This window comes from Demequina soli (assembly GCF_000971195.1).
GTDB classification, from domain to species: domain Bacteria; phylum Actinomycetota; class Actinomycetes; order Actinomycetales; family Demequinaceae; genus Demequina; species Demequina soli.
This window is the reverse complement of the sequence record NZ_BBLZ01000008.1, coordinates 37,747-93,077: the sequence shown is the minus strand read 5'-3', so window position 1 is coordinate 93,077 and position 55,331 is coordinate 37,747. Positions and strand designations below refer to the sequence as shown.

Annotated in this window: 57 protein-coding genes and 1 tRNA gene (1 of these 58 running past the window's edge); 32 read left to right on the top strand and 26 right to left on the bottom strand. The window is 72.1% G+C overall.

Going from position 1 to position 55,331, the window contains the following annotated elements:
• A protein-coding gene (locus AOM04_RS13100) for a metallopeptidase family protein (protein WP_062465239.1) crosses the window boundary here: on the top strand, positions 1-266 show its 3' portion. Its footprint begins 85 nt before the window's first position; only the last 266 of its 351 coding nucleotides appear in the window; its start codon lies off the left edge, out of view; its stop codon occupies positions 264-266.
• Between the two features lie 11 nt (positions 267-277).
• On the opposite strand, the gene AOM04_RS13095 is transcribed toward AOM04_RS13100, so the two are convergent.
• The 4 genes from AOM04_RS13095 to galK form a co-directional block, all read right to left on the bottom strand.
• A complete protein-coding gene (locus AOM04_RS13095) occupies positions 278-493 on the bottom strand; it encodes a hypothetical protein (protein ID WP_062465238.1) in 216 nt (71 codons plus the stop codon).
• 85 nt (positions 494-578) lie between these two features.
• On the bottom strand, positions 579-1,934 hold the full coding sequence (locus tag AOM04_RS13090; RefSeq protein WP_062465237.1) for a uracil-xanthine permease family protein: 1,356 nt from the start codon (positions 1,932-1,934) through the stop codon (positions 579-581).
• A 130-nt stretch (positions 1,935-2,064) separates the two neighbouring features.
• Positions 2,065-3,039: a UDP-glucose 4-epimerase GalE gene (galE, locus tag AOM04_RS13085; protein WP_062465236.1), complete on the bottom strand. Its 975-nt coding sequence runs from the start codon at positions 3,037-3,039 to the stop codon at positions 2,065-2,067.
• 31 nt (positions 3,040-3,070) lie between these two features.
• Positions 3,071-4,228 (bottom strand): galactokinase, encoded by a 1,158-nt coding sequence (galK, locus tag AOM04_RS13080; RefSeq protein WP_062465375.1) that lies wholly within the window; start codon positions 4,226-4,228, stop codon positions 3,071-3,073.
• A gap of 349 nt (positions 4,229-4,577) precedes the next feature.
• On the opposite strand from galK, the gene AOM04_RS13075 reads away from it, so the two are divergent.
• From AOM04_RS13075 to AOM04_RS13045, 7 genes are all read left to right on the top strand, one after another.
• Complete coding sequence (locus tag AOM04_RS13075; protein WP_169816449.1) at positions 4,578-5,600, top strand: LacI family DNA-binding transcriptional regulator; 1,023 nt, start codon at positions 4,578-4,580, stop codon at positions 5,598-5,600.
• 266 nt (positions 5,601-5,866) lie between these two features.
• A complete protein-coding gene (locus tag AOM04_RS13070; protein WP_062465234.1) occupies positions 5,867-6,574 on the top strand; it encodes an L-ribulose-5-phosphate 4-epimerase in 708 nt (235 codons plus the stop codon).
• The gene (gene araA, locus AOM04_RS13065) at positions 6,575-8,089 is read left to right on the top strand and encodes an L-arabinose isomerase (protein WP_062465233.1); all 1,515 of its coding nucleotides are present in this window, start codon (positions 6,575-6,577) and stop codon (positions 8,087-8,089) included.
• 319 nt (positions 8,090-8,408) lie between these two features.
• Positions 8,409-9,578 carry a multiple monosaccharide ABC transporter substrate-binding protein gene (gene chvE, locus AOM04_RS13060; RefSeq protein WP_062465232.1) on the top strand — a complete coding sequence of 390 codons (1,170 nt, stop codon included), beginning with the start codon at positions 8,409-8,411 and terminating at the stop codon, positions 9,576-9,578.
• An 87-nt stretch (positions 9,579-9,665) separates the two neighbouring features.
• Positions 9,666-11,222: a multiple monosaccharide ABC transporter ATP-binding protein gene (mmsA, locus tag AOM04_RS13055; RefSeq protein ID WP_062465231.1), complete on the top strand. Its 1,557-nt coding sequence runs from the start codon at positions 9,666-9,668 to the stop codon at positions 11,220-11,222.
• Positions 11,219-12,397 (top strand): multiple monosaccharide ABC transporter permease, encoded by a 1,179-nt coding sequence (gene mmsB / locus AOM04_RS13050; protein WP_062465230.1) that lies wholly within the window; start codon positions 11,219-11,221, stop codon positions 12,395-12,397. Before mmsA ends, mmsB begins: the two co-directional genes overlap by 4 nt.
• Positions 12,398-12,589: 192 nt before the next feature.
• A complete protein-coding gene (locus tag AOM04_RS13045) occupies positions 12,590-13,603 on the top strand; it encodes a LacI family DNA-binding transcriptional regulator (RefSeq protein WP_062465229.1) in 1,014 nt (337 codons plus the stop codon).
• A 5-nt stretch (positions 13,604-13,608) separates the two neighbouring features.
• Here the strand turns inward: AOM04_RS13045 and AOM04_RS13040 are convergent, their stop codons facing one another.
• Positions 13,609-14,628: a LacI family DNA-binding transcriptional regulator gene (locus AOM04_RS13040; protein ID WP_062465228.1), complete on the bottom strand. Its 1,020-nt coding sequence runs from the start codon at positions 14,626-14,628 to the stop codon at positions 13,609-13,611.
• A gap of 18 nt (positions 14,629-14,646) precedes the next feature.
• A complete protein-coding gene (locus AOM04_RS13035; RefSeq protein WP_062465227.1) occupies positions 14,647-15,411 on the bottom strand; it encodes an SDR family NAD(P)-dependent oxidoreductase in 765 nt (254 codons plus the stop codon).
• 78 nt (positions 15,412-15,489) lie between these two features.
• Here AOM04_RS13035 and AOM04_RS13030 point away from each other — a divergent pair, with 78 nt between their 5' ends.
• Genes AOM04_RS13030 through AOM04_RS13015 form a run of 4 tightly spaced genes read left to right on the top strand, consistent with a single transcriptional unit; the run spans position 15,490 to position 17,560 of the window.
• A complete protein-coding gene (locus AOM04_RS13030) occupies positions 15,490-15,978 on the top strand; it encodes a beta-class carbonic anhydrase (protein ID WP_062465226.1) in 489 nt (162 codons plus the stop codon).
• A 33-nt stretch (positions 15,979-16,011) separates the two neighbouring features.
• Positions 16,012-16,293: a DUF1232 domain-containing protein gene (locus AOM04_RS13025; RefSeq protein WP_062465225.1), complete on the top strand. Its 282-nt coding sequence runs from the start codon at positions 16,012-16,014 to the stop codon at positions 16,291-16,293.
• A 59-nt stretch (positions 16,294-16,352) separates the two neighbouring features.
• On the top strand, positions 16,353-17,078 hold the full coding sequence (locus AOM04_RS13020; RefSeq protein ID WP_062465224.1) for a flavodoxin family protein: 726 nt from the start codon (positions 16,353-16,355) through the stop codon (positions 17,076-17,078).
• Positions 17,075-17,560 (top strand): GyrI-like domain-containing protein, encoded by a 486-nt coding sequence (locus AOM04_RS13015; RefSeq protein ID WP_062465223.1) that lies wholly within the window; start codon positions 17,075-17,077, stop codon positions 17,558-17,560. Before AOM04_RS13020 ends, AOM04_RS13015 begins: the two co-directional genes overlap by 4 nt.
• A gap of 1 nt (position 17,561) precedes the next feature.
• Here the strand turns inward: AOM04_RS13015 and AOM04_RS13010 are convergent, their stop codons facing one another.
• The 5 genes from AOM04_RS13010 to AOM04_RS12990 form a co-directional block, all read right to left on the bottom strand.
• Complete coding sequence (locus tag AOM04_RS13010; protein ID WP_062465222.1) at positions 17,562-17,858, bottom strand: hypothetical protein; 297 nt, start codon at positions 17,856-17,858, stop codon at positions 17,562-17,564.
• On the bottom strand, positions 17,855-18,328 hold the full coding sequence (locus AOM04_RS13005; protein WP_062465221.1) for a hypothetical protein: 474 nt from the start codon (positions 18,326-18,328) through the stop codon (positions 17,855-17,857). Before AOM04_RS13005 ends, AOM04_RS13010 begins: the two co-directional genes overlap by 4 nt.
• Before the next feature lie 10 nt (positions 18,329-18,338).
• Positions 18,339-20,111, bottom strand: a complete 1,773-nt coding sequence (locus AOM04_RS13000) for a BCCT family transporter (RefSeq protein ID WP_082104660.1) — start codon at positions 20,109-20,111, stop codon at positions 18,339-18,341.
• 91 nt (positions 20,112-20,202) lie between these two features.
• On the bottom strand, positions 20,203-22,578 hold the full coding sequence (locus AOM04_RS12995; protein ID WP_062465220.1) for a glycoside hydrolase family 3 C-terminal domain-containing protein: 2,376 nt from the start codon (positions 22,576-22,578) through the stop codon (positions 20,203-20,205).
• A 282-nt stretch (positions 22,579-22,860) separates the two neighbouring features.
• Positions 22,861-24,423 carry an HNH endonuclease gene (locus AOM04_RS12990; RefSeq protein WP_062465219.1) on the bottom strand — a complete coding sequence of 521 codons (1,563 nt, stop codon included), beginning with the start codon at positions 24,421-24,423 and terminating at the stop codon, positions 22,861-22,863.
• Positions 24,424-24,538: 115 nt separating this feature from the next.
• Between AOM04_RS12990 and AOM04_RS12985 the strand changes: the two genes are divergently transcribed.
• A complete protein-coding gene (locus AOM04_RS12985; protein WP_062465218.1) occupies positions 24,539-25,315 on the top strand; it encodes a siderophore-interacting protein in 777 nt (258 codons plus the stop codon).
• 27 nt (positions 25,316-25,342) lie between these two features.
• On the opposite strand, the gene AOM04_RS12980 is transcribed toward AOM04_RS12985, so the two are convergent.
• Positions 25,343-26,191, bottom strand: a complete 849-nt coding sequence (locus AOM04_RS12980; RefSeq protein ID WP_062465217.1) for an aldo/keto reductase — start codon at positions 26,189-26,191, stop codon at positions 25,343-25,345.
• A 71-nt stretch (positions 26,192-26,262) separates the two neighbouring features.
• On the opposite strand from AOM04_RS12980, the gene AOM04_RS12975 reads away from it, so the two are divergent.
• The 4 genes from AOM04_RS12975 to AOM04_RS12960 all read left to right on the top strand — a co-directional run bounded on the left by AOM04_RS12975 (position 26,263) and on the right by AOM04_RS12960 (position 29,064).
• Positions 26,263-26,835, top strand: coding sequence for a dihydrofolate reductase family protein (locus AOM04_RS12975; RefSeq protein ID WP_062465216.1), 573 nt, complete (start codon positions 26,263-26,265; stop codon positions 26,833-26,835).
• 147 nt (positions 26,836-26,982) lie between these two features.
• Complete coding sequence (locus AOM04_RS12970; RefSeq protein WP_062465215.1) at positions 26,983-27,543, top strand: RNA polymerase sigma factor; 561 nt, start codon at positions 26,983-26,985, stop codon at positions 27,541-27,543.
• Positions 27,540-28,658, top strand: a complete 1,119-nt coding sequence (locus AOM04_RS12965; RefSeq protein WP_062465214.1) for a hypothetical protein — start codon at positions 27,540-27,542, stop codon at positions 28,656-28,658. The genes AOM04_RS12970 and AOM04_RS12965 overlap by 4 nt, the downstream gene beginning before the upstream one ends.
• A 49-nt stretch (positions 28,659-28,707) precedes the next feature.
• Positions 28,708-29,064, top strand: a complete 357-nt coding sequence (locus tag AOM04_RS12960) for a nuclear transport factor 2 family protein (RefSeq protein WP_062465213.1) — start codon at positions 28,708-28,710, stop codon at positions 29,062-29,064.
• A 30-nt stretch (positions 29,065-29,094) separates the two neighbouring features.
• Here AOM04_RS12960 and AOM04_RS12955 read toward each other — a convergent pair whose 3' ends face one another.
• Entirely contained in the window at positions 29,095-29,433 is a 339-nt protein-coding gene (locus AOM04_RS12955) for a DUF6054 family protein (protein ID WP_062465212.1), read from the bottom strand.
• Between the two features lie 166 nt (positions 29,434-29,599).
• Here AOM04_RS12955 and AOM04_RS12950 point away from each other — a divergent pair, with 166 nt between their 5' ends.
• Positions 29,600-30,019, top strand: coding sequence for a DoxX family protein (locus AOM04_RS12950; RefSeq protein ID WP_062465211.1), 420 nt, complete (start codon positions 29,600-29,602; stop codon positions 30,017-30,019).
• Between the two features lie 73 nt (positions 30,020-30,092).
• On the opposite strand, the gene AOM04_RS12945 is transcribed toward AOM04_RS12950, so the two are convergent.
• From AOM04_RS12945 to AOM04_RS12930, 4 genes are all read right to left on the bottom strand, one after another.
• Positions 30,093-30,168, bottom strand: a tRNA-Lys gene (locus AOM04_RS12945).
• A 123-nt stretch (positions 30,169-30,291) separates the two neighbouring features.
• Positions 30,292-30,840, bottom strand: coding sequence for a VanZ family protein (locus AOM04_RS12940; protein WP_062465210.1), 549 nt, complete (start codon positions 30,838-30,840; stop codon positions 30,292-30,294).
• A gap of 79 nt (positions 30,841-30,919) precedes the next feature.
• Positions 30,920-31,828 (bottom strand): phosphotransferase, encoded by a 909-nt coding sequence (locus tag AOM04_RS12935; protein ID WP_062465209.1) that lies wholly within the window; start codon positions 31,826-31,828, stop codon positions 30,920-30,922.
• A 25-nt stretch (positions 31,829-31,853) separates the two neighbouring features.
• Positions 31,854-32,231 (bottom strand): YciI family protein, encoded by a 378-nt coding sequence (locus AOM04_RS12930; RefSeq protein ID WP_062465208.1) that lies wholly within the window; start codon positions 32,229-32,231, stop codon positions 31,854-31,856.
• A gap of 82 nt (positions 32,232-32,313) precedes the next feature.
• Here AOM04_RS12930 and AOM04_RS12925 point away from each other — a divergent pair, with 82 nt between their 5' ends.
• A complete protein-coding gene (locus AOM04_RS12925) occupies positions 32,314-32,532 on the top strand; it encodes a hypothetical protein (protein ID WP_156160750.1) in 219 nt (72 codons plus the stop codon).
• A 20-nt stretch (positions 32,533-32,552) separates the two neighbouring features.
• On the opposite strand, the gene AOM04_RS12920 is transcribed toward AOM04_RS12925, so the two are convergent.
• The 5 genes from AOM04_RS12920 to AOM04_RS12900 all read right to left on the bottom strand — a co-directional run bounded on the left by AOM04_RS12920 (position 32,553) and on the right by AOM04_RS12900 (position 35,878).
• On the bottom strand, positions 32,553-33,923 hold the full coding sequence (locus AOM04_RS12920; protein WP_062465206.1) for a permease prefix domain 1-containing protein: 1,371 nt from the start codon (positions 33,921-33,923) through the stop codon (positions 32,553-32,555).
• Positions 33,920-34,294 carry a PadR family transcriptional regulator gene (locus AOM04_RS12915; RefSeq protein WP_062465205.1) on the bottom strand — a complete coding sequence of 125 codons (375 nt, stop codon included), beginning with the start codon at positions 34,292-34,294 and terminating at the stop codon, positions 33,920-33,922. The genes AOM04_RS12920 and AOM04_RS12915 overlap by 4 nt, the downstream gene beginning before the upstream one ends.
• Before the next feature lie 132 nt (positions 34,295-34,426).
• Positions 34,427-34,741, bottom strand: coding sequence for an AzlD domain-containing protein (locus AOM04_RS14850; RefSeq protein ID WP_062465204.1), 315 nt, complete (start codon positions 34,739-34,741; stop codon positions 34,427-34,429).
• Positions 34,738-35,505 carry an AzlC family ABC transporter permease gene (locus AOM04_RS12905; RefSeq protein WP_062465203.1) on the bottom strand — a complete coding sequence of 256 codons (768 nt, stop codon included), beginning with the start codon at positions 35,503-35,505 and terminating at the stop codon, positions 34,738-34,740. Before AOM04_RS12905 ends, AOM04_RS14850 begins: the two co-directional genes overlap by 4 nt.
• Positions 35,506-35,587: 82 nt before the next feature.
• A complete protein-coding gene (locus tag AOM04_RS12900; protein ID WP_062465202.1) occupies positions 35,588-35,878 on the bottom strand; it encodes a DUF1540 domain-containing protein in 291 nt (96 codons plus the stop codon).
• Positions 35,879-36,338: 460 nt separating this feature from the next.
• Here AOM04_RS12900 and msrB point away from each other — a divergent pair, with 460 nt between their 5' ends.
• Both msrB and AOM04_RS12890 read left to right on the top strand, forming a co-directional pair.
• On the top strand, positions 36,339-36,764 hold the full coding sequence (gene msrB / locus AOM04_RS12895) for a peptide-methionine (R)-S-oxide reductase MsrB (RefSeq protein WP_062465201.1): 426 nt from the start codon (positions 36,339-36,341) through the stop codon (positions 36,762-36,764).
• Positions 36,764-37,393: a hypothetical protein gene (locus AOM04_RS12890; protein WP_228373724.1), complete on the top strand. Its 630-nt coding sequence runs from the start codon at positions 36,764-36,766 to the stop codon at positions 37,391-37,393. The genes msrB and AOM04_RS12890 overlap by 1 nt, the downstream gene beginning before the upstream one ends.
• A 132-nt stretch (positions 37,394-37,525) precedes the next feature.
• On the opposite strand, the gene AOM04_RS12885 is transcribed toward AOM04_RS12890, so the two are convergent.
• From AOM04_RS12885 to AOM04_RS12875, 3 genes are all read right to left on the bottom strand, one after another.
• Positions 37,526-38,254, bottom strand: a complete 729-nt coding sequence (locus AOM04_RS12885; protein WP_062465200.1) for a dienelactone hydrolase family protein — start codon at positions 38,252-38,254, stop codon at positions 37,526-37,528.
• A 348-nt stretch (positions 38,255-38,602) separates the two neighbouring features.
• Complete coding sequence (locus AOM04_RS12880) at positions 38,603-39,574, bottom strand: NUDIX hydrolase (protein ID WP_062465199.1); 972 nt, start codon at positions 39,572-39,574, stop codon at positions 38,603-38,605.
• Positions 39,571-41,799 (bottom strand): RNA degradosome polyphosphate kinase, encoded by a 2,229-nt coding sequence (locus AOM04_RS12875; RefSeq protein ID WP_062465198.1) that lies wholly within the window; start codon positions 41,797-41,799, stop codon positions 39,571-39,573. The genes AOM04_RS12880 and AOM04_RS12875 overlap by 4 nt, the downstream gene beginning before the upstream one ends.
• Positions 41,800-41,891: 92 nt before the next feature.
• Between AOM04_RS12875 and AOM04_RS12870 the strand changes: the two genes are divergently transcribed.
• From AOM04_RS12870 to AOM04_RS12860, 3 genes are read left to right on the top strand one after another with little or no spacing between them, the layout of a single operon-like run.
• Positions 41,892-42,356, top strand: coding sequence for a GbsR/MarR family transcriptional regulator (locus tag AOM04_RS12870; protein WP_062465197.1), 465 nt, complete (start codon positions 41,892-41,894; stop codon positions 42,354-42,356).
• The gene (locus AOM04_RS12865) at positions 42,353-43,312 is read left to right on the top strand and encodes an ABC transporter ATP-binding protein (RefSeq protein ID WP_062465196.1); all 960 of its coding nucleotides are present in this window, start codon (positions 42,353-42,355) and stop codon (positions 43,310-43,312) included. The genes AOM04_RS12870 and AOM04_RS12865 overlap by 4 nt, the downstream gene beginning before the upstream one ends.
• A complete protein-coding gene (locus AOM04_RS12860) occupies positions 43,309-44,970 on the top strand; it encodes a DUF2705 family protein (protein ID WP_082104655.1) in 1,662 nt (553 codons plus the stop codon). The genes AOM04_RS12865 and AOM04_RS12860 overlap by 4 nt, the downstream gene beginning before the upstream one ends.
• Positions 44,971-45,008: 38 nt before the next feature.
• Here AOM04_RS12860 and AOM04_RS12855 read toward each other — a convergent pair whose 3' ends face one another.
• Positions 45,009-45,488, bottom strand: coding sequence for a GNAT family N-acetyltransferase (locus AOM04_RS12855; RefSeq protein WP_062465194.1), 480 nt, complete (start codon positions 45,486-45,488; stop codon positions 45,009-45,011).
• Between the two features lie 107 nt (positions 45,489-45,595).
• Here AOM04_RS12855 and AOM04_RS12850 point away from each other — a divergent pair, with 107 nt between their 5' ends.
• From AOM04_RS12850 to AOM04_RS12815, 8 genes are all read left to right on the top strand, one after another.
• A complete protein-coding gene (locus tag AOM04_RS12850; protein ID WP_062465193.1) occupies positions 45,596-46,645 on the top strand; it encodes an ABC transporter permease in 1,050 nt (349 codons plus the stop codon).
• Complete coding sequence (locus AOM04_RS12845; protein WP_062465192.1) at positions 46,642-47,448, top strand: ABC transporter ATP-binding protein; 807 nt, start codon at positions 46,642-46,644, stop codon at positions 47,446-47,448. The genes AOM04_RS12850 and AOM04_RS12845 overlap by 4 nt, the downstream gene beginning before the upstream one ends.
• Position 47,449: 1 nt before the next feature.
• A complete protein-coding gene (locus AOM04_RS12840) occupies positions 47,450-48,307 on the top strand; it encodes an ABC transporter ATP-binding protein (protein WP_062465191.1) in 858 nt (285 codons plus the stop codon).
• 51 nt (positions 48,308-48,358) lie between these two features.
• Entirely contained in the window at positions 48,359-49,165 is an 807-nt protein-coding gene (locus AOM04_RS12835) for a phosphatase PAP2 family protein (RefSeq protein ID WP_062465190.1), read from the top strand.
• A 602-nt stretch (positions 49,166-49,767) separates the two neighbouring features.
• Positions 49,768-51,438 carry an ABC transporter substrate-binding protein gene (locus tag AOM04_RS12830; RefSeq protein ID WP_062465189.1) on the top strand — a complete coding sequence of 557 codons (1,671 nt, stop codon included), beginning with the start codon at positions 49,768-49,770 and terminating at the stop codon, positions 51,436-51,438.
• 88 nt (positions 51,439-51,526) lie between these two features.
• Positions 51,527-52,615, top strand: coding sequence for an ABC transporter permease (locus tag AOM04_RS12825; protein ID WP_062465188.1), 1,089 nt, complete (start codon positions 51,527-51,529; stop codon positions 52,613-52,615).
• A 1-nt stretch (position 52,616) separates the two neighbouring features.
• Positions 52,617-53,612, top strand: a complete 996-nt coding sequence (locus AOM04_RS12820; protein WP_062465187.1) for an ABC transporter permease — start codon at positions 52,617-52,619, stop codon at positions 53,610-53,612.
• Positions 53,609-55,288 carry a dipeptide ABC transporter ATP-binding protein gene (locus AOM04_RS12815; protein ID WP_062465186.1) on the top strand — a complete coding sequence of 560 codons (1,680 nt, stop codon included), beginning with the start codon at positions 53,609-53,611 and terminating at the stop codon, positions 55,286-55,288. Before AOM04_RS12820 ends, AOM04_RS12815 begins: the two co-directional genes overlap by 4 nt.
• Positions 55,289-55,331 lie beyond the last annotated feature (43 nt).

Genomic DNA, 55,331 nt, shown 5'->3' with positions numbered 1-55,331 from the left:
ACAACTGCGTGATCCTGGTCGAGGACGAGCCCGAGGGTGAGGACAAGGACCTGCTCGGCCTCTACGACGGCGTGGCGCTCACCGAGCGCGGCGACCTGTGGGGCGGCGCGCTGCCGGACCGGATCCTCATCTACATGAACCCGACGCTGCGCATGTGCCGGTCGAAGGACGAGGTCCGCGACGAGGTCGCGATCACCGTGGTCCACGAGATCGCGCACCACTTCGGGATCTCGGACGAGCGCCTGCACGATCTCGGCTGGGACTGAGCGGCGCGGGCTCAGCCGACGGGGAGCCACCCCTGGCGCTCGAGGTCGTGGACGAGCTTGTTGAGCACGGCCTGGGCCTCGGCGTCGGACTCGCACACCTCGTAGCCGACGTGCGGCGGACGCTCGGGCTGGGAGGTGTCGGTGGTGGTGAGGACGATCGTGCAGCCGTCGTCCTCGACGGCGAACGTGCGCACCTGGGTGCCGTGGGAGAGGGCGAAGGGTTCCATCCGTCCAGGCTAGGCCCCGCCGTGCGCGGATGCGACGATGCCCGGGCGGCCTCGTGCGGGAGGCGGCCCGGGCATCGTCCGGAGGTCAGTCCTCGTCGCCCTCGATGAAGGCGGGGGAGGCGACCGCGTGGGTGCCGGCGCGACGGCCGATCCAGCCGAGGCCGTGGTAGATCACGAGCGCCGCGATGGCGCCCAGCGCGATGCCGTTGAACACCATCGAGCCCGCGGTCGCCGTGTAGTCGGCGGTGCCGACGATGAGCGCGACGGCGGCGGTCACGAGGTTGACGGGCTTGGTGAAGTCGACCTTGTTCTCGACCCAGATGCGCGCGCCGAGGATCGCGATGAGGCCGAAGAGCAGGGTGGACAGGCCGCCGAGGATGCCCTGCGGGATGACCGACACCATCGCGCCGAACTTGGGCACGAGGCTCAGCAGCAGCGCGACCGCGGCCGCCGCCCAGTAGGCGAGGGTCGAGTACACGCGGGTCGCGGCCATGACGCCGATGTTCTCGGCGTAGGTGGTGGTGCCGGAGCCGCCGCCGAGGCCCGCGATGATGGTCGCGGTGCCGTCCGCGAGGAGCGCGCGGCCCGTCTCGGGGTCGAGGTTGCGGTCGGTCATCGCGGACACGGACTTGAGGTGGCCGATGTTCTCCGCGATGAGGATGATCACGACGGGCACGAAGGCGACGAGCACGCTGCCGTCGAAGGTGGGCGTGTGGAAGGTCGGCAGGCCGAACCAGGACGCGTTCGCGATGTGGTCGACGGCGGTCTCGCCGCCGAACGAGTCGAGCGGGGTGGTCCACTCGCCGCGGATCGCGGAGAAGACGCCGCCGACGACGGCGCCGAACAGGATCGCGACGCGGCTGATGAAGCCCTTGAAGGCCACCATCGCGATGAGCGTCGCGGCGAGCGTGACGAGCGCGGTCCACGGGCTCGCGTTCCACTGGTTCTTCGCGGCGCCCGCGAGGTTGAGACCGATGAGCGCGACGATCGCGCCGGTGACGACGGGAGGCATCGAGCGGTCGATCCAGCCGGCGCCGAAGCGGGTGACGATGAGGCCGACGATCGCGAGCAGGATGCCCGCGAGGAGGATGCCGCCGAGCCCGCGCCCGATGGTCGCGGCGTCGAGCTCGCCGTTGCCGGCGTTGACGCCCGCCGCGGCGAGCGGCGCGATGAACGCGAAGCTCGAGCCGAGGTAGCTGGGCACGCGGTTGCGCGTGATGGTGAGGAACAGCGCGGTGCCGATCGCGCTGAAGAACATCGTGGTCGACGCGGGCATGCCGGTGATGGCGGGCACGAGCAGCGTCGAGCCCATCATGGCGAGCACGTGCTGCGCGCCGATGCCGATGGTGCGGGGGTAGGTGAGGCGCTCGTCCGGGGCGACCGAGCGGCCGGGCTCCGGGTGCTTGCCGTCCCCGTGGAGGGACCAGGTGAACATGCTCATGCTTCTCCTTGTGGGGGTGATGCCTGCCAGGCGAGGGAACTGAGGGGAATGTAGCCCGCGAGGGTCCCGGGTGCGCGGACGCGACGACGCTCCGCACGGTGTGGCGTGCGGAGCGTCGGGGGAGGTGCGGTCAGGCCTTGGGGTGCGAGGCCCAGGCGCTGTCGACCATCTGCTGGACGGTGTGGCGCATGGCCCAGCCGAGGTCACGGGCGGCGAGGGTGCCGTCGGCGACGATCTTGGCCGGGTCGCCGGGGCGCCGGGGCGCCTCGACCGGGGCCTTGTCGGTGCCGGTGGCGGCGACCATCGCGTCGACGATCTCGCGCACCGAGGTGCCCGAGCCCGAGCCCAGGTTGTAGACGCGCTCGAGGGTGTCGCCGGCGTCGAGCCGCTGGGCGGCGACCACGTGGGCTGCCGCGAGGTCGCTCACGTGCACGTAGTCGCGCACACAGGTGCCGTCCGGCGTCGGGTAGTCGGTGCCGTTGATCTGCGGCGCCTTGCCGGCCTCGATCGCGAAGAACACCTTCGGGAAGAGGTTGTGCGGCGAGGCGTCGTAGATGTCCGCGTAGCCCGACCCGACCACGTTGAAGTAGCGCAGGCTCGTGGCCGCGAGCGGGGCGCCCGCCATGGTGGTCGCGGTGACCTGGTCGCGGATGAGCCACTCGCCGATGAGCTTCGACTCGCCGTAGGGCGACTCGGGCGTGGTGGAGGTGGACTCGGTCACGACGGGGGAGTCGGTGTTGCCGTAGACGCCGGCCGAGGACGAGAACACGAGGCTGCGCACGCCGGCGTTCTCCATCGCCTCGAGCAGCGAGCGCGTGCCGTCGACGTTGGCCTTGTAGTTGACGAGCGGGAACTTCACGGACTCGCCGGCGTACTTGTAGCCGGCGCAGTGGATGACGCCCACGACGCCGTGCTCGGTGAGGGTGTGCTCGACCACGTCGGTCTCGAGGATCGACGCCTTGACGAACGGCACGCCCGCGGGCACGAAGGACTCGATGCCGCTCGAGAGGTCGTCGATCACGACCGGGTCGATGCCCGCGGCCTGGAGGGCGCGGACCACGTGCGAGCCGATGTAGCCGGCGCCGCCGGTGACAAGCCAGGACATGTGTCTCCTAGGGAAGGGGCTGGGAACGGGTTCAGGCGTCGCGGCGGGCACCCGCGGACGGGTTGACCACGAAGATGATGGGCGCGGTGAGGCCGGCCTCCGCGAAGGCCGCCTCGATGGCGGCGGTCATCGCCTCCACGGCGGTGGCCTCGATGAGCGCGATGGCCGCGCCGCCGAAGCCGCCGCCGGTCATGCGGGCGCCGACCGCGCCGTTCGCGAGCGCCGTCTCGACCGCGAGGTCGAGCTCGGCCACGGAGATCTCGAAGTCGTCGCGCATCGACGCGTGCGAGGCGACGAGCAGGTCGCCGATCGCGCGCGGGCCCTCGGCCGCGACCACCTCGGCGGTGCGGGCGACGCGGGCGTTCTCCGTCACGACGTGCTTGACGCGACGGAAGGTCTCGTCGTCGAGGGTCTCCTGCGCGCGGGGCAGGTCGTCCTCGGTGAGGTCGCGCAGCGAGGGCACGCCCATCGCGGCGGCGCCGTCCTCGCACGACCTGCGGCGCGCGCCGTAGCCGCCGGTGGCGTGCTCGTGGTGGACGCGGGTGTCGATGACGAGCAGCTCGAGGCCCTCGTCGGCGAAGTGCAGGGCGACCGGGTCGGCGGTCTCCGCGCGCACGTCGATGAGGACGCCGTGGCCCTCCTCGCCCATGAGCGACGCGGTCTGGTCCATGTTGCCCGTGGGGGCGCCCACGGCGCCGTTCTCCGCGAGCTGGCAGATGTAGATGAGCTCGCGGCGGGTCAGGCCCAGGTCCCACTCGTCGTTGAGCGCGAGCGCGACGGCGCACTCGATCGCGGCGGAGGACGACAGGCCGGCGCCGAGCGGCACGTCCGAGGTGAGCATGATGTCGAAGCCGGTGCGGCCCTCGAGCGAGACGCCGCGCTGCTCCATCGCCCACACGACGCCGAACACGTAGGCGCTCCAGCCCTCGAAGCGCTCGGGGCCGAGCTCGTCGAGCGAGGCCTGGGCCGGCTCGGGCATCGCGCCGGAGTGGACGGTCAGCATGCGGTCGTCGCGGCGGCCCACGGCGGCCCACGTGCGCCGCTCGATCGCGAAGGGGAACACGAGGCCGTCGTTGTAGTCGGTGTGCTCGCCGATGAGGTTGACGCGGCCCGGCGCGGACCACACGCCGTCGGGGCGGCGGCCGTAGCGCTCCTCGAAGGCGCGCGTGGTGGACTCGGGCGAGGGGATGTCGATCACGATGCCTCCAGGGCTGGGTGTCGGCGCGGGCGCCGGGCAGCGGGTGCGAGGGGCGAGGTCCCAGGCGGGATCGCTGGCCCCATGCTCCCACGTCGGCCGTCGGGACTGCGCGGCCGTGCGCGGTGCTCGAGCCGTCGCCGGACGGGCCGGCGTCGGGAAGTTACCTCCGCCATGTTACCGTCAACATGACGGGTGGCCAAGCGGGACGTCGGTCCCTCCTCCCGGGGGACGATGCGGCGGCCGCGCGGGCCCCGCGCCTCGCCCGCCGGGGATGGCGCGAGCGCCGCGCGGGTCCCGGGTCCCGCATCGTCCCTGCACCCGTTGGGATAGCCTGACCGCCATGACAACGGACCGTCCCGCCTCGCTCAGCAAGAGCGGACGAGGCCCGAGCATGCACGACGTCGCGGCGCGTGCCGGCGTCTCGCACCAGACGGTCTCGCGCGTGCTCAACGACTTCGCCGGGATCCGCCCGGAGACCCGGGAGCGCGTGCTCGCCGCGATCCGCGAGCTGGGCTACCGGCGCAACATGGCCGCCCGCGCGCTCGCGACCGGGCGCTCCGAGGTCATCGGCGTGATCATGCCCGAGGTGCCGCACTTCGGCCCCACGAGCACGCTCTACGCGATCGAGCACGCCGCGAAGAAGGCGGGCTTCAAGCCGCTCATCACCACCGCCTCGTGGGACCCCGAGTCGATGGGCCAGGCGCTCGACTTCCTGCTCGGCCGGTCGGTGGATGCCCTCGTCGTGATGGCGCAGCACCCCGACGTGCTCGCCGCGGTCGAGGCGACCACGGACGTGCCCGTGCTGTCGGTGCTCACGGGCAGCCCGCGCGGCACCCGCGCCGTCGCGGTCGACCAGATCGCGGGCACGCGCCTCGCGCTCGACCACCTCTACTCTCTGGGCCACCGCCGCTTCCAGCACATCACGGGGATCGCGGGGCTCACCGAGGCGCAGCTGCGCCGCGACACGTTCCTCGCGTTCCTCGACGAGCACGGCCTCGAGCACCTGCCCATCCTCGAGGGCGACTGGAGCGCCGACGCGGGCTACCGCGCGGGGCTCGCCGTCGACGAGGGGGTGACGGCGCTCTTCTGTGCGAACGACCCCATGGCGATGGGCGCGATCCACGCGCTCGAGGAGCGGGGGCTGCGCGTCCCCGCCGACGTCTCCGTGGTCGGCTTCGACGACGTCCCCGAGGCCGCGTACGCGCACCCCGGGCTCACCACCGTGCACCAGGACTTCACCGAGGTGGGGCTGCGCGCGGTCGCGATGCTCATGGATGCGATCAGCGGGCGCGAGCCGGCCGAGGTCTCGCCCGTCGAGCCGTGGCTGGTCGAGCGGCAGTCGACCGGCCCCGTGCGCGCCTGAGCGCAGGGGGACGATGCGGGCCGCGGCTGCGGCGCGACGCCACACCCGCGGCGGGCTAGCGTGGAACCCGTGCCCACGAGGCGCGCCGCCCGGGACCAACGGACCCCGGACGGCGGCTCATCGCGGGTATGTTAACGTTAAAACCAGCCATCCTCTCCGCACGGCAAAGGGGCCATCCAGGTGGATCGTCGGGACGCACGGTGTCCCTCCCGACCACGGCCTGCCGCCACGAGAAGGCACGCACCCCTGAGGAAGGAGTCCCACCCGTGACGAGCTTCACCCCCGAGCAGGTCTCGGCGATCCGTCGCAGCCGCGAGCGCGTCGCGCGCCTCCACGGCGAGCTGACCCGCTACAACCTGGTGGTCTGGACGGCGGGCAACGTGTCCGAGCGCGTCCCCGGCACCCAGCACTTCGTGATCAAGCCGTCGGGCGTCGACTACGACGACCTGACGCCCGACAACATGATCCTGTGCGACCTCGACGGCAACGTCGTCCCGGGCTCGCCGGGCTCCGACCGCAGCCCCTCCTCCGACACCGCCGCCCACGCGTACGTCTACCGTGCGATGCCGCACGTCGGCGGCGTGGTGCACACGCACTCGACCTACGCGACCGCATGGGCCGCGCGCAACGAGGCGATCCCGTGCCACATCACCGGCATGGCGGACGAGTTCGGCGGCGAGATCCCCGTGGGCCCGTTCGCGATCATCGGCGACGACTCGATCGGCCGCGGCATCGTCGCGACCCTCGAGGGCCACCGCTCCCGCGCCGTCCTCATGGCGAACCACGGCGTCTTCACCATCGGCAAGGATGCCCGCGACGCGGTCAAGGCCGCCGTCATGTGCGAGGACGTCGCCAAGACCACCCACATCGCCCGTCAGGGCGGTGAGCTCGTCGCGATCCCGCAGGAGAAGATCGACGCGCTCTTCGACCGTTACCAGAACGTCTACGGACAGCAGCCGCAGGGAGGCATGTAAGTGACCAGCATCGTTCCGAACCTCGCCGAGTACGAGGTCTGGTTCCTCACCGGATCCCAGACCCTCTACGGGGACGAGGTCCTCAAGCAGGTCGCCGACCAGTCGACCGAGGTCGTCGAGACGCTGAAGGCGTCGGGCGACATCCCCGTCACCGTGGTGTGGAAGCCCGTCGTGAAGTCGCGCGACGAGATCCTCGAGACGATCATGGCCGCCAACGCGGACCCCAAGGTCATCGGCGTCATCACCTGGATGCACACCTTCTCCCCGGCGAAGATGTGGATCACGGGCCTCAACGCGCTCCAGAAGCCGCTGCTCCACCTCGCCACGCAGGCGAACCGCGAGCTGCCCTGGGCGACCATCGACTTCGACTTCATGAACCTCAACCAGGCCGCGCACGGCGACCGCGAGTACGCGTACATCGAGTCGCGCATGAACGTCGCCCGCACCACCGTGGTCGGCCACCCGTCGACCCCGGCCGTGTCCCAGCGCATCGGCACGTGGTCGCGCGCCGCCGCCGGCGCCCACGCCGCGAAGAACCTCAAGGTCGCGCGCTTCGGCGACAACATGCGCTTCGTGGCCGTCACCGAGGGCGACAAGACCGAGGCGGAGATCAAGCTCGGCGCCCAGATCAACACGTGGGGCGTCAACGAGCTCGCCGACCGCGTCGCGGCCGTCGCGGACGCCGACGTCGACGCGATGGTCGGCGCCTACCTCTCCGAGTACGAGGTGGTCCCGGAGCTGCTCGAGGGCGGCGAGCGCCACCAGTCGCTGCGCGACGCGGCGGCCATCGAGGTCGCGCTGCGCGCGTTCCTGGTCGAGGGCGGCTTCGGTGCGTTCACCGACTCGTTCGAGGACCTCGGCGAGCTCAAGCAGCTCCCCGGCCTCGCGGTGCAGCGCCTCATGGCCGACGGCTACGGCTTCGGCGCCGAGGGCGACTGGAAGACCGCGATCCTCGTGCACCTGTGCGCGGTCATGGGTGCCGGCCTCGAAGGCGGCTCCTCTCTCATGGAGGACTACACGTACCACCTGGTGCCCGGCGAGGAGCTGTCGCTCGGCGCCCACATGCTCGAGGTGAACCCCGCGCTGTCGTCCAAGAAGGCGCGCCTCGAGATCCACCCGCTCGGCATCGGCGGCAAGGAGGACCCGGTCCGCCTGGTCTTCACCGCCGACGCGGGCGAGGCCGTCGTGGTGGCGCTGTCCGACATGCGCGACCGCTTCCGCCTCGTGGCGAACGTGGTCGACAACGTCGACCTGCCGGAGCCCATGCCGCACCTCCCGGTCGGCCACGCGGTGTGGAAGCCCCGCCCGGACTTCACCACGGCGGTCTCGTCGTGGCTCCAGGCCGGCGGCGCGCACCACACCGCGATGACCAGCCAGATCGGCATCGACGTCATCAAGGACTTCTCGAAGATGGTGGGCATCGAGCTGCTCGTCATCGACGAGGGCACCACGGCCGAGGGCTTCGAGCAGCAGATCCGCTGGAACAACGCGTACTACGGGATGGGCGGTCGCTGACCCCCGCTCGCGCGCGACAAGGAAGGGCCTCGGCATCGCCGGGGCCCTTCCTCATGCCCCCGGACGGCCCGCGGGCCGTCGGGGCGGCAGGGGGACAAAGGTCCCGAATCGCCGACCCGTCCTTCTCCGTCATCGCGTGCCGAAATCCTGGAACCGCTCCCAGGTTTCGCGCATCGCACCTGGTAGACCTAATTAATTCAAGGTGTGAGGCACTCGTGACCGCATCGTGACGGAGCGGGTTTGACTCTCGGTGTGAACGCAAACACACTATGAACCGCACGGCCTGCGATGGCGCGGGTCGGTATCTCGAGGAGGAGATATGAAGTTCAAGAAGTTCCTGGCGGCGGGTGCCGGTGCGGCCCTCGCGATCAGCCTGGCGGCGTGCTCCGGCGGCGGCGCGGGCTCGACCGACACGAGCTCGACCGGCGCGACCGCCGGCGGCGGCGCGGCTGCTGAGGGCGGCACCATCGGTGTGGCCATGCCGACGCAGACCTCCGAGCGCTGGATCGCCGACGGCGATGCGGTGAAGAAGGGTCTCGAGGACCTCGGCTACTCCGTCGACCTCCAGTACGGCAACGACGACATCCCGACCCAGTCGCAGCAGATCGACAACATGATCACCTCGGGCGTCAAGGCCCTGATCATCGCGGCGATCGACGGCACGGCGCTCTCGCAGCAGCTCCAGGCCGCCGCGGACGCGGGCATCCCGGTCATCTCGTACGACCGCCTCATCCGCGACTCGGCGAACGTCGACTTCTACGTCACCTTCGACAACTACAAGGTCGGCGTCCAGCAGGCGACCTCGCTGCTCGTGGGTCTCGGCATCCTCAACGAGGACGGCACCGAGGCCGGCGCCAAGGGTCCGTTCAACATCGAGCTCTTCGCGGGCTCGCTCGACGACAACAACGCGCACTTCTTCTGGCAGGGCGCGATCGACACGCTCCAGCCCTACATCGACAACGGCACGCTCGTCGTCCCGTCGGGCCAGACGACCATCGAGAAGGCCGCGACGCTGCGCTGGCAGCAGGAGACCGCCCAGAAGCGCATGGAGGACATCCTGACCTCCACGTACGTGGGCACCGACAAGAAGGTCAACGGCGTGCTCTCGCCGTACGACGGCCTGTCGCGCGGCATCATCACGGCGCTCCAGAACAACGGCTACTCGGGCACCGTCGCCGACGGCTTCCCGGTCGTCACCGGTCAGGACGCCGAGATCGCCTCCGTCAAGCTCATCGACGACGGCGTGCAGTTCTCGACGATCTTCAAGGACACCCGCAAGCTCGCCGACGAGGCCGTCACGGTCGCCCAGGACTACCTGACCGGCGCCACCCCCGAGGCGAACGACACCACGTCGTACGACAACGGCGTGAAGGTCGTCCCGTCGTTCCTGCTCGAGTCGGACATCGTCTACAAGGACAACATCCAGTCCCTGCTGATCGACTCCGGCTACTGGACCGCCGACGAGGTCGCCTCCGGCCAGGCCTCCTAAGCAGCTCCCGGCGGTGCCGGCCCTCCGGGGCCGGCACCGCCACCCCCTCTTTTTGCACCACCCCTCTCACACCTATGGAGGTGAGACATGCCGAAGCACATCCTTGAGATGAGGAAGATCACCAAGACCTTCCCCGGCGTCAAGGCGCTCTCGGACGTCGAGCTCAGCGTGATCGACGGCGAGATCCACGGCATCTGCGGCGAGAACGGCGCAGGCAAGTCGACGCTGATGAAGGTGCTGTCGGGCGTCTACCCGCACGGCACCTACGAGGGCGACATCGTCTACGACGGCGAGGTCCAGGCCTTCGGATCGATCCCGGACTCCGAGTCCAAGGGCATCGTGATCATCCACCAGGAGCTCGCGCTCATCCCCTACCTCTCGGTCGCGGAGAACATCTTCCTCGGCAACGAGCGTCGCGGGTCGAACGGCCTGATCGACTGGAACCTCACGAACCACGAGGCCGGCAAGCTGCTCGAGCAGGTCGGCCTCGACGAGAACCCCACGACCCCGGTCAACCAGCTGGGCGTCGGCAAGCAGCAGCTCATCGAGATCGCGAAGGCGCTGTCCAAGGACGTACGGCTGCTGATCCTCGACGAGCCCACCGCGGCCCTCAACGACGACGACTCGGAGCACCTCCTGGGTCTCCTGCGCTCCCTCAAGGAGCGCGGGATCACGTCGATCATGATCTCCCACAAGCTCAACGAGATCGCCGAGATCTGCGACCGCACCACGATCATCCGTGACGGTCACACCATCGAGACCATCGACGTCACGAACGACGCCGGCATGCAGGACCGCATCATCCGCGGCATGGTCGGCCGCGACCTCACCAACCGCTACCCCAAGCGCGAGCACGTGGTCGGCGAGGAGATCTTCCGCGTCGAGGACTGGACGGTCTACCACCCGACCCAGGCCGGCCGCATCGTGGTCGACAACGCGTCCTTCAACGTCCGCAAGGGCGAGGTCGTCGGCATCGCCGGCGTCATGGGTGCAGGCCGCACCGAGCTCGCGATGAGCCTCTTCGGCCGCTCGTACGGACGCGACATCACCGGCCGCACGTACCTCCACGGCGAGGAGGTCCAGATCCGCGACGTGTCGGAGGCCATCAAGCACGGCCTCGCGTACGCCACGGAGGACCGCAAGCGCTACGGCCTCAACCTCATCGAGGACGTCCGCCGCAACATCTCCGCGGCGGCCCTGTTCAAGCTCTCGAAGCGCGGCTGGGTCGACGGCAACAAGGAGATCAAGGTCGCGGAGGAGTACCGCGGCTCCATGAACATCAAGACGCCGACCGTCATGCAGACGGTGGGCAACCTCTCGGGCGGCAACCAGCAGAAGGTCGTGCTGTCCAAGTGGATCTACTCGGACGCCGAGGTGATGATCCTCGACGAGCCGACGCGCGGCATCGACGTCGGCGCGAAGTACGAGATCTACACCATCGTCAACCGCCTCGTGGCGGCCGGCAAGGCGGTCATCATCATCTCGTCGGAGCTCCCCGAGCTCCTCGGCACGTGCGACCGCATCTACACCCTGGCGTTCGGCGTCGTGACCGGCGAGGTGCCGGTCGCGGAGGCCACGCAGGAGAAGCTCATGACCCTGATGACTCAGGAGAAGACCAACAAGGACAAGGAGGTCCGGGCATGACCGGCACCGCCAGCATCCGGGAGCTCCTTACCCGGAACATGCGGACCAGCGGCATCTACATCGCGTTCGTCGCCATCATCGCGCTCTTCACCATCCTCACGGACGGCAAGCTGCTGAGCGCGGGCAACGTCACGAACCTGGTGCTGCAGTACTCGTACATCCTGATCCTCGCGATCGGCATGGTGATGGTGATCATCGCCGGCCACATCGACCTGTCGGTCGGCTCGGTCGTCGCCTTCACGGGTGCCGTGTCCGCGGTGCTCGTGATCAAGCACGACATGCCGTGGTGGGTCGGCGTGATCGCCGCCCTCGTGGTCGGCGCGCTCATCGGCGCGTGGCAGGGCTTCTGGGTCGCGTTCGTGGGCATCCCCGCGTTCATCACGACCCTGGCCGGCATGCTCCTGTTCCGCGGCCTCACCTGGCTCGTGCTCGACAACATCTCGCTGTCGCCGTTCCCGGACACCTACCAGAAGATCGCGGGCGGCTTCCAGAACGGCCTGTTCGGCGGCAACGGCTACGACGTCTTCACGCTCGTCGTGTTCGCGCTCGCCCTCGTCGGCTACTTCTTCTCGGCGTGGCGCACCCGTGCCGCCCGAGTGGCGTACGAGCAGCCCGTCGAGGCGTTCCCGCTCTTCGTCGTCAAGCTGGTCGTCATCGGCGCCGTCGTGATGTGGTTCGCCTGGCAGCTCGCCCACGCGCGCGGCCTCCCGAACGTCCTCATCATCCTGGCCGTCCTCATCGTCGTGTACTCGATGGTCACCAGCCGCACCGTGTTCGGCCGCCACGTCTACGCGATCGGCGGCAACCTCGCCGCAGCGATGCTCTCGGGCGTCAAGGTCAAGTGGGTCACGTTCGGCGTCATGCTCAACATGGGCGTCCTCGCCTCGGTCGCCGGCATCGTCTACTCGTCGCGTTCCAACGGCGCCCAGCCCGCCGCCGGAAACATGTTCGAGCTCGACGCCATCGCGGCGTGCTTCATCGGTGGCGCCGCCGTCACCGGTGGCGTGGGCCGCGTCACCGGCGCCATGGTCGGTGGTCTCGTCATGGCGACCATGTCCAACGGCATGTCGCTCATGGGTGTCGACCAGTCGATCCAGCAGATCGTCAAGGGCCTCGTGCTGCTGCTGGCCGTCGCATTCGACGTCTACAACAAGCGCCGCGCGGGCGCTCGCTGACCCGCACCGCATCGCACGAGGGGTCCCGGCTCGCCGGGGCCCCTCGTCGTTCGTCCGGCCGCGGCGCCCCGGCCGCGGGACGATGCGCCCCGCGCCACCGCATCGTCCCTCGCCGGGACGCGCCGCGCGGGGATGGTCCCCGCTGAGAGCGGTTCTAGTCCATACTCGTAGTCGAACCGAGGAGAGGTATCAGTGACGAAGCTGAGGGGACGCCGGCCCACCATCGACGATGTGGCCCGTGAGGCGGGAGTCTCGCGCGGGACAGTGTCCCGGGTGCTCAACGGCGGTCATTGGGTCTCGGACGGATCGCGGGTCCAGGTGGAGAGGGCGATCAAGTCCACCGGCTACCGCATCAACCCCCACGCGCGGTCGCTCGCGACCAGCCGCACCGGGTCGGTCGGCTTCCTGCTCACCGAGTCGTACGAGCGGTTCTTCGCGGACCCCAACTTCCTGCAGATCCTGCGCGCGTGCGCGGACGCGCTCGCGGAGCACGGCATGACGCTCGTGCTCATCATGGCCGACACGCTCGAGGAGAGGCGCCGCGCCACCGACTACCTGACGGGCGGCCACGTCGACGGGGCGCTCGTGGTCTCGTCGCACCGCGACAGCCAGGAGTTCATGCGCACGCTGCTCGACGCGCGCCTGCCGGTCATCTCCGCGGGCGTCCCGCTCGGCTTCGAGGACCAGGTGGGCCACGCCACCGCGGACGACGAGGGCGGCGCGCGCGCCATGGTCGAGCACCTGCGCGCGAAGGGCCGCACGCGGCTCGTGCACATCGCCGGACCGCAGGACACCTCGGGCGGCACGTCGCGCCTGCGCGCGTTCCGCGAGGTGATGGGCGAGGACGGCGGGGACGAGCGGGTCGCGTACGGCGACTACAGCCGCGAGTCCGGCCGCCGCGCGATGCGCGAGCTGCTCGCGCGCGAGGTCGCGTTCGACGGCGTGTTCTGCGCGAACGACCTCATGGCGGCGGGAGCGATGGACGTGCTCTCCGCGGCCGGCATCGCGGTGCCCGAGGACGTCGCGGTCGCGGGCTTCGACGACGCCCCCATCTCGCTCGAGACGGACCCGCCGCTCACCACGGTGCGCCAGCCCTTCGACCGCGTGAGCGAGGAGATGGTGCGCCTGCTGGTCGACGAGATCAGCGGGCGCGCGGCCGCGCGCGTGACGCTGCCCACGGAGATCGTGGAGCGCGGCACCGTCTGAGCGGGTCAGCGACGGGGAGGGGCCGTCGAGCCCCGCACCACGAGCTCGCACGCGATGAGCTCGGCCGGCTCGATCCCGTCGGACGCCGGCCGCACGTCGCCCGCGATGCGCGCGAGCACCTCCTCGACGAGGCGCCGGCCCAGCTCCGCGAACGGCTGCCGCACGGTGGTGAGCGGGGGCCGCAGGAACCCGGCCAGCGGGATGTCGTCGAAGCCGACGACGGACAGGTCCTCGGGGACGCCGGCACCCCGTTCGCTGTACGCGAGCACGAGGCCGGTCGCCATCTCGTCGTTCCCGCAGAAGACCGCGGTCGCGTCGCCGCGCGCCGCGAGCGCGACGCCGGCCGCGTAGCCCGACGCTGCGCTCCAGTCGCCCGCGAGCGGCTCGGGGACCTCGGCGCCGCGGGCCTCGAGCGCCTCGCGCCACGCGGCGAGGCGGGCCCGCGCGGGGATCGAGTCGGCGGGGCCGGCGACGTGGTGGACGGTGCGGTGGCCCAGGTCGAGCAGGTGGTCGACGGCCGCGCGCGCGCCGCCGGCGTGGTCGGCGCCGATCATGGGCAGGCGGCCGCCGAAGGTCGCGTCCGACACCACGACGGGCAACCCCGCGGGCAGCGTGAGCCGGCCCGCGTGCTCGATCTCGGCGCGGATGATGATGAGCCCGTCGATGGCCTGGTGGGACAGGCGCGAGGCGGCCTCGGCGACGTCCTCGTGGCCCGTGGAGTCGATGTCCAGCAGGGTGACGGTGTGGCCGGAGTCGCGGGCCGCCTGCACCACGGCCTCGACGATGCTCGCCTGGCCCGTGCGCGCGATCCGGTGGGCGATGACGCCGATCGTCTCGAAGGTGCCGCTGCGCAGGGCGCGCGCGGCGGTGTTGGGCGTGTAGCCCACGGTCTCCATCGCGTCGAGCACCCGCTGGCGCGTCTCCGCGCTGACGTTGAGCGAGCCGTTGGCGACGCGGGACACCGTCTGGCCCGACACTCCGGCCATGCGCGCGACGTCCCGCATCGAGGCGCGCGGCAGTGTCATGCCTGCATCCTAGGGGCGTCAGTGCAGATGCTCGCCCGTCACGGCCGCGAGCCGCTCGACGAGCGCCGCCCTCAGCGCCGCATCGTGCGCCGCCGGCGGGGCGGGCTCCGCGCGACGGCGATGGACGTACTGCCCGCCGCGCCGCGCGATCGCCTCGTCCGAGGTGACCATCCACACGGGGGTGTCGGCGCCGTCCTGGACCGGCAGGGCCGCGAGCGGGCCGCCCATACGGGTGCGCACCCAGCCCGGGTGGACCACGTTGATCTGACGGTCGGTGTGCCGCGCGGCGAGCTCGAAGGCGAGCATCGTGACGAGCAGCTTGGAGTCGGCGTAGACGCGGTTGCCGTCCCACGGGCGCGGCGGCTCGAGGTCGACCGTGGGACGCCCGCCCGCCGCGGCGTCGGAGCCGATCACCACGATGCGCCGGGGCACGGGGAGCAGCGCGCTGAGCAGGTAGGGCGCGACCACGTTGACCTGGAGCATGCGCTCGAGGCCGTCCTCGGTCGCGATCGGGCGGTCCTGCTCGGGGCCGAGGGCGGCGTTGTGGACGACGACGTCGTACGGCCCTCGCCCCTTCGCGTCCTCCGCGAGCAGCCGGGTCGACGCGAGCGAGTCGAGGCGCCCGGTGACGGCGGCGAGGGCGCCGGGCGCGGCCGCGAGCGCCACCTCGGCGCGGGCGGCGTCGCGGCCATGGACCACGACCTCGTATCCGAGCGCGACGAGCTCGCGGGAGATCTCGGCGCCCAGACCCTGGGCGGCTCCGGTGACCAGGACGCGCGGCATGGGTTCATGGTGGCAACCCCGCCCGCGGTGCCGCAATAGGCTGGAGCGCGACAACCGGCCAATCCTCGGGAGGGAACCATGGGCATCGCCGACGAGCTCGTCGCCAACAACCGCGAGTATGCGAGCACGTACACGCCGGACCGCCCGCTGCCACCCCGCCGCCACCTGGCCGTGGTCGCGTGCATGGACTCGCGCCTCGACGTGTTCGCGCTGCTCGGCCTCGAGGTCGGCGACGCGCACATCATGCGGAACGCCGGCGGCGTCATCACCGACGACATGATCCGCTCGCTCGTCATCTCTCAGCGCAAGCTCGGCACCCGCGAGATCATCCTCATCCACCACACCGACTGCGGCGCGCTCACCTTCACCGACGACGAGCTGCGCAACCAGCTCCTCGACGAGACCGGCCTCAAGCCGGCCTGGAGCCCCGAGTCCTTCAAGGACCTCGACGCGGACCTGCGCCAGTCGATGGAGCGCCTGCGCCGCAGCCCGTTCCTCGTCGACGCGACACAGGTGCGCGGCTTCGTGTTCGACGTCCACACGGGGCAGCTGCGCGAGGTGCTCTGACCCGTCCGCGCGGGGGAGGCGCATACTGGGCCCATGTGGTGGCGCTTCCTCAAGGCGGTCCGGTCGGGCGAGCATCGGCTCGCGCCCATGACGTGGGTGGCCGCGGCCGGCGCCGTGCTCTACACGCTGTGGCCGCTCGACCTCATCCCCGAGATGGTGCTCGGCCCGCTGGGCCTCGTGGACGATGCGGGGCTGTGGGGCATCCTGCTCGTCCTGGTGACGCGGGAGAAGCAGCGCTTCGAGGCGGCCTACCGCGCGGGCCACGGGCGCGGCCAGGCGCCGATCGACGTCGAGGGCACCGTCCGCCGATCCTGACGGGCGCGGCCGGTCCGCACGCGCTGACAGACGGCGCGCCCTGACGTAGCGTCGGGGACATGAGCTCCCCCGACTTCTCGGACCTCACCGCCGCCGTGGTGAACTGCACGCTCAAGCCCTCGCCGACGCCGTCGCACACGCAGGGGCTGCTCGACAACGCGATCGCGATCCTGCGCGCCCAGGGCGTCGAGGTCGACGTGATCCGCGCCGTCGACCACGCGATCGCGCCCGGCGTCTATCCGGACATGCGCGAGGACGTGCCGGGCGGGAACCAGGATCGCGACGACTGGCCCGCGCTGGCTCCGCGGATCCTCGACGCGGACATCCTCATCCTGGGCACGCCGCTGTGGCTGGGCGACAAGTCCTCGGTCGCGACCCGCGTGATCGAGCGCCTCTACGGACTCTCCGGGGGCCTCAACGAGCGCGGCCAGTACCTCTACTACGGCCGCACCGCGGGCGTCGTGGTCACCGGCAACGAGGACGGCGTCAAGCACGTCGCCATGAACGTCCTGTACTCGCTGCAGCATCTGGGCTACACGATCCCCCCGAACGCGGACGCGGGCTGGATCGGGGAGGTGGGGCCCGGCCCGTCCTACCTGGATCCCGGGAGCGGCGGCCCCGAGAACGACTTCACGCGCCGCAACACCACCTTCATGGTGTGGAACCTGCTGCACGTGGCCCGGTGGCTCAAGGACGGCGGCGGCTTCCCCGCGGGCGGCAACTCCCGCAAGGACTGGGACGCCGGCGCCCGCTTCGACCACCCGAACCCGGAGTACCGCGCGTGAGCGTCGAGCGCCTGCCGGAGCGGGCGTACGTGGGCGTCGAGATGGAGGTGTCGCTGGAGCGGCTGCCCCACGTGGTCGGGGAGGGCTTCGACCGGGTGGCGGAGCTGCTCGCGGCGCATGGCGTCGCGCCGCGGGGAGCGGTGATCCGCTACATCGCGGCCCGCCCGGACGCGACCTTCGACATCGAGGTGGGCCACCTCGTGGACCCCGCGGACCTCGGGGGATCGCCGATCGAGCCCGACGTGCTGCCGGAGGGCGAGTATTCGATCGCGCGGCACACGGGCCCCTACTCGCGCCTGGCGGAGGTGACGAGGCGCCTCATGGCGTCCTGGGACGAGGCGGGGGTGGCGCCCGTGAGCGCGCGCACCACCACGGGCGACGACTACGCGTCCTGGTACGAGCTCTACGTCGACATGCCGACGCAGGGTCCCGAGGGTCCCGAGGGGTCCGTCGAGGTGTGCGTGCTGGTCGAGCCGGCCTAGCTCAGGCCGCGAGGGCGAAGGCGGCGCGGGCGGCGCCCGCGGAGCGCATCAGGCGTCGCATGTCGCCCTCCTCGTCGGCCTCCCTGTAGGCGACCGCGCCGCCGGGTGCCGTGCATCGTCCGTGACCGTGGTCGGCGACCTGCGCGCCGACCTCGAGCAGGGCGGCCGCGTCGGCGCCCACGCGCCACGCGATCATCGAGTCGCCGTCGGACATCAGCGCCCAGCCGCCGCGGACCGCCATGACCGTGCGGAGCAGCGGTCGGGTGCCATGGACGAGCGTGGGTGCGTGCGTGTTCACCCTCGCGACTCTACGCCCGCCGCGACGAGGGCCGTGACCAGCGCGGAGGGGTCGTCGGGCGCGAACGCGACCGCCGCGCGACCCAGCGCCGCGGCGCCGGTCGGGGTGAGCGTGACGAGCACCGTCGCCTCGCCCGCGTACAGCGTGCGCAGGGCGCCGTCCGGCAGCCGGTCGCTCGAGGGGACGATGCGCACGCCCGCGATCGCGTCGAGCGGCACCTCGGTGGGGCGGCGCAGCCCGCGGCGGACCACCAGGCGATCGGGCTCGAGGCGGATCGGGCGGCGCACGGCCGCGACCCAGTCGGTGAGGATGTATGCGATGAACGCGGCCGACGCCACGGTGACGGCGACCGCGACGGTGCCGTTCCAGCGCGCGAGCAGCAGGTGGGCGACCGGGATCTCGACGAGCGACACCGCGGTCACGGCGAGCACCAATTGGCGCGGCAGCCCGAGCGCGTAGGAGAAGGTCACGGGCCCCAGGCTAGGGGGCGGGATCCCCCGGCGGGGCCTCGCCGCTCGGCTCGGGCGGCGTCGCGGTCGCGACGGGGGCCGGCGGCGACGTGCTCGCGGCGGCGCCCCCCGCATCGTCCGCCTTCCTGCGCCGCCACGGGGGCCGCAGCCGGACCTGGCGCAGCTCGGCGGTCGACGGCTCGAGGCCGTACGTGTCGCCGATGTGCTCGACGAGCCGCTGGCGGGTGGCGCGCACGTAGGCCCGATGCTCGCGCTCGAAGGCCCGGAACAGCGAGACCACCATGCCGATCATCACGACCGAGAACGGCAGCGCCGTGATGATCGCGGCGGTCTGGAGGGCGAGCAGCCCGCCCGAGATCAGCAGCGCGATCGCGACCGCGGCCGTGGTGCATGCCCAGAACACGCGCAGCCACTTGGCGGGCGTCTCCTGGCCGCCCGAGGTGAGCATCGACAGGACGAAGCTGCCGGAGTCGGACGAGGTGACGAAGAAGATGCCCACCAGCAGGATCGCGCCGATGGTCGCGATCGAGCCGCCCGGCAGCTTGTCGAGCATGTCGAACAGGACGCCCTCGGTGTTCACGCTGCCGTCGGCGCCGACCAGCCCGCCGCCGTTGAAGAGCTCCTGGTACAGGGCGGTGCCGCCCATGACGCCGAACCACAGGAAGGTGATCATCGCGGGGACCAGCAGGACGCCCCACACGAACTCGCGCACGGTGCGGCCCTTGGACACGCGCGCGATGAAGACGCCGACGAAGGGCGCCCACGCGATCCACCAGCCCCAGTAGAAGGTGGTCCATGCGGCCTGCCAGGCGGCGCCCTCGGCGCCGGCGTACGCGGACACGTTGAAGCTCAGGCCCACGAAGTTCTGGATGTAGTTGCCGATGGACTGCACGAACTCCCGCAGCAGGAAGAGCGTGGGACCGGAGAAGAGGACGTACGCCAGCAGGACGCCCGCGAGGGCGAGGTTGATGTTCGACAGCCACTTCATGCCACGCGCGAGCCCCGTGAGCAGGGAGAACAGCGTGACGATCGTGATGACGATGATGAGCACCACCTGGGTGGTGGTGGTCGGCTCGGCGATCCCGGCGGAGGACAGGCCTGCGGAGATCTGCAGGACCCCGAGGCCCAGCGAGGTCGCGATGCCGAACAGGGTGCCGAGCACCGCCGTCACGTCGATGACGTTGCCCCACGCGCCCTCGACGTTCTTGCCCAGCAGCGGTTCGAGGGCCCACCGGATCGAGACGGGGCGGCCGCGACGATGCACGGCGTACGCGATCGCGAGGCCCACGATGATGTAGATGGACCAGGCGTGCAGGCCCCAGTGGAGGAAGGTCTGCGACATCGCGGACTGGGCGAGCTGCTCGGGGGTGCCGGTCACGCCGGGGCGCGGGTCCGCGAAGTGGGACAGCGGCTCGGCCACGCCGTAGAACACGAGGCCGATGCCCATACCGGCGGCGAACAGCAGGGCGTACCAGGAGAACTTGGAGAAGGCGGGCTCGTCGCCGTCCTTGCCCAGCACGATGTCGCCGTAGCGGCTGAAGCCGAGGTACAGGGTCACCGCGACGAAGAACGCGGCGATGAGGACGTAGTACCAGCCGAACGCGGCGATGATCTCGGCCTGGATCGTGTCGAACAGCGACTGCGCGAGGTCGGGGGCGATGATCGCGAACAGCGCGAAGCCCAGGATGAGCACCGCCGAGGGCCAGAACACCCACTTCGCGAGGTCGCCGCGGGTCATCGGGGTGCTGCGCTTCGACTCGTGCGTCGGGGTGCTCGTCGCCATGGGTGACCTCCCTCGTCGGGTCCCGCCGGCGGCGCCGGCGGGGGCCTCGGGTCCATCTTGCACCCCGGCCCCCGCCGGAGCAGGGTGAACGCTATCCGCGCGCCCGCCACGCCTTCGCGGAGCCCACGTTGAGGAGCTTGATGAGGCGGTCGAGGCTCGCGAAGGTCAGCTTGCCGGCGCTGGCCATCGCCACCATCCGCAGGGGCGCCTCGCCGAGCATCGCCTCGAACATGGCGATGGTGGTCTCGTCGGCGTCGCTGGTGTCGAACTGCTTGGACGCCTGCTGCGTGAGCATGCTCGCGACGGCGCGGCCGGCGGTGGTCTCGCGCAGGTCGGCGGTGGTGGAGTCGCGGTGGAACGGCAGCACCCCGGCGGGCGTCGGGATGTCGCGGCCGAGCATGAGGCGGAACTCGTTGTCGTTGGCGACGTACGCGGCGGGGCCGTGGGCGGGGGACACCGCCTCCCCCTCGGCGACCTTGACGGTGCGGCGGGCGCGGATGTCGGTGGACGAGGCGCCGACCAGGATCTCGAAGGCGCCCGGCTCGACGCGCCACTCCTGGGAGCGCACGTCCCACACGGCGAAGGCGCGCCGGTCGAGCTTGACCACCACCTTCTCGGAGGTGCCGGGCGCGAGGGTCACCTTCGCGAAGCCCTTGAGCTCCTTCTCGGGGCGGTAGACGGCGGACTCGGGGTCGCGCACGTACACCTGCACCACCTCGGAGCCCTCGCGCGGGCCCACGTTGGTGACGGTCACGGTGACGGTGTAGCCGTCGCCCGCCTTGCGCACGGTGAGGCCCGAGTGGTCGAAGGCCGTGTAGGTGAGGCCGTGGCCGAACGGGAAACGGGCGGGGACGCCGGCGCTGTCGTGGAAGCGGTAGCCCACGTAGAGGCCCTCGCGGTACTCGACCTGCTTGGGGTCGCCGGCGAAGTCGCGGTCGGAGGGCAGGTCCCCGGCGGAGACGGGGAAGGACTCGGCGAGGCGTCCGCCGGGGGCGACGTCGCCCAGGACCACGTCGGCGAGCGCGGAGCCGCCGGCCTGGCCGCCGAGGTACGCCTCGACGATCGCGGCGGGGCGGTCGGCCCACGGCATCTCGATGGGGGAGCCGTTGAGCAGGGCGACCACGGTGCGGTCGTTGGCCTCGATGGCGGCGGTCACGGTGGCGGTGTGCCCGTCGGGCAGGCGCAGGTGGCGGCGGTCGAAGCCCTCGGACTCGAAGGAGTTCGGCAGGCCCGCGAGCACAATCACGACGTCCGACTTGCGGGCCGTCTCGCGGACCTCCGCGAGGAGGTCCTCGTCGGTGTCGCCCGTGCGGGGGTCGTAGCCGGGCGCGTAGTGGACGGAGGCGGCGTCGCCGACGGCGGCGCGAAGCGCCTCGAGGAACGTGTCGAGCTGGGTGGGGTTGACGAGCGAGGAGCCGGCGCCCTGGTAGCGGGGCTTCTTCGCGAAGGCGCCGATCACGGCGATGCTGCCGGTGCGCTCGAGCGGGAGGATGCCGTCGTTGGTGAGGAGCACGGTGCCGGCGGCGGCCGCCCGGCGGGCGAGGTCGTGGTGCGCGGCGGGGTCCACCTGGGAGGAGCCGGCGTCGTTCTGGGTGCGCAGCGCGAGGTCGATGACGCGGGTCGCGGCGAGGTCGAGCTCCGCGGTGGTGAGGAGCCCCTTCGCGTGGGCCTCCTTGATCTCGGCGTCCCACGCCCCCGAGGTGCCGGGCATCTCGAGGTCGAGGCCGGCGCAGATGCCGAGCGGGCGGTCCGACACCGCGAACCAGTCCGACATCACGAGGCCGTCGAAGCCCCACTGGTCGCGCAGGGTCTCCGTGAGGAGGTCCCGGCTGACGTCCGCGTGGGCGCCGTTGACCTTGTTGTACGAGCACATGACGGTCCAGGGGTCGGACTCCTTGACCGCGATCTCGAAGCCCGCGAGGTAGATCTCGCGCAGGGTGCGGTCGTCGACGATCGTGTCCACCGACATCCGGTAGAACTCCTGGTTGTTCGCCGCATAGTGCTTGAGGCACGCGCCGACGCCCTGCGACTGGATGCCCCGCACCATCGCGGCGGCCATCTTGCCCGCGACGAACGGGTCCTCGGAGAAGTACTCGAAGTTGCGGCCGCCGGCGGGGTGGCGCTTGATGTTGAGGCCCGGGCCCAGCAGCACGGCGACGTCGTTGGCGCGCGACTCGCGTCCGAGCGCGGCGCCCACCTCCTCGACCAGCGCCGGGTCCCACGTCGAGCCGAGCGTGACGGCGGGCGGGAAGCACGTCGCGGGCACGGACGCGTTGATGCCGAGGTGGTCGGTGCTGCCCGTCTGCTTGCGCACGCCGTGAGGTCCGTCCGTCAGCATGATCGACGGGACGCCGTGGTCGGGCAGCGGCTCCGTGGTCCAGGCGTCCTTCCCGGAGACCAGGCGGATCTTCTCGTCGGTGGTGAGGGTCGAGACGATCTGCTCGGCCTTGGCGTACGTGTCGCGCATGAGGGTCCTCGGTCAGGAGAGTGGGGGACGGCTTCGTCGGTGGTCCCATCCTATCGGCGCGGGTGAGGCCGGACGCGGGACCTTGCGCGCGTGTACCTGGTGGTTCGCGGAACGATGCCGGGGTCGGGTCACGCGGGTCGGCACTCCAGGCGTGGAGGCCGGCGGTGGTGGTGGCCGCGCGCCGCGAGACGGTGCCCGCGCGCTCGTCGGGGTGTGGATCGGAGGTGTCCGGACGCGCATACGCGGCGCCGCCTGGGTGGGTGGCGCCGCGGGGCGGGTGAGCTATTCGGGTGTGGGCGGGGTGCCGGGGGTCCCGGACGCGTGGCCGTTGCCGCCGTCCGTGGTGACCTTCTTGTTCCAGGGTCGGGGGGTGCCGAAGCGTGCTCGGCCGCCTTGCCAGGGGGTGCGCTGGGGGTCGACTGATGCGGGTGGGATGAACCAGATCTCGGTGTCGGTGGCGCGGATCTGCCAGCCTTGATCATGGATGACGTGGTGACAGTGGGAGCAAAGAAGTGCTCCGTTGCTGAGATTCGTGGGGCCGCCTCGGGACCAGAAGATGATGTGGTGGGCCTCCGCCGATGCCGGAGGGGCTCCGCACTTCGCACAGCCGCCGTCACGCTCACCGAGCGCGATGCGTTGGGCGCGTGAGAACGGGTAGATGCGGTGTCCGAGCTTGAGCAGCTCGCCCTTGTTGCCCAACAGTGCCGGCCGGATGATCGCGGTGGCGGCCATGCGCAGCGCGATGCTCATCCCGATGGGTGTGGCACAGCCGTCGACCTCGCCGAGCCCCGTCCCAGCCTCGAGGTCCGCCGCGGTGGCGCGGACGACGACGGTGGTGGTGCCGAACAGCGCGGTCGTGGTCTCACAACCCAACGCGTGGCGGGCCAGGTCCGCGAGGGCGTCGGCACGCATCTGGTCGGTGGTGCGGACGTCCTCGCCGGGGATGCTGCGGCAGGCGTGGATCGCGTCACCGACGCGCTTGCTCAACGCCGCCTGCAAGGGTGCGGCGGTCTCGGAATCGAGCACGCCGTGGAGCTCGACCATGCCGTCACCGTTGTTCCAGATCTTCAGATACCGCTCCTGACGCTTCTGGGCCAGGGTGCGCTCGTGCTGCTCCACGTCGAGGGCGGCCTTGAAACGACGCACGATGGTGGCGAACTTGCCCGAATCCAAACCCTGGGCACGCCTGACCAGGTCGGCCGCGGCCTCCTCCTTCGCCGCAGCCGTCACGTCCTCGGACAGGCTGTCGAGCATGATGAGGATCTGCGACCCACAATCCGCGGAGATCAGCCCAGCGTCGAGAGCCTCGGTCACGATGGCGCGGTACCCCGCTTGCGGAGCGGGCTGAGGGCCGTCCTTGCCGCGGTCCTGGTCCTCGTCCTCCGGGTCGTCAGGAGTGGGGTCGTCGGGAGTGGGGTCGTCGTCGGGATCATCGAGATCGTCAGGATCCGGCTCATCGGGACCCGGGTCGGGCTTGGGCCTGCTGCCGTTCTCCCTCTCCTCCAGCGCCCGTCCGACCTCGAGCAGCCGGACAGCCTCAGCCTTGTGAGTGCCCATGCGGGAGGCGACCAGGTCCGCCGCGGAACGGAACCCGTGATGCTTCGCCAGCCCACCACCGGGCACATCCGACTGGACCTCGATATCCCGGGCCGTCCGCGCGAGGACCAGGTCCATCTCGTGCGCGACCTGCGCCGCCGCATCCAACCGCTCCACCGCATCCGGCGAGCCGCCCACCGAAGCCAACGAGCGCATCGTCCCCACCGCCACCCGGGCATCCACGCACGCCGACGCGAACCCGGCGCCAGAGCCGCCGGGTAGGTCGTCGAACAGGTGCGGTGCATCCATGCGACCATCACACCAGAGGGGTCCGACATTCCCGACAAAAGGGGTGTGGAGAACTCGGGAGGGCGGCTTTATCAGGCATGACGCCATCCTGTGTGACTCCCCCTACGATGCAGGGATGGCTGATCCCCGACCTGTGCGCCCGACCCGCACCCTCACGGTGACTCGCACCGAGCGCATCGCGCCGAGCATGGTCCGCGTGGTCCTCACGGGTTCCGACCTCGATGAGCTTCCCGCGCTCACGTTCACGGACCGCTACGTGAAGCTCAGGTTCGGCGAGGTGGCGCGCACCTATACGATCCGCAGCCTCGACATGAGTGCACGGGAGCTCGCGATCGACTTCGTCATCCACGGCGACGAGGGCCTCGCGGGCCCCTGGGCTGCCGCCGCGCAGCCGGGCGACACGCTCGGCTTCGTGGGCCCCGGCGGCGCGTGGGCGCCGAGCCCCACGGCGGACGTCCACCTGCTCGTCGGCGACGAGTCCGCGCTGCCCGCGATCGCGGCCGCGCTCGAGGCGCTCGCGAGCACCAGGGACGATGCGCGCGTCGAGGTCTACCTCGAGGTCGCCTCCGCGGCGGAGCAGCAGGCGCTGCCGCTCACCTCCGCGACGACCGTGCGCTGGATCCACCGCGGCCCGGGTGACGGCTACGGCGAGGCGCTCACGCGCGCCGTCGTCGACGCGGAGCTTCCGGACGGCACGGTCGAGGCCTTCGTCCACGGCAACGCGGACATGGTCAAGCCCCTGCGTCGCCACTTGTTCAACATGTTGAACATCCCGCGCGAGAACGTCTCGATCTCGGGCTACTGGCGCACCGGCATGAACGAGGACGGCTGGCAGTCCTCCAAGCGCGAGTTCAACGCGCGGATGGAGGCGGAGCAGGACGTGCGCGCCTGACCGAGAGCCCGGCGCGCATCGTCCCTTCTACATCTCCTCGTGCCGCTCCGGGTCGCCGTCGAAGAGACGGCCGTCAGGGCGCCCGAGCGCGGTGATCGCCTCGACCTCCCCGTGCAGCAGCGAGAAGTCCGCCACGGACAGGTTCTCCACCTGGCGGGACGGTGTCGCCGACTTCGGCAGCGGCAGCGAGCCCCGCTCGAGGTGCCAGCGCAGGATCACCTGGGCGGGCGTGACCCCCAGGCGCTCGGCCGCGGCGACCACGACCGGCTCGCCGTACGGCGCCTGACGCTTGCCCAGCGGGCTCCACGCCTGGGTCACGATCCCCAGCTCCGCGTGCTTCTCCAGCAGGGCGGCCTGCGGGAAGTAGGGGTGCAGCTCGACCTGGTTGATCGCCGGGGTGACGCCGGTGTCGGCGATGATCTCGTCGAGCAGGCGCTCGTTGAAGTTCGAGACGCCGATGGAGCGCACCACCCCGCGCTCACGCAGCTCGACGAGCGCGCGCCACGCCTCCTTGTAGAGGCCGGTGATCGGGTTGGGCCAGTGGATGAGCATCACGTCGATGCGGTCCACGCCGAGCCGCGCGCGCGACTCCTCTCCCGACGCGATCGCGCGGTCGTACGCGTGGTGGCGGCCGGGCAGCTTGGTCTGGACCGTGACCTCGTGGCGCGGCACGCCGGACTCGCGCAGGAAGTCGCGCAGCGCGCGCCCGACCACGCCCTCGTTCTCGTAGTTCACGGCGGAGTCGAGCAGCCGGTAGCCGTTCTCCAGCGCCGACAGGATGGCGCGGCCGCCCTCGTCGCCTACCAGGGGGTACGTGCCGAAGCCGACCGTGGGCAGGGTGTGGCCGTCGTTGAGCGTGAGGTGAGGGAGGGTCATGAGCCCACCCTAGGACGATGCGCCGGTGCGGGTGGCCGGGCGCGTCGCCTTCTGCGGGCGTACCGTGAACCATGGCCCGGCTGATCTACGCCATCAACTGCTCGCTCGACGGCTACATCAACGACGCGAACGGCGACTTCGACTGGTCGGAGCCGGACCCCGAGCTGCACGACTTCTTCGCCGGGCTCGAGCGCTCGACCGGCACCCACCTGTACGGCAGGCGCCTCCACGAGACCATGGCCGTCTGGCACGACTTCTACGCCGACCCCGCCATCCCGCCCCTCATGAGGCGGTTCGCGGAGGCGTGGATCGACACGGACACCATCGTCTACTCCCGCACGATCGCCGAGCCGGGCATGCCTCGCGCGCGCGTCCTCGACCGCTTCGACGCCGCCGAGGTCGCGGCGCTCAAGGACACGTCGGAGCGCGACCTGTCGATCGGCGGCGCGACGCTCGCGGCGCGAGCGCTCGAGGCCGGGCTGGTCGACGAGATCGTGCTGGCCGTGGTGCCGGTGATCGTCGGCGGCGGCACGCGCGCCCTGCCCGCGGGGCTGCGGCTCGACCTCGAGCTGGTCGAGCACCGCGCGTTCCCGCGCGGCGCGGTGCTGCTGCGCTACCTGGTGCGGCGCGACGGCGAGGGTTGAACGGGCGCGGTCCGCGCGCCGTCGCCGGCTCCCGTGCACGCCGCCGCGAGGATGGGCGACAGGCCCGCCGCCGCATCGTCCGCCCGCCCCCAACCGGGGCCGGTCTCGATGCGTCTTGGCTGGCATGAGCACAGGGGGGACGGCCGCGTGAGCGACTGGAGAGGCACGCTCGACGCGCTGGTGCGCGAGCGCGGGCGCGCGCTGTACGGGTATGCGTACGTCCTGACGGGAAGCCGCGAGGAGGCCGAGGACCTGCTCCAGGACGCGCTGGTCCGCACGTTCCGCACGGCGCGGGCGCTGCGCAGCGTCGAGGCCGCGCAGGCGTACGTCAGGCGGGCGATCGCGACGGGGTTCATCGACCGGGGGAGGCGCGCGGCGGCCCGCCCCCGCGTGGTCGCCGCGGACGCGGACGAGCTGCGGGCGCGAGGGGCGGCCGTCGTCGGCGACCACGGCCCGCGCGTCGACGAGGCCCTCGACCTGCACGCCGCGCTCCTCACCCTGTCGCCGCGCGAGCGCGCGTGCGTCGTGCTGCGCCACCTCGAGGGCCTGCCGGTCGCCGACGTCGCCGCGACCCTCGGGCTCGCGACCGGCACCGTCAAGCGCTACCTGTCCGACGGCGTCGTGAAGCTGCGCGCCGTCCTCCCCGACGTCGATCTGGAGGGCGAGGAGACCGTGCAGGTCGACGCCCGGCCGGGAGGTGCCCGATGAGCCGCACGCTTCACGACCTCGAGGCCATGGCGAGAGCCGCGGCGGACGATGCGGCGCTCGCGACCGCGCGCACCCTCGCCGAGGCGCGGGTCGCCCGCTACCGGCGCGGCCGGGCATCCGTGGTGGGTGCCGTCGCCGCGGTGGTCGGCGTGCTCGCCGTCGTGGGCCTGACGCAGTCCCGCCCGGACGGTGTCGCGCCCGCGGTCGCGTCCCCGACGCCGGGCGCGTCGGCGTCTCCGTCGCCGTCGGCCTCCGCCGCCTCCGACCCGGCCGCGTGCGCGCCCGCGACCGTGATCCCGGGCAAGGCGGTCGGGATGTGGGGCGGCATGGAGAGCTCGTGGAACAGCACGCCCGTGGCGCCGTGCGACGAGTGGCCCGCGGAGCTGCTCGCGCACCCCAACACGGTCCTCATCAACACGCGCGACGACACGATGGTGGAGGCGTACTACCGGGTCGACGGGCCGGACATGGATGCCTGGCGCGACCTGGGACCCGACTTCCTCGTGCCCGACCCTGACGCGGCCTGGCCGGCGGACCGCTGGATCGTCGTCGATGCGGCCACGCGAGAGCTGCTCGAGGTGGACCGGATCCCGGATCAGGTCGACGACGCCGCGCCGGTCGACCTCTCGACGTTCTCGCCGGGCACGCAGGCCGTCGCCGCGGGCCTGCACCACCCGGCCCTGAGGCTGCTCGCGGTTGGAGGCTTCGCGTACGGCGACAGTTCGACGGCCCCGGGCGCGCTCGGGCCCGTGCTGCTGTACCGCGACGCGGACGCGTACGCGGCGTACCTCGAGGACCCCTCTCGCGACCCCGGCGCGATGATGACCGTGACGCTCAGCGCCGTCGCTGATCCGGCGCTCACGCGAACGGTGACGTCCCCGGAGGGGCAGGCCGTCGAGCCGGACCTCGCGGCCCTGCGGGACGGCTCGCTGTACTTCCGCCTCGCGGACGGCAGCGGTGACGCGATCCAGTGCCCGGTGGGGGACGACGCGTACCTCACCGTGCGCGCCTCGCCGGCCGACGCCGCGGTGTTCGACCTGACGCGCGCGGTGGTCGAGGCGCTCCGCACGGAGGCGGGAGCGTCCCTCGACCGGTGCGACGTGGCGGCCGGCTAGGAGGGGCGCCCGCGTTGCGGGCCACCAGGCGCTCGGGTAGACACGAGGGATGACCCGAGGAAGCGACTGGCTGGACGGCTACGTCAAGGCGTGGGCGTCGAAGGACGAGGCCGATGTCAGGGCGATCTTCACCGACGACGCCGAGTACTGGTTCCGTCCCAACGACGCGGAGCCGACCCGCGGCATCGACGCGATCGTCGCGATGTGGGCCGAGCCCGAGCCGACCGAGGCGGTGCACGCGCTCGCGGTCCTCATCGAGCGCGACGACCTGGCGATCATCCGGGGCACCGTCGACTACCCCGGCCACGCGAGCTACACGAACCTCTGGGAGGTGTGGTTCGCTCCCGACGGCCGCGCCTCGCGGTTCGTCGAGTGGTACATGACGCCGCGGGAGGCGGAGGACTGACGTCCGGGGCCTGGCGCCGGCTGGCGCGCGTCAGCGTCGTGCGAAGGAGTCGAGCGCCTGGAGCCCCTTCTCCATGAAGGCGCTCTCGCCGAACCTGTTGATCTTGAAGAACACGGCCTCGCTCCCGCCCGACGTCGTGAGCGAGACCTCCATGCGGTCGCCGACGGCGAGGATGCTGACGGAGAGCGTGACGCGGTTGGACCCGGTCATGCTGTAGCGCTCGTAGGTGCGCAGCACCATGCGCGCGTCCCCGATCGCCAGGGCGCCGCTATGCTCGACCGTCGCCGAGACGCTGCCGCGCGCGATGGCGTCGTCCAGATGCACGGCCAGGGCGTCGGCCGAGCCGGCGAGCGATCGGGTCTCGTGCATGCGCTGCCCCTCCGTGCGGGCGGTCTGACCAGGCATGTCGCCGCCGTCGTCCCTCGGAGCCTAGGGCGCGACGGGCCCCTCCGCTAGGGGCCGCCCCCCATAGTTGACGCGTCATCTATTTTCCCGCTACGGTTGGTTGTATCAACAACTAGCTGAAGGACTTGTCATGACCGCCGTCTTCCTCATCGCGCGCATCCTCGTCGCGATCCTCTTCCTGCTCTCGGCCGTGGGCCACCTCGCCAACTCGCAGGGCATGGCCCAGTACGCCTCGTACAAGGGCGCGCCTGGCGGCCGCTTCGGCGTCATCGCGTCGGGCGTCACGATGGGCCTCGGCGCCCTCATGGTCGCGTTCGGCATCTACGGCGATATCGGCGCGCTGCTGATCGCGGCGACCCTCGTCCCTGTCACCTTCTACATGCACGCGTACTGGAAGGAGAGCGACGCCCAGGCCAAGCAGACCGAGCAGATCTCCTTCAACAAGAACGTCGCACTCATCGGCGGCGCGCTTGCGCTGTTCCTGCTCTTCGCGACCGGCGCCGCGGACCTCGGCCTGACGGTCACGGAGCCGCTGATCTCCCTCGGCTGATCCGCGCTCGAGCAGAGCCCTCGACCGGGGCGGGGCCACGCGCCCTCGCCCCGCTCGGGGGCTCTGCTCGTCGTGGTGGGCCCCGTGGGGCTCGAACCCACGACCTACGGATTAAAAGTCCGCTGCTCTACCGACTGAGCTAGAGGCCCGCCGCCCATGGTAGCCGCGCGGTTGCCGCCCGCGAACGCGCCGACCGGCAACGGGCCGGCATCCGCGCTGGCAGTCGGCGGCAGCGGACCGGCAACAGCCCCGGCAACGGACCGCCGCCCGCGTCAGGCGCGCGAGCGCTCGGAGCGCCCCGACCCCACGCCGAGCGCGAGCAGCAACGCCGCCGCGAACGCCCCGACGAACGCGCCGAGCGTGTTGAGGATGACGTCGTCGACATCGGCGACGCGACCGAGCAGGTGCTGCGTCGACTCGATCGCGGCGGACAGCGCGAATCCGAGCGCGGTGCCCGTGAGCACCCGCAGCACGAATCCCCGCCGCGTCATCAGCGCCGCCACCGTGCCGAGCGGCACGAACAGCAGGATGTTGCCCACCAGGTTGAGCCGCGGCCCGCCCGCGCCCGTGTCGAGCGCCCGCCGGATCTCCTGACCCGGCGTGAGGTTGACCCCGCCCGAGCCTCCCGTGTGCGTCACCACCGTGAGCCCGATGGTCACCCACAGGATCACCGCGAGGCATGTGAGCATCGCCGCCCACAGCGCGGTGCGCCGCCCGTGACCGAAGATCGCCCCTAGGCCCCACGCGACCAGCACGAGCACGCCGCCGACGAGCGCGATGGGCAGCACGCTCTCCGCCGCGCCGAGCCTGAGCGTGAGCATCGATCCTCCTGGGTGTCGCCGGGTCAACGCCCGAGCGTACGTCGGCGTGCCCGGCCGGGGCGCGCGGGACGATGCGCGGTCACGCCAGGACGCCGAGCTCGCCGAAGCCCCGCCACGCCATCGCGACGTTGAGCGGCCGGTCGAGCACCGCCCATGAGGCGCACTTCGCGACGGCGATGCCGCGCATCCGCGCCTCGAGCCCGGGGTCGTCGCAGCCCGTCGCCTCGCGGTAGGCGGCCACCGCATCGTCCACCCCGGCGGCGGGCATCGCGGTGTAGAGGAACGACAGGTCGACGGCCCGCTCGCACGCGGCCATCTTGCCCCAGTCGATGATCCCCGCGAAGGCGCCGTGCACGCCGAGCAGGTTGGAGCCGTGCGGGTCGGCGTGGGACCACACGACGTCGGCCGGGGCGGGCGCCTCGAGGGCCTCGACCCAGAGCTCGCGCACCGCGCCGCGGTCGAGCCGCTGCCCCTCGGGCCCCTCGGCGTCGACCAGCAGCCCGAGCGCCCAGTCGAGGTTGTCCTCGCGCTCGATCAGCGCGATCGACTGCTCGGGGTTGAACCACGCGTCCTCGCCCGCGGGGGAGTGGACCTGCGCGAACGCGCGCCCGAGCGCGGGTCCGGCCGCCGCGGACAGGGGCGCCGCATCGGCCGTCGCTCCCGGCAGCCAGGACACCACCGTCCACGGCCACGGGTAGCCGTCCTGCGCGACGCCGCTCGCGACCACGCGCGGGTGCGGGAAGGTCCAGTGCGCGCCGATGTCGCCCAGCAGCCGCGACTCCCGCGACAGCGGGCCGACGGCCTCCTCGACGCGCGGCAGGCGCAGCCCCAGCTCGGGTCCGAGCCGGTAGACGACCATGTCCCAGCCGTCGAACCGCTCGCCCACCTCGAGGTGCGCGAGGCCCGGCAGCTGGCGGTCCACCAGGGCCCGCGCGAGCGCCGGGGAGATGGCGGGGTGCGCGGGAGGCGGGCCGGAGTCGCGGATCATCCGGCGACCGTATCAGCGGCGCCGGTCACGGCCCGGCCTCGTCCAAACCGGGGATGGGCGGCAGGAAGGGGCGCAGCTCGACGTCGCAGCGGTGCGCACGCGCCGCGCGGCGCGCCCATGCGTGCGCCTCGGCGGTGTCGGCGCACCGGATCACCCACATCCCCGACAGCCACTCGGCCTCGCGCTGGAGGGGTCCGGGCGCCTCGGCGAGTGCGAGATCCGGGCCGATGCGCATCGTCACCGCGGCGTCGGGGTCGCTCAGCCCGCGCGACCAGATCAGCGCGTCCGCGGCACGCAGGTCCGCGTCGAGCGCCCGCAGGTCCGCCCACACGGGCTCCTTGTCCTCGAGGAGGTTGAAGGGGTTGTCGGGGCGGTGGTGCGCGGCGATCAGATACGTGGGCATCCGGCCCTCCTCCCCGACGGCTGCGCACCAGCCTAGGAGCGCGGGAGCCCGTTGTCAGAGGGCGGCGCTAAGGTCTGTCCTCGTGATTGACGTAGAGCTGCTCGAAGGGATGCGCGCCGCGGCCTACCGTGCGGCGCTTCGCGTGGTGGACGATGCCCCGGCGGCCGAGGCCGTGGCGCAGGACGTGGTGGCGCATCTGATCCGCCGCGGGATCGCCGACCTGGTCGACCCCATCGCCCACGCCGAGGCGTGCGGGGCCGCGGAGGCCGCCGGCCGGAACGGGTCGGGCGCCGCCGCGTAGCGGCCCCGGCGCGGCGCCGGTCAGGCGAACGCGAACAGCGGCGGCAGCGCCACCGCGACCACGAGCGCCCACGCGCCGTAGACCGGCACGTACGCGGTCTGCCAGCGCAGCAGCGGCTCGAGCGTGCCGCGCCGCGCGAGGCGCACCCCGTACAGCCACGCGGTCGCGGCGAGGTTGACGAGCAGCACGAGGTTCAGGCCGAGCGCCGCGATGCGGTTCGGCGTCGACCCGGCGTCCCCGATGCGTCCCGCGATGGCGGCCAGCGCGAACGCGTCGAGCGCGAGGGCCGCGACCACGAGCGCGAGCTGGAGCCGGTCGGTCCAGCCGGCGGGCGAGGTCGGCTCGAGCGCGGAGATCGAGTAGAGCACCAGGCCGAGCACCACCACGAGCAGCACGTCGACCGCGATGAGGACCTCGCGGCTTTCCTGGAAGCCCCCCGTCGCGACGGCGGCCACGAGCATCGCCGCCAGCGCGAGCGTCGCGAGCGGCGCGAACACGCGGGTGAGCACGGGCGCGATGGACTCGAGGACCTCCTGCTTCGCCTCGACGAGCCAGGCCGCGACCACGGTCGCGCCGCCCGCGCCGAACGGGACCACCCACGCGCTCACGATCGGCTCCGCGTCGATGCCGAGCCCCCGGAACACGGCGAGCGTGACGCCCACGAGCACGCCGCCGCCCGCGGCGATGAGCGCCACGTAGATCACCCACTCGCCGGTGAAGCGGATGAAGTCGAGCCGCGCGGCGCGCGACCGCCAGCGCCCGCCCGCGTAGGCGAACCCGACGACGAGCCACAGCGCGATCGGCAGGTGCAGCAGCGCGAGCACCACGGTGTCGTCGGTCGCGTCGAACGGGTACGCCAGCGTGAGGGCCGCGCCGGCGACCGTCGCGACGGCCGCCGCGATGCCCGCCGCGCGGCTCGCGCGACGCCACGCGAGGAAGCCCGCGACCACGCCCAGCACCAGGGTGACGGACAGGAGGACGTAGCGCGCCGCATCGTCCCCGGCGTCCAGGACGAGCGACGGCGCGCGGGTCGCGAGCGCCGCGGCCACCGCGAAGCCGAGCATGCCCGGCACCGCGCCCCACCGTCCGGGCGTGCGCGGCCCGCCGTCGAGCACGAGCTGGCGCCACAGGCGCTTCGAGTGCTGACGCGCGAACTCCCGCGCGACCTCGTCCTGGCTGCCCAGGCGCTTGACGGCGACGAGGAAGGCCTCCTCGTCGCTCAGACCGGACGCCATGAGGTCCTCGACCTGACCGCGCAGGTGGTCCTCGAGCTCGTCGGCGTCGGCGGGCGCGACCGCGCCGCGCGCGTCGAGGTAGGCGCGCCAGCGGGTGATCTCCGCCTCGACGTCGGGCCTGACCGTCGGACCCGACGCGCCGCCCGGCGCGCTCACAGCGCGACCCCGGGGCGCATCGTCGCCACGCTCGCGGCCTCGGCCGCGTCGCCCCACGCGGTGCGGAGCGCGGCGACCACGGCCGCCCACTGGCGACGATGCTCGGCCAGCTCTCCCCGGCCCGCGTCGGTGATCTCGTAGTAGCGGCGCTTGCGGCCGGTGTCGGAGGCGCCCCAGCGCGAGCGCACGTGCCCGCCGTCCTCGAGGCGGTGCAGCAGCGGGTACAGCAGCCCGTCGGTCCACTCGATCTCGCCGTCCGACAGCTCGCGCACGCGTCGCACGATCGCGTAGCCGTAGCTCTCGCCCTCGGTCAGGATCGCGAGCACCAGCGGTGCCGCGCTCGCGGCCATGAGGTCCTTGCCCACCTTCATCGCGGCCTCCTTGTATGCCTAGAGGCAGCATACATAGAACTGCAAGGTATGCGGGAGTGACGGTTCCCAATGACAGATGTGACGGGTGGGACGCTCGCGCGTCCCACCCGTCACATCTGTCTTTGCCAGTCGTCAGGCGCCGGCGAGCAGCAGCGCCGCGAACGCCACGGCGCCGGCGGCCATGGTCCAGCCCGACGAGCGCTTCCACAGCGCCACGCCGATCGTGACCAGCGCCGCGAGGTGCCACGCGCCGAACGCCCGCCACGTGCCGCCGTCGAGCAGCAGCGAGTTCGCGACGATCGCCGCGAGCGCGGCCGGTCCCACGAGCCGCAGCGAGCGCTCGACGCGCTCGGGCAGGCGGCGCGGGCCGCCGAACAGCACGATCCCGGACACGCGGATCGCGTACGTGCCGATCGCCGCGGCCAGGAAGATGAGGAAGGTCCTCACTCGCCCGCCCCCGCATCGTGCGCGATCCCGTCGTCGGCGCCGGGATGCGCGGACCGGTCGGGCACGAGCGACCCCACCACGATCCCTGCGATCGCGCCCGCGAGCACGTTGAGGCCGTAGGGCAGCCCGTGCGACGCGAGCACCACGATGGTCGACACGCCCACCGCGGTGAGCGCCGGCGCCCCGCGCAGCCCCGGCACCATCACCGCGAGGAACATCAGCGGCACGATGAAGCCGATCTGCCAGGCCTCGGGGATGACCGGGCCGAGCGCGATGCCGGCGGCGCCGCCGATGCACCACACCACCACGAACGGCAGCGCGCCCCCGACCACGAACCATCGGCGCCGCACCGGGTCCGGCCACGCGTCCTGATGCTGGAGCGCGACCACCGCGGCCTGGTCGGTGGTGAGGTGCGCGAGGCCCAGCTTCCAGCGCATCGGGAAGGCCGCGAACACCGGCGCGAGCGCCGCGGAGTACAGCGCGAAGCGCGCGTTGATCACCAGGGCGGTGAGCACCGCGATGGCCGCGGGCGCGCCCGTGCGCAGCGACTCGATGATCGCGATCTGGCTCGCCCCGGCGACCACCGAGACGGACGCGAAGTTGCCCACCAACGGGCCGATGCCCGCGACGTTGACGAGCGCCCCGAACGCCAGCCCGAACAGTGCCGACCCGGGCATGAGCGGCGCGATGGCCTTGAGCCCGGCCCACGCATCGGCCCACTGGCGCGGCGCGATGCCGAGCGGGGCGCGGCGGGCTGAGGTCACGTGCGTGAGTGTGGCACGCGCGTGTGTCCCGCGTGTGACGGGACGATGCGCGGGCCGCGCACCGCGCGCGGGCCCGGCGCGGTCAGACGCGGGCGAGGAAGGTGAGGCAGTCCGCGACGTCCGTGCTGCCGCCCACCGCGATCGAGTCCGCGGTGCACATGAGGTCCTCGTTGTGCTGGCAGTCCTCGCGCGCGCACGCGCCGACCGCCGCGGTGTCGCCGGCGCCGCCCTTGTGCGCGGTCTCGACGAACGTGTTGCAGTGCGCGTGCGCGCCGCCCACGGAGATGGCGCCCGCGTGGCAGCCGTCGTGGTTGTAGCCGCACGTCCCGACCGAGCAGGACGAGACGATGGGAAGGCCGATCGAGACGGGCATGGCTGCCTCCGGATGCTGTCCCGCCGGGGCGGGGGATGGGCTCGACCCTCGTCAATATACGCGCGAGAGTTCCGAATTCAAGAGGTGCGGAATTATGTGCGGGAAGGGTGAGCGAATTCGCCTCGGATTATCCGCGTGCGGAAATTCGGCAGGCGCCGCCGTGCGGGGCGCGAACGGGACGCGCGCTCGTGGCGATCGCGCGCATCGTCCCCCGGAGAATGTCGCGGGATCACGGGGCGTGGGAACAAATGCTGCTGTCCAGGCGTCTATCTCCATGTACCCACCACGGCGCGAGCCGCATGGGAAGCCCAGGTGAGAACGCGTGGCGTCCGACCTCCTCCCCCCCTCGGAGGTCGGGCGCCTCGCGTCTTACTCTGAGTGCGGGTCGCAGGCGACGAGCACGGTGCGCGATTCGGGTGTGCGCCGCGCGCGTACGCTCTTCCTTCGGAAGGGAGTCCCCATGAGCCCCAACAAGATCATCAAGACCGACGCCGAGTGGCGCGCCCAGCTCACCGACGTCGAGTTCCAGGTCCTCCGTGAGGCCGCCACCGAGCGCCCGTGGACCGGCGAGCTCCTCGACGAGAAGCGCGACGGCGTCTTCCGTTGCCGCGCGTGCGGCGCGCAGCTGTTCGCCTCGGGCACCAAGTTCGACTCGCACTGCGGCTGGCCCAGCTTCTACGACGCCGACCCCGGCGCCGTCACCCTCATCGAGGACCTCTCGCACGGCATGGTGCGCACCGAGGTCCGCTGCGCCGCGTGCGACTCGCACCTCGGCCATGTGTTCGCCGACGCCCCGCAGACGCCCACCGGCGACCGCTACTGCATCAACTCCGTGTCCCTGGAGTTCGATGAGGGCAGCGAGGGCGGCGAGGGCGCGCGGTCCTGATGGTCGAGCCGCGCTTCCGCCGTCCGGCCATGCTCGACATCGAGATGGCCGACGAGATCGAGGGGGACATCGATCCCGCCGAGCGTGGGCTCATCGCCCACGAGACGGCGCTCGCGATCGTGTCGCAGGCGCGCGAGTCCAAGGACCCGGAGCTGGTCGCGCGGCTCGTGCGCCTCGTCGACGAGGAGGGCATCGACACCGTCGCGATGATGTGGGCCAAGGCCGGCGCGCACACGCTGCCCGGTGCCCTGTGGCGCATCTACATGATCCGCGAATGGGTGAAGCACGATGCGGCGGCCGTGGCCCGCTCGTACCACCAGGGGGTCCACGCGGCCCACGTGCGCCACGCGATCGCCGGCGTCGAGGACCCGCCCGGCCCCGACGAGGTCCGCACGCTCGCCGATGCGGTGCTGTCCGGCGTCTTCGCCGGCGACCTCGCCGTGGCGCTGGATCGCGCGGGCGCGTTCTGCCGCGTCGTGGCGACCGGCGCCGCCTTCGAGGCCGAGTCCGACGAGGGCCACGCCGACGCCCGAGCCCACCGCACCACGCTTCGCGCCGCGCAGCTCCTGCGCACCGGCGAGGATCTCGAGCGCTGCGCCGCCATGTGGCGCGAGGGCCGGCTGGACTGACGGCCGCCCCGGCCCCCCTCCACACAGGTTCTGCACCTCGCGGCGCCCACGTCGGGGTTTGCCGCGCGACCTGCATCGCGGGAGCGCTCCCAGGCGCACGGCCGTGTGGAGAGGGGTAACAGCACCCGACGCCTAGGTGAGGTGTCGCGCGAGGAAGCGCGCCGCATCGTCCCCCGCGAAGGAGGGGACGCCGGTGTGGCCGCCCAGGTTGGCCTGGAGCGTCTTCTCGGTGGAGCCGAGCGCGTCGAAGAGGTCGAGGGCCTGCTGGCGGTCGTTGCCCTCGTCGTCCCACTGGAGGAGCACGTGCGCCGGGACGGTGACCGTGCGCGCCTCCTCGAGGATGGCGGCAGGCACCCAGCTGCCGGCGAACAGGCTCGCGGCGACGATGCGCGGGTCGGTGGCCGCGAGCCGCACGCCCAGCGACACGATGCCGCCGGAGACGGCGACGGGACCGCCGATCCCGGGCAGCTCGAGCAGCGCGTCGACGAGCGCGCGCCACTCGGCGGCCGCCTGGTCGACCAGGGGCAGGATGAGCCGGTCGACCACGTCCTCGGTGGGGCGTTCGCCCGCGAGGACGGCGGCGCGCAGCTCGGCCCGGGCCTCGTCGAGCGCGACGATGCGCGCGCGTGCGCCCGTGCCGGGCAGCTCGAGCGTGACGCTCGCGAAGCCCTGGGCCGCCGCCGCGCGGGCGCGGGCCTCGAGCCGGGGGCGCATGCGGCCGATGTCGCCGGGGTGGCCCAGCAGGATCAGCGGCGTGGGGGAATCGGCGAGCGCGGGCGTCCAGAGGATGCCGGGGGCGTCGCCGAGGGTGAGGTCGCGCTCGATCAGGGTGTCGAGCCGCGTCTCGGGGGAGAGGTCCATGGGGGTGCCTTTCGGGAGTGCTGCGGTGGGGCGCTCCCGGGCGACCTATCGCCCGGCCGTGATCCCGGAGGGGAGCACCCTGGTCGTTGCGTTCACGGGTACCACCTCCTCTGTCGACTGCACGGCTCGGACCAGGGTAGCAACCGGGACGTCCGGGCCGTGTTCGCGATCCGCGAGAACCCTCCACAGGCGGCTCGCGCGCTCCGGCGGTCGGCGTATGGTGGGGGTGACGTCGGACCGCGGTAGCCCCGGGCTCCAAATCCAGCCGCTTCGAGCGGCCTTCGCGCCGACTGGCGCTCCCGGTCCGGCGTCGCCTCTCGCCTCGTGTCGCTCGTCTCGTGTCGCAGGTCAGACGTGGACGCGCAGCAGGTGCGTCTCGACCGCGACCACCACGGGCCCGGCCTCCCAGTCCGCCACGTGCGCGACCAGCACGCCCCCCGCGGGTAGGTAGGGGTTCGAGCGCGGCAGCGCGCCGCGCGTGTAGGGCCGCACGGCGGCCCTCAGCATCTCGACGATGGTCGGCAGCGTGGGGCGGTGCACGCAGACCACGCGCGGGGACCGGCGCGCGAACAGCTCGGCGAAGGTCTTGGCGGTGCGCAGCGGCCGCTCGGCGTGGCTGGGCTCCGTCAGGCTCTCGTGGCCGCGCGCGGTCACCCCGATCGCCTGCGCGTACGGCGTCACGGTGTCCATGCAGCGCTTGGCGGGCGAGCTCTCGACCTTGGTGATGCCGAACGCCGCGATGAGCGGCACGAGCTCCTTGGCGCGCGCGACGCCGCCCGCGCTCAACGGGCGGCGCTCGTCGGCGAGCCTCCACGCCTTGCGGCGCTTCGCGCGCGCGTGCCGCACGAGCATGAACGGCCGGGTCTCGAGCCGGTCCGCGACCCACGCGTCGACGAGCGCGTCCAGCGGGCGCAGGTCGTCGGGGAACGTGATCATCTTGTGGGCGTCCTCGATCGTCAGCCAGCGCAGCCGGTCGATCTCGTTCTTCGACGCGCTCTTGAACGCGGGGCGGCCCCGCACGGCAGGCGCCGTGTGCGGCATCACCTGCGCCGCCCAGTACTTCACGACCTTCTGCTTCTCCCCGATGGGGTAGCGGATGGTCGGCAGCGGCTGCCCGAGGACCACCTGCTTGCCGGTCTCCTCGGCCACCTCGCGCACCGCGCACTCCGCCAGCGACTCGCCCGGGTCGAGCTTGCCCTTGGGCCACGACCAGTCGTTGTACCGGGGACGATGCACGGCCAGCACCTGCAGCTCGTCGTCGCGGACACGCCACACGAGGGCGCCCGCGGCCACGACGGTGCCCTCCGGATGGTGGCTCACTGGCCCTTGGCCCTCCGCTTCGGCTGCCGGCGGATGTAGGTCTCCTGGAGGTCCTTGAGGCGGTTGCCCTCGCCGTCGGTGACCGCGTGCGCCCACGTGCCGTCCTCGTGCAGCTCCCAGCCCGCCACGCGCTCGCTCATCGCCATGTCGATGTTCTCGACGAGGGTCGCGGCCTGCGACTCGTCCGTGACCGTGATGAGCGCCTCGATGCGGCGGTCCAGGTTGCGGTGCATGAGGTCCGCCGACCCGATGTACACCTCGGGGGTGCCGTCGTTCGCGAACGCGTAGATGCGCGAGTGCTCGAGGAAGCGGCCCAGGATCGACCGCACCCGGATGTGCTCGGAGAAGCCCGGCACGCCCGGCCGCAGCGCGCAGATGCCGCGCACGTTGACGTCGATCCGCACGCCCGCGTTGGACGCGCGGTAGAGGGCGTCGATGGTCTTCTCGTCGACGATCGAGTTGACCTTGATCTTGACCCACGCGTCCTTGCCCGCGGCGGCGTTGCGCGCCTCGCTGTCGATGCGCTCGATGAGCCCGTTGCGCACGCCCACCGGCGCCACGAGCAGGCGGCGGAACTTCGACTTGGGCGCGTAGCCTGACAGCTGGTTGAACAGCTTGGTGAGGTCCGCGCCCACGTCGGGGCTCTTGGTGAGCAGGCCGTAGTCCTCGTACAGGCGCGCCGTCTTCGGGTGGTAGTTGCCGGTGCCGATGTGGCTGTAGCGCTGCAGCCCGTCGTCCTCCTGGCGCACCACGAGCGAGAGCTTGCAGTGCGTCTTGAGGCCCACGAGGCCGTACACGACGTGCACGCCCGCCTGCTCGAGCTTGCGGGCCCACGAGATGTTGCGCTTCTCGTCGAAGCGCGCCTTGATCTCGACGAGCGCGAGGACCTGCTTGCCCGCGTGCGCGGCCTCGATGAGGGCGTCGACGATGGGCGAGTCGCCCGAGGTGCGGTAGAGCGTCTGCTTGATCGCGAGCACCTTGGGGTCCGCGGCGGCCTGCGCGAGGAACGCCTGGACCGAGGTGGAGAACGAGTCGTAGGGGTGGTGCAGCAGCACGTCGCCGCGCGAGATGGCCTCGAACATGTTCTGCTCGTCGGCCGTCTCGACCGGCGCGAGCTTGTGGTGCGTGGTGGGGCGGAACGGCGCGAACTGGATCGCGGGCCGGTCGAGGTCCGCGATCACGTTGAGGCCCGTGAGGTCCAGCGGCGCGGGCAGGTGGAACACGTCGTTGTCCGTGATGCCCAGCTCGCGCACGAGCAGCTCGCGGATCTTGGGCGGCAGGTCGTCGGCGACCTCGAGGCGCACGGCGGGGCCGAAGCGGCGGCGCAGCAGCTCCTTCTCCATCGCCTTGAGGAGGTTCTCCGCATCGTCCTCCTCGACCTCCACGTCCTCGTTGCGCGTGACGCGGAACGTGTAGTGGTCCACCACGGTCATGCCGGGGAAGAGGTAGTCGAGGTGGGCGCCGATCACGTCCTCGAGCGGCACGAAGCTGCGCGGCTCGTCGGAGAGGGACGATGCGTCGGTCACCTGGCCGACGTGGCCGGCGGCGTCGACGGAGAGGAAGCGCGGCAGCGTCTCCGGCACCTTGACGCGCGCGAAGTAGTCCTTGCCGGTGTCGGGGTCGCGGATCTCGACGGCGAGGTTGAGCGACAGGCCCGAGATGTATGGGAACGGGTGCGCGGGGTCGACCGCGAGCGGCGTGAGGACCGGGAAGATGTCCGAGCGGAACAGCTTGCGCAGCCGCTCCTGCTCCCCGGACTCGAGGTCGTCGTAGCGGACCAGCTGGATGCCCTCGAGCGCGAGCGCGGGGCGCACCTGCTCCTCGAACGTCTCCGCGTGCCGGTCCATGAGCTCGTGGGCGCGCTCGATGATCGCCTCGATCTGGCGGGTCGCGCTCATGCCCGTCGCGGACGGCACCGCGAAGCCGGCCGCGATGCGGCGCTTGAGGCCGGCGACGCGGACCATGAAGAACTCGTCGAGGTTCGACGCGAAGATCGCGAGGAAGCGGGCGCGCTCGAGCAGCGGCGTCTGGGGGTCCTCGGCCATCTCGAGCACGCGCTCGTTGAACGCGAGCCACGACAGCTCGCGGTCGAGGTAGCGGTCCTCGGGCAGCGGGGACGGCGCCTCCTCCTCGTCGAACTCGACGGTGGGGACGGGGTACGTCTCCTCCGAGTCGGGGACGGACGGCGCGGCTGAGGAGTCGTCGAGGTCGAGGCTGTCGGGCATGGGGCCATGCTTCCACGCCCGTCCGACGCCCGCCACCCCCCGTGGGCCCAGGGCCCTTGCGTGTTTCACTTGTTTCAGGCATCGTTGAAAACATGCCGATGACGGACGCGCAGCACGCGTACGTGGACAGGGTCGCGACCTTCTTCACGATGTTCGGCTCGGCGCGCGCCTGGGCGGAGATCCTCGGCTGGCTCATGATCTGCGAGCCCGCCGAGCGCACGCAGGCCGAGATCGCCGAGGACCTCGGCCTGAGCGCCGGCACCGTCTCGACGCAGCTGCGCGCGCACGTGCAGCTCGGCATGGTCGAGCAGGTGCGGGTGCGCGGCGACCGCACGCAGCGGTACCGGCTGCGGCCGGGCGCGTGGTTCGCCGTGATGTCGTCCGAGCTCGAGCGCATCCGCGCCCTCGGCGACCTCGCGCGCGCCGGCGACGGGGTGCTGCCCCGCGACCGCCCCGAGCGCGTCACCGAGCTGGGCGACCTCGCCGACTTCTTCGCGCGGGAGTGGCCCCCGCTCCTCGAGCGCATGACGGCAGAACGTGAGAAGGGAACACCATGACCATCAGCCCCGCCATCGAGACCGTCGGCCTCACCAAGCACTTCGGCGACGTCGCCGCGGTCCAGGACGTCTCCCTCACCATCGAGCGCGGCGAGATCTTCGGCTTCCTGGGCCCCAACGGCGCCGGCAAGTCGACCACGATCCGCTGCCTGCTCGACCTCATCCGGCCCACGGCCGGCGAGTGCCGCATCGCGGGCCTCGACTCGCGCCGCGACGCCGTCGAGATCCGCCGCCACCTGGGCTTCCTGCCCGCCGACCTCGCGCTCTACCCGAGCCTCACCGGCCGCGAGACGCTCGAGTTCCTCGCGAACCTGCGCGGCGGCGTCGACTGGGCGTGGGTCGACACGCTCGCGCGCCGCTTCGACGCGGACCTCGGCCGCAAGGTCGGCGAGCTGTCCTCCGGCAACCGCCAGAAGGTGGGCCTCATCCAGGCGTTCATGAACCGTCCCGAGGTGGTGATCCTCGACGAGCCGATCACGGGCCTCGACCCGCTCGTGCAGCTCGAGTTCCACTCCCTCATGCGCGAGCACGTCGCCGAGGGCCACACGGTGTTCCTCTCCAGCCACACGCTGTCCGAGGTCGAGCGCGTCGCCGACCGCGTGGGCTTCATCCGCCGCGGCCACCTCATCGCCGTCGAGCGCATGGACGAGCTCAAGGACAAGGCCCTGCGCCGCGTCACCCTCGAGTTCGCCTCCCCGGTCCCCGCCGCCGCGTTCGAGGGAGTCGAGGGCGTCCACACCGTCAGCGCCGAGGGCGACACCATCACCGCGCAGTACGAGGGGTCCATGGCGCCGCTGCTCAAGGTCGCGACCGCGCACGACGTCCTGTCGCTGTCCTCCGCGAGCGTGGATCTCGACGAGATCTTCCTCGAGTTCTACCGCGACGAGGTGAGCGACGCCGAGGCGGGCGACGCGCCCGACCCGGCCCGCGCATCGTCCCCCGCGAAGGCGCGATGATGCTCCAGACCCTCTACCTCAAGTCGCTGCGCGACCGGTGGCTGGGCGCGCTCATCGGCGTCTCGTCCCTGTGGCTGGTCGCCGTGTTCGGCATGTGGGCGTACTCGGGCATCGGCGACGCGGCGACGTTCTTCGACCAGATGCCGGCCTTCTACACGGACCTCGTCGGGATCAGCGGCGACGCCGGCACCACGGGGCTCATGCTCAGCATGATGTTCAACTTCGTCGGGCCGTTCGTGGTCGCCGGCATCGCGATCTCGATCGGCGCCGCCGCGCTCGCGGGCGAGGAGGCGGACGGCACGATGAACGTGCTCACCACCGCGCCGCGCTCGCGCACGCGGCTGCTCGCCTCGAAGGGTCTCGCGGGGCTCACCATCGCGATCGCGGTCAACCTGCTCGCGTGGGCCGGCTACGCGCTGTCGATCGTCGCGTTCGGCGAGTCGACGGCGAGCGTGAACATCGGTGCCGCGACGATGCACGTCACCGCGGTGGCCCTCGTCTACGGCGCGGTCGCGTTCGCGCTCGGCGCCGCGACCGGCAGCCAGCGGGTCGCGTCGGGCGCCGCGACCGGCTTCCTGGTCGTCTCGTTCTTCGGGGCCGGCCTGCTGCCGCTCATCTCCGGGTGGGAGGACTGGGCCAAGATCTTCCCCTGGTACTACATCAAGGGCGCGGCGCCGCTCGCGAACGGCACCGACTGGACGCAGGTGGGGGTGCTGCTCGCGATCGCGGCCGCGCTCGTGCTGGTCGGCTGGGCGGCGTACGTGCGGCGCGACCTGGTCTCCGGGGAGGCGTCCATCCCGCTGATCGCGCGGCTCCAGGAGGACGAGCGGCTCGCCCGCGTGCTCGACCTCCTGCGCGGCACCTCGAGCACGCGCGGGATCATCGGCAAGGCGCTCAGCGAGAGCCGCGCGATCCTCACGATCGCGGGCGGCGGCATCCTCGCGATGCTCGTGGTGATGGGGCCGCTGTTCAACGCGGTGTCCGACTTCGTGGGCCAGTTCGCGAGCTCGTTCCCCGACAAGGTGATGGCGATGGTCGGCTTCGCCGACTACTCGCGGCCCGAGGGCTGGTACCACGGCGAGATGCTGTCGATCACGGTCCCGATCGCGGTCGCCGTCGCGGCGATCTCCGCGGGCGGCGCGCTTGCGGGCGAGGAGCGGCGCCGCACCATCGCGGTGCTGCTGGGCTCGCCCCTGTCGCGCGCGGCCGTGGCCTGGCGGCGGGCCGCCGCGACCATGACCGTCGCGCTCGTGGTCGCGATCGCGGTGGTCGCCGGGATCTCGCTGGGCAACTGGATCGGCGCGCTCGGCATGTCGTACGCCCACATCGCGGCCACCGGCGTCCTCGTGTGGGGGCTCGGCGCGGTGCTCGGCGCGGCCGCCTTCCTGGGAGGCGCCGCGACCGGCCGGCCGCGGGTCGCCGTCGGGCTGGGCACGGGGGTCGCGGTGATCGGCTGGGCCCTCACGGCCTTCGCGGCGGTGAACCATGCGCTCGTGCCCCTCGCGCACCTGTCGCCCTTCTACTACTACACGTGGGAGTTCCCCCTGGACAACGGCCTGTACTGGTACCAGCCCGTGGTGCTGTTCGGGGCGGCGGCCGTGATGTGCGCGGCGGGTGTCGCGGCCTACGTGAGGCGCGACCTCCGCGATTCCCAATGACAGATGTGACGGGTGGGACGGGCAGGCCCGTCGCCCCGTCACGCCTGTCGTCGGGAGTCGCCGAGCTCGAGGGTGTAGTACCGCGAGTGCGGGTCGAGCGTGTAGGGCCCGAACGGGCCGCACTCGATGAAGCCCGCCCGCTCGTAGAGACGATGCGCGGCGGCGAAGTAGCCCTCGGTGCCCGTCTCGAGGCTGACGTGCACGTGTCCGCGCTCGCGGGCGACCTCGACGAGGGCCGCGAGCACGGCCGCCGCGACGCCCAGGCCCCGATGCGCGGCCGCCGTGCGCATCGACTTGATCTCCGCGGGGCCGTCGCCGGGCTCCGTCAGGGCCCCGACGCCCATGAGCGCGCCGTCGTCGGTGCGCGCCGCGAGGAAGGTCACGTGCGGCGCGCGCAGGCGCTCGACATCGAGCGCGTGGACCGACTCGGCGGGCGAGGTGGCGTGCATGTCGGCCAGGTGCTCGGTCAGCAGGGCGACGATGTCGGGGGCGGCGGGATCGGTCACGGAGATGCGCACCCACGCATCGTCCCACCTGTCACATCTGTCATTGGCAATCGCCCGAGGTTGATAGTGTTTCCTCGGGTGGAGAATAGACGACGACGTCCCTCGGAAGGGTGGCCCTCATGAAGGCGATGATCCTCAAGGAGTTCCGCGAGCTGCGCCGCGACCGACGCACGATGGCGATGTTGATCCTCCTGCCCATCGTGCTGCTCACGATCTTCGGCTACGCCGCCAACTTCACGGTCGACTCGATCCCCACGCGCGTGATCGGCCCCGACGCGGAGCAGGTGGCGGCCCACGCGCCCGCGCTGTTCGACATCGGCCAGGTCTCGCCCGACGCCACCACCGAGGACGCGATGACCTGGATGCGGGACAACGACACCGAGGTGGTGATCGACACCACCACGCAGCCGCCCACCGCGTACGTCGACGGCGCGAGCCTGTTCACGGCGCAGGCCGCAGACGCCGCGCTCGGTCGCCTGGGTGACCAGGTCCGGATCGAGATCCTCTACAACCCCGACCTCGACACGTCGTGGGTGATGGTGCCCGCGCTGATCGGCCTCATCCTCACGTTCATCGGCACCATCATCACGTCGATCGGGCTCGTCAAGGAGCGCCAGAGCGGCACCCTCGAGCAGCTCGCGGTGATGCCGCTCAGGCCGGCCGACGTCATCATCGGCAAGATCGCGCCCTATTTCATCCTCGCGGCGTTCGACATGCTCGTGGTGACCCTGCTGGGCGTGTGGATCTTCGGTGTGCCGTTCAACGGCAGCCCGTGGCTGTTCGCGCTCGGGGCGGGGATCTTCCTCTTCGTGGTGCTCGGCCTCGGCGTGCTCATCTCGACCGCGTCGCAGACCCAGGCGCAGGCGATCCAGCTCGCGATCATGCTGCTGCTTCCCCAGATCCTGCTGTCGGGCTTCATCTTCCCGCTGTCGGCGATGCCCGCCGCGATCGCCGCGATCGGGCGCTGCCTGCCGCTGACGTACTTCGTGCAGCTCGCGCAGGGCATCTTCCTGCGCGGCGCCGGGCTCGACGCGCTGTGGGTGCCGTTCGTGGTGCTCGCGGGCATGGCGCTGCTGGTCTTCACCGCCGCGGTGCTGCGCTTCCGCCGCGACCTCGCGCCGAGCGCACACCGTCGCGCGGCCGGCCGGAAGGCGGAGGCGACGCGATGACCGCGTGGGGCGCGACCGGCGTCACGGTCGAGCGGAGCGGGCGCGCCGCGCTCGCGGGCGTCTCGATCACGGTCGACCCGGGCGAGATCGTCGCGGTCGTCGGCGGCGACGGCGCGGGCAAGACCACGCTGCTGCGCACCCTCGCCGGGGCGATCGCGCCGACCGCCGGCGAGGTCACCGCGCCCGCCCTCGCGCGCATCGGCTTCATGCCCACCGCGGCGGGGGTGTGGCGCGACCTCTCGGTCGACGAGAACATCGCCTTCGTCGCCGCCGCCCACGGCATCGCCGGCACGGCCCTCGCGGAGCGGCGGGCGGCCCTGCTCACGGGCGCGGGCCTCGAGCAGGCCGCGTCGCGCCTGGCACGCGACCTGTCCGGCGGCATGCGCCAGAAGCTCGCGTTCTCCCTCGCGATGCTGCACCGGCCCGAGCTGCTCATCCTCGACGAGCCGTCCACCGGCGTCGACCCCGTCAGCCGCGTCGACCTGTGGCGCATGGTCTCCCTCGCCGCGTCGCAGGGCGCGGCCGTGGTGATGGCCACCACCTACCTCGACGAGGCCGAGCGCGCGCACCGCGTGGTGGTCCTCGACGCGGGCGAGATCCTGCTCGAGGGCACCCCCGCGGAGGTCCTCGCCGGGGTGCCGGGGCACGTGGTGGCGGACGATGCGCCGGGCGACCCCGCGCGCACGTGGCGCCGGGGCCGGGGGTACCGGGTGTGGTCGCCCGAGGATCCGCCGGCGGGGCACCCGCGCGCCGCGGACATCGAGGACGCCGTGGTCGCCGCGGCCATCGCGAAGGGGGCCTGACATGGCCGAGCCGCTCATCCGGGCCGCGTCCGTCACCCGCCGCTTCGGCAGCTTCACGGCGGTCGACGGCGTCTCGCTCACGGTCGAGTCGGGGGAGATCGTCGGCCTGCTCGGCGCCAACGGCGCGGGCAAGACCACGCTCATCCGCATGATCCTGGGCCTGCTCGCGCCGTCCGAGGGCGACCTCGCGCTGTTCGGCGGCGAGCCGTCGCGCGAGAGCCGTGCCCGGCTCGGCTACGTGCCGCAGGGCCTGGGGCTGTGGGACGACCTCACGGTCGCCGAGAACCTCGCGTTCGTCGACGAGGCGTTCGGGTCGCGGGTCACCGAGGTGCCCGAGGCGCTGCGCGGCTCGCGCGACAGCCTGGTCGGCGGCATCGGGCTCGGCCGTCAGCGCCAGCTCGCGTTCGTCGCGGCCTTCGGCCACGCGCCCGAGCTGCTGGTCCTCGACGAGCCGACCTCCGGGGTCGACCCGCTGTCGCGCGCCCGCCTGTGGGACACCATCCACGACAGCGCGGACGCGGGCGTCGGCGTGCTCGTCACCACCCACTACATGCAGGAGGCGGAGCAGTGCGACCGCCTCGTGCTGATGTCCCAGGGCGTCGCGGTCGCGGAGGGGCAGCTCGCGGACATCGTCGGCGGCACCACCGCGCTCGCGGTGCGCACCGGGCGCTGGCAGGACGCGTTCGCGGCGCTCGACGCCGCGGGCGTGCTCGTCATGCTCGCGGGCACCCACGTCCGCGCGGTCGACGCCGACGAGGCCCGGGTGCGCGCGGCGCTCGGGGGCCTCGAGGCCGATCTCGAGGCCGTGCCGGCGACGCTCGAGGAGGCGATGGTCGCGCGCGAGCGCGCCTCCGCGTAGCCCGGAGCGTCGCCCACGGCGGCCCGTGCGCGGGTGCCTAGGGTGGGGCGCATGACTTCCTCCCGGACGCGCGGCGCGGACCTCGCGCTCGCCTTGTGGCCCGCCGCGGTGCTCATCGCGCTCGGCGTCGCGGGCTTCGTCGGGCTGCTCGACTGGGTGACGGAGAACGAGGACCTCTCGCGCCTCGACCAGCCCCTCCTCGAGCTGCTCGCGGGCCATCGCACCGACACGCTCACGGCCGTGATGACCGGCGTCTCGACGCTCTTCGGGCCGGTCGTGCTGCCCATCGTGGTGGCGGTGATCGCGGGCGTGTGGTGGCTGGTGACGCGCCACTGGTGGCATCCGCTGCTCATCGCCGGGGCGATGGCGCTGTCGACCGGGCTCACGGTGATCCTCAAGGCGACCGTGGGCCGCGACCGGCCGGCCGACCTCTACATGGCGGTGCCCGGCGGCGAGACCTCCGGCTCGTTCCCGTCGGGCCACACGATCGGCGCGGCCACGCTCGTGCTGGTGGTCGGCTACCTGCTGTGGCACTCGGACCCCGAGTCGTCGTGGAAGCTCGCCGCGTGGGTGGCGGCCTCCGTCGTGATCGTCGGCGCGGTCGGCGCGAGCCGCCTGTACCTGGGCTACCACTTCCTCACCGACGTGCTCGCGGGCGCGTGCGTGGCGCTCGCGGTGCTCGGCGTCGTGGTCGGCCTCGAGCGCTGGCACGACCTGTGGCTCGAGCGGCGCGACCCGCCCGCGCGCCCCGAGGCGCCGGGAGGCGCGGACGCCGCCGACCTCGCGTGGGCGCGCGCGCAGGCGGACGATGCGGCCGCCGACCCGGGCCCCGACGCGGGCGACGCGGAGGGGCCGTAGGGGCCCGAAGACGAAGGTGCCCCGGGAGGTCGGCTGCGCTGGGGGGCACCGCGGCCGCCCCTCCCGGGGACGTCTTCGGCGATGTCGCGACGGTCCGAGACCGTCCTCACGCCGGTGTTCAGTGTAGAGCCCCTGGGGGTACCGGGCCAAGCAGATCGGGGCGGTTTTTCGGCGTGTCTGCGACTTTTCGCTGAATTGGGAGCGACGCCTTCATTTACTGGCATGACAGTGATCGGGAGCGGTCCCGGGCGGTGGCCCCGCGGTCGGGCCCGGTGGCCCGCCCGCCCGGCGCGGACGGGGGCGCCCGCGCGGACCCGGGTGACGCATCGTCCCCCGGCGGCGCCGCGGCGTCTCACCGCTCGGACGGCCGTGGCGGCCGCTTGGCGCCGCCACACGGGGACGCAGGAATCTTGCGCGTCTCACGATGTGGACCATGGGTCGTCCGTAACGATTCGGTCACGCCACACGGGAGGCGAAGCCGCAAATGTTGCAGGGCTGTAAATAAACGCCGATCCGCGGCGTCGGGGCGCATCGCGGGTGGTAGGAATTCGTGCCAAGGCGGGGGTGACAGCCCTCGCTTCGTACCCAAGGAGGGAACACCTATGCGGAACCCGTCCCACCCGCGTCGCGCGGGTCTTGCGGTCGGCATCGCGGTCTCGGCTCTCACGCTGGCCGCCTGCTCGGGCGGCTCGTCGAGCGACGACTCGAGCGCCGGAGCCGGCGACGGCGCCACGGGCGGCGGCGCGTCGCTCGTCATCGGCACCACCGACAAGATCACGACGATCGACCCGGCCGGCTCGTACGACAACGGCTCGTTCGCGGTGATGAACCAGGTCTACCCGTTCCTGCTCAACACCCCGCTGGGCAGCCCCGACGTCGAGCCCGACATCGCGGAGACCGCGGAGTTCACCGCGCCGACCGAGTACACCGTCACCCTCAAGGCGGGCCTCAAGTTCGCCAACGGCCACGACCTCACCTCGTCGGACGTCAAGTTCTCCTTCGACCGCATGCTCGCGATCTTCGAGTCGGGCGCGGACGACGGCAACGGCCCCGGCTCGCTGCTGTACAACCTCGACAGCGTGGACGCCCCCGACGCCACGACGGTGGTCTTCCACCTCAAGTCGGAGAACGACCAGGTATTCCCGCAGATCCTGTCCTCGCCCGCCGGCCCGATCGTCGACGAGGAGGTCTTCGCGGCCGACGCGCTGACCCCGGACGCCGACATCGTCGCGGGCAACGCGTTCGCCGGTCCGTACGTCATCTCCGGCTACGACCAGAACAACCTCGTCAGCTACGACCCGAACCCGGAGTACCAGGGCATCCTGGGCGCGCCGAAGAACGACCACGTCGACGTGAAGTACTACGCCGAGGAGTCGAACCTCAAGCTCGACGTCCAGCAGGGCAACATCGACGTCGCGTTCCGCTCGCTGTCCGCCACGGACATCGCGGACCTTCGCACGGACGACAACGTCCAGGTCGTCGACGGCCCCGGCGGCGAGATCCGCTACATCGTCTTCAACTTCGACACGATGCCGTTCGGCGCCACCACGGCCGATGCGGACGCCTCCAAGGCGCTCGCCGTGCGTCAGGCGATGGCCGACGTGATCGACCGCCAGGAGATCTCGGACCAGGTCTACAAGGGCACCTACACGCCGCTGTTCTCCTACGTCCCGGACGGCCTCACCGGCGCGACCCAGTCGCTCAAGGACATGTACGGCGACGGCGCGGGCGGCCCCGACGTCGACAAGGCGAAGGCGACCCTCGAGGCTGCCGGCGTCGCGACCCCGCTCGCGATCGACCTGCAGTACAACACGGACCACTACGGCAACGGCTCGTCCGACGAGTACGCGCTCGTCAAGGACCAGCTCGAGGCGAGCGGCCTGTTCACGGTCAACCTGCAGTCGACCGAGTACGTCCAGTACTCGAAGGACCGCACCTCGGACGTCTACCCGATGTACCAGCTCGGCTGGTTCCCGGACTACTCGGACGCGGACAACTACCTCACGCCGTTCTTCCTCACGGAGAACTTCCTGGGCAACCACTACTCCAACCAGGACGTGAACGACATGATCCTCGAGCAGGCGACGACCGTCGACCCCGACGCCCGCACCGCCCTGATCGAGAAGATCCAGGACACCGTCGCCGGTGACCTCTCGACCCTGCCGCTGCTGCAGGGTGCGCAGGTCGCGGTCACCGGCAAGGACGTCTCGGGTGCCGCGGACACCCTCGACGCCTCGTTCAAGTTCCGTTACGGCGCCCTCTCGAAGGGCTGATGACGGCGGACGCGGGGGGCCGGTGACGGCCCCCCGCGTTCTCGTCCCCGCTGCACCAACGGCCGCCCGCGGCCAGTCAGGACCCAGCATGACCACCACGTCGGAAGCCCCGACCGCCCAGGCCGCCGCACCGCAGCCCAAGGCGAAGAAGTCCGGGGGCTCCCTCGGGCGCTACATCGCGGTGCGCGCGCTGCTCATCATCCCCACCGTGTTCATCCTCGTGACCGCGGTGTTCCTGCTGATGCGCTCCACCGGAGACCCGATCACCGCCGCCCAGGGCGGCCGCCTCCCCGCGGACCAGCTGGCCGAGCGCATCCACGCCGCCGGCTACGACCGCCCCCTGCTCGTCCAGTACCTCGAGTACCTGGGCAACATCCTTCACGGCGACTTCGGCACCACGCTGTCGGACCACCGCCCCATCACCGAGGTCGTCACCACCTTCGGCGCCGCGACCCTCGAGCTGTCCGCGTACGCGCTCATCATCGCGTTCGCCGTGGGCATCCCGCTCGGCCGCATCGCGGCCTTCCGGCGCGACCGCGGGGCCGACGCCGGGCTGCGCATCTTCGCGATCCTCGCCTACGCGACCCCCGTCTTCTTCGCGGGCCTCATGCTCAAGCTCGTGTTCTCCGTGTGGCTCGACGTGCTGCCCGTCAACGGCCGCGCCTCGACGCGCGCCGAGCTCCAGCTCGCGCGCGTCGACAACCCCACCGGGATCTACCTCATCGACGCCTTCAAGACCGGCGACCCCGCCGTCATCGGCGACGTGCTCCAGCACGCGATCCTCCCGGCGCTCGCGCTCGGCCTGCTCACCGCCGGCGTGTTCCTGCGCGTGGTGCGCACCAACGTCATCTCGACGTTCGGCGCGGGCTACGTCGACGCGGCCCGCTCGCGCGGCGTCCCGGAGCGGCGGCTGCTGCGCAAGCACGCGTACCGCCCGGCGCTCATCCCCATCATCACGGTCGTCGGCCTCCAGATCGCGCTGCTCCTATCCGGCGCGGTCCTCACGGAGACCACGTTCGAGTGGAAGGGCCTGGGCTTCCAGCTCGGCCAGTACCTCCAGGCGCGCGACTTCGTGGCCGTCCAGGGCATCGTCGCGCTCCTCGCGGTCGTGGTCGCCCTCACCAACTTCATCGTCGACATCATCGCGGCGCTCATCGACCCGAGGGTGAGGTACTGACATGCCCTCCACCGCATCGTCCCCCCGCGCCTCCCGCTGGGCGCGCCTGCCGATCGTCTCCCAGCTGCGCCAGAGCATCGGCCTCCAGCGCGGCATGCTCGTCGCGGGCCTGGTGCTCACCGTGATCTTCCTGGTCACCGCGCTGCTCGCGCCGGTCCTCGCGCCGTACGGCTACGCGGAGCTGCGCGACGAGAACGGCCTGTTCGGCGCCACCCAGGCGCCGTCGTCCGCGCACCTGCTCGGCACCACGCAGGGCGGCTACGACGTGCTGTCGCGCCTCATCTGGGGCTCGCGCACCGCGCTGCTCGTCATCCTCGTGGCGGTCGCCGCGTCGATCGTCGTGGGCGTCGCGCTCGGCCTCATCGCGGGCTACTTCGGCGGCTGGCTCGACCGCGTGCTCGTGGTGATCGCCGACGCGATCTACGCGTTCCCGTCCCTGCTGCTCGCGATCGTGCTCGCCATCGCGATCAACCACGGCCAGTCGGGCATGTGGCCCGGCATCCTCGCCGCGGCGCTGTCGATCACGGTCATCTACATCCCGCAGTACCTGCGCGTCACGCGCGCCGAGGTGGTGCGGATCAAGTCGGAGGCGTTCGTCGAGTCGGCGCGGGTGATCGGCGCCGGACACGTCCGCATCATGACGCGTCACGTGCTCCGCAACTCGCTGCGCACGCTGCCGCTCATCCTCACGCTCAACGCCTCCGAGGCCATCCTCACGCTCGCGGGCCTGGGCTTCCTCGGCTTCGGCATCGAGCCGTCCGCGGCCGCCGAGTGGGGCTACGACCTCAACAAGGCCGTCGGCGACGTCACCTCCGGTATCTGGTGGACCGCGCTGTTCCCGGGCCTCGCGATCGTGCTCGTCGTGCTGGGCCTCACCCTCGTGGGCGAGTCCCTCAACGACCTGTCCGACCCGCGCCTGCGCCGCCGTGCCGCGGGCGCCGAGCCGGTCGAGGACCTGCTCGCCCCCGCATCGACCACCCAGGAGGCCTCCGCATGAGCGACCTCGTCGAGATCACCGACCTCTCGGTCACCTTCGCCACCGACGCCGGCCCCGTCCGCGCCGTCGACGGCGTCTCGCTCGCCGTCAAGCCCGGCGAGGTGCTCGCCGTGGTGGGCGAGTCGGGCTCGGGCAAGACCGTCACCGCCAAGTCGATCCTCGGGCTCCTGCCCGAGACGGCCTCGATCCGCGGCGCCGTGGTCCTGCGTGGCCGCGACGGCGGCGAGACGGACATCGCGACCGTGTCCGCCAAGGGGCTGCGCCGGGCGCGAGGCCGCGACGCCGCCATGGTGTTCCAGGAGCCGTCCACCGCGCTCAACCCGGTCTACCCCGTGGGCTGGCAGATCGCGGAGGGCCTGCTCGCGCACGGCCGCATGACCAAGGCCGAGGCGCGCGCCAAGGTCCTCGACGTCATGCGGCGCGTGGGCATCCCCGACCCCGAGACGCGCATCGACCACTACCCGCACCAGTTCTCGGGCGGGCAGAAGCAGCGCATCGTCATCGCGCAGGCGCTTGTCCTCGACCCCGGCGTGATCGTCGCGGACGAGCCCACCACCGCGCTCGACGTCACCGTGCAGGCCGAGATCCTCGACCTGCTGCGTCGCTGCCGCGACGAGTTCGGCGCCGCGATCGTCCTCATCACCCACAACATGGGCGTGGTGGCGGACCTCGCGGACCGCGTCGCGGTCATGTACCAGGGCAAGCTCGTCGAGGAGGCGCCGGTGCGCGAGCTCTTCGAGTCGCCGCGCGAGCCGTACACGCAGCAGCTGCTCGCGGCCGTGCCGCGCATCGGCGAGGGCCTCGCCCGCGCCGCCGAGCGTGCCGCCCGTCGTCCCGAGGGGTGGGAGAGCGAGGCGCCGGTCGTCTCCGCGGAGGGGCTGCGCATCGTCTACCCGGGCCGCTTCCGCCAGCCCGACTTCGTCGCGGTCGACGGCGTCTCGTTCGACATCCGACCCGGGGAGGTCCTGGGCCTCGTGGGCGAGTCGGGCTCCGGCAAGACCACGATCGGACGCGCGATGGCGGGCCTGACCAAGGTGTCGGGCGGATCCTTCCGCGTGCTCGGCGTCGAGATGAACGGCGCGAAGGAGCGGGACATCCGCCCCATCCGCCACCGCATCGGCTTCGTGTTCCAGGACCCGGCGACCAGCTTCAACCCGCTGCTCACCATCGCGCAGTGCGTGGCCGAGCCGCTCGTGGTCCACGGCCGCGCGGAGTCCGCCGCCGACGCGCGCGCCCGCGTCGACGAGCTGCTCGAGGCGGTCCAGCTGCCGGCCTCCTACGGCGACCGGTACCCGCACGAGCTCTCCGGCGGCCAGCGCCAGCGCGCCTCGCTCGCGCGTGCGCTCGCGCTCGACCCGGAGCTGCTCATCGCCGACGAGCCGACCTCCGCCCTCGACGTCTCGGTCCAGGCGCGCGTGCTCGACCTGTTCGACGAGCTCCACCGCGAGCTCGGCTTCGCGGCCCTGTTCATCAGCCACGACCTCGCGGTGGTGGACATGCTCGCGGACCGCATCGCGGTGCTGCACCGCGGCCGCATGGTCGAGGAGGGCACGGGCGCCGAGGTGCTCGGCGCGCCGTCCGACCCCTACACGCAGCGCCTGCTGGCGTCCCTTCCCGTGCCGGATCCAGTGCTGCAGGCGCAGCGCCGGGCCGAGTGGGAGGGCCTGGGCGCCTGATCGCCGGTGGAGGGGCGGGGGACGATGCGCGCGCATCGTCCCC

Coding starts and splice junctions, on each gene's coding strand:
- AOM04_RS13095 (WP_062465238.1), bottom strand. CDS start 493: ATGGAACCCTTCGCCCTCTCCCACGGCACCCAGGTGCGCACGTTCGCC.
- AOM04_RS13090 (WP_062465237.1), bottom strand. CDS start 1,934: ATGAGCATGTTCACCTGGTCCCTCCACGGGGACGGCAAGCACCCGGAG.
- galE (WP_062465236.1), bottom strand. CDS start 3,039: ATGTCCTGGCTTGTCACCGGCGGCGCCGGCTACATCGGCTCGCACGTG.
- AOM04_RS13075 (WP_169816449.1), top strand. CDS start 4,578: ATGACAACGGACCGTCCCGCCTCGCTCAGCAAGAGCGGACGAGGCCCG.
- chvE (WP_062465232.1), top strand. CDS start 8,409: ATGAAGTTCAAGAAGTTCCTGGCGGCGGGTGCCGGTGCGGCCCTCGCG.
- mmsA (WP_062465231.1), top strand. CDS start 9,666: ATGCCGAAGCACATCCTTGAGATGAGGAAGATCACCAAGACCTTCCCC.
- mmsB (WP_062465230.1), top strand. CDS start 11,219: ATGACCGGCACCGCCAGCATCCGGGAGCTCCTTACCCGGAACATGCGG.
- AOM04_RS13040 (WP_062465228.1), bottom strand. CDS start 14,628: ATGACACTGCCGCGCGCCTCGATGCGGGACGTCGCGCGCATGGCCGGA.
- AOM04_RS13035 (WP_062465227.1), bottom strand. CDS start 15,411: ATGCCGCGCGTCCTGGTCACCGGAGCCGCCCAGGGTCTGGGCGCCGAG.
- AOM04_RS13030 (WP_062465226.1), top strand. CDS start 15,490: ATGGGCATCGCCGACGAGCTCGTCGCCAACAACCGCGAGTATGCGAGC.
- AOM04_RS13025 (WP_062465225.1), top strand. CDS start 16,012: ATGTGGTGGCGCTTCCTCAAGGCGGTCCGGTCGGGCGAGCATCGGCTC.
- AOM04_RS13020 (WP_062465224.1), top strand. CDS start 16,353: ATGAGCTCCCCCGACTTCTCGGACCTCACCGCCGCCGTGGTGAACTGC.
- AOM04_RS13000 (WP_082104660.1), bottom strand. CDS start 20,111: ATGGCGACGAGCACCCCGACGCACGAGTCGAAGCGCAGCACCCCGATG.
- AOM04_RS12995 (WP_062465220.1), bottom strand. CDS start 22,578: ATGCGCGACACGTACGCCAAGGCCGAGCAGATCGTCTCGACCCTCACC.
- AOM04_RS12990 (WP_062465219.1), bottom strand. CDS start 24,423: ATGGATGCACCGCACCTGTTCGACGACCTACCCGGCGGCTCTGGCGCC.
- AOM04_RS12985 (WP_062465218.1), top strand. CDS start 24,539: ATGGCTGATCCCCGACCTGTGCGCCCGACCCGCACCCTCACGGTGACT.
- AOM04_RS12980 (WP_062465217.1), bottom strand. CDS start 26,191: ATGACCCTCCCTCACCTCACGCTCAACGACGGCCACACCCTGCCCACG.
- AOM04_RS12975 (WP_062465216.1), top strand. CDS start 26,263: ATGGCCCGGCTGATCTACGCCATCAACTGCTCGCTCGACGGCTACATC.
- AOM04_RS12965 (WP_062465214.1), top strand. CDS start 27,540: ATGAGCCGCACGCTTCACGACCTCGAGGCCATGGCGAGAGCCGCGGCG.
- AOM04_RS12960 (WP_062465213.1), top strand. CDS start 28,708: ATGACCCGAGGAAGCGACTGGCTGGACGGCTACGTCAAGGCGTGGGCG.
- AOM04_RS12955 (WP_062465212.1), bottom strand. CDS start 29,433: ATGCACGAGACCCGATCGCTCGCCGGCTCGGCCGACGCCCTGGCCGTG.
- AOM04_RS12950 (WP_062465211.1), top strand. CDS start 29,600: ATGACCGCCGTCTTCCTCATCGCGCGCATCCTCGTCGCGATCCTCTTC.
- AOM04_RS12940 (WP_062465210.1), bottom strand. CDS start 30,840: ATGCTCACGCTCAGGCTCGGCGCGGCGGAGAGCGTGCTGCCCATCGCG.
- AOM04_RS12935 (WP_062465209.1), bottom strand. CDS start 31,828: ATGATCCGCGACTCCGGCCCGCCTCCCGCGCACCCCGCCATCTCCCCG.
- AOM04_RS12930 (WP_062465208.1), bottom strand. CDS start 32,231: ATGCCCACGTATCTGATCGCCGCGCACCACCGCCCCGACAACCCCTTC.
- AOM04_RS12915 (WP_062465205.1), bottom strand. CDS start 34,294: ATGAAGGTGGGCAAGGACCTCATGGCCGCGAGCGCGGCACCGCTGGTG.
- AOM04_RS12900 (WP_062465202.1), bottom strand. CDS start 35,878: ATGCCCGTCTCGATCGGCCTTCCCATCGTCTCGTCCTGCTCGGTCGGG.
- msrB (WP_062465201.1), top strand. CDS start 36,339: ATGAGCCCCAACAAGATCATCAAGACCGACGCCGAGTGGCGCGCCCAG.
- AOM04_RS12890 (WP_228373724.1), top strand. CDS start 36,764: ATGGTCGAGCCGCGCTTCCGCCGTCCGGCCATGCTCGACATCGAGATG.
- AOM04_RS12885 (WP_062465200.1), bottom strand. CDS start 38,254: ATGGACCTCTCCCCCGAGACGCGGCTCGACACCCTGATCGAGCGCGAC.
- AOM04_RS12875 (WP_062465198.1), bottom strand. CDS start 41,799: ATGCCCGACAGCCTCGACCTCGACGACTCCTCAGCCGCGCCGTCCGTC.
- AOM04_RS12870 (WP_062465197.1), top strand. CDS start 41,892: ATGCCGATGACGGACGCGCAGCACGCGTACGTGGACAGGGTCGCGACC.
- AOM04_RS12865 (WP_062465196.1), top strand. CDS start 42,353: ATGACCATCAGCCCCGCCATCGAGACCGTCGGCCTCACCAAGCACTTC.
- AOM04_RS12860 (WP_082104655.1), top strand. CDS start 43,309: ATGATGCTCCAGACCCTCTACCTCAAGTCGCTGCGCGACCGGTGGCTG.
- AOM04_RS12850 (WP_062465193.1), top strand. CDS start 45,596: ATGAAGGCGATGATCCTCAAGGAGTTCCGCGAGCTGCGCCGCGACCGA.
- AOM04_RS12845 (WP_062465192.1), top strand. CDS start 46,642: ATGACCGCGTGGGGCGCGACCGGCGTCACGGTCGAGCGGAGCGGGCGC.
- AOM04_RS12840 (WP_062465191.1), top strand. CDS start 47,450: ATGGCCGAGCCGCTCATCCGGGCCGCGTCCGTCACCCGCCGCTTCGGC.
- AOM04_RS12835 (WP_062465190.1), top strand. CDS start 48,359: ATGACTTCCTCCCGGACGCGCGGCGCGGACCTCGCGCTCGCCTTGTGG.
- AOM04_RS12830 (WP_062465189.1), top strand. CDS start 49,768: ATGCGGAACCCGTCCCACCCGCGTCGCGCGGGTCTTGCGGTCGGCATC.
- AOM04_RS12825 (WP_062465188.1), top strand. CDS start 51,527: ATGACCACCACGTCGGAAGCCCCGACCGCCCAGGCCGCCGCACCGCAG.
- AOM04_RS12820 (WP_062465187.1), top strand. CDS start 52,617: ATGCCCTCCACCGCATCGTCCCCCCGCGCCTCCCGCTGGGCGCGCCTG.
- AOM04_RS12815 (WP_062465186.1), top strand. CDS start 53,609: ATGAGCGACCTCGTCGAGATCACCGACCTCTCGGTCACCTTCGCCACC.